The following is a 54,007-nucleotide window of genomic DNA, read 5'->3' as shown; positions in this document are numbered from 1 at the left end:
TTTTAAACTATCAATTTGATTAACAATTGAATTTTCTTTTCCTAAGGTATTATCCGGTATTAACTGAGCAAATGCGCTTTGATTGGCAATTATTCCACTAATAATAAATAGGGTTTTTATTGCTAATTTCCAATACTGATGTTTTTGAGATTTCATTTTGAAAAATCGGGATTTTTTAGAGATTATATAACCACACTGGAATTATTTTACCATCTTTCATGGCACAAGTATCATAAATACCACAAGTGTTGAATCCTGCAATAAAACTTTACAATCTTTGCGTTTTACCCAGGTAAAATCCATTGTCTATTGAGAATAGAGTCATTAATTGACCAAATTTGGTATCACCAATACCAATGCACAACTTGGACACAATCCTCAAAATCTTAACATTCAACACTTCTGCATAAATACTGAATAATAAACTTCAATTAGTGTAAGAGAATAGTCGCGGATGCTCTAAAACCAGTTTTCACCCGTATAAATTGGGTCATGGTTAGTGTAAATTCTGGGTATACGTCACAAATTCAATCAGCATATCCGGATATTCTTTGTCTATTGAGAAGACCTATAATAAGGCTTGAAGGCTTTTTGGTGGCATAATAGAAATCAATAACAAGGTAACTTAAAACATAATAGAGAATTATACCACTGACAATTGACCACTAACCACTGACAATTGACAATTGACCAACTGACACTTGACAATTGATAACTTATTGGCATTAATGAAATTATTGAGAGGAGGAGTGATCATGAAATTATTAGCACGTTGGGGCTTAACATTGGGTTTAGCTGGCAGTGTGGTGTTTACCAGTATACTGGGAATGAATAATCTACAAGCCTTGGCTTTACCGCAGGAACAGGTGATAAAAACTTTACAAGAAGTACCCGTTTTTACACTAACTAATCCCAAGGGAGAATTTGTAGTTATCTCCAGAAAAGACCAATCCAAAACTATTTCTCAAATAGGATTTTTTATCAGTAAAAAAGATGCCCAATTTTTCCTAGAAGACCGAATTAAAAAAGAAAATCCTCAGTTAGCAAGCACTATCCAAATTACACCTGTTTCCCTAGCGGATTACTACAAATTAGTGGTAGAAAATAAGAAGAAAAAAGATTCTGATATATTTTTTATCTTAGTTCCAACAAAACAACAAGTTGATAGAGCTAAAAGTATTTTGACTTCTAGTGGGAAACCTGTTCAGCAATTTAATGGTGTTCCTTTATTTGTGCTAAAATTGAAGCAAGAAAACAGCTATCTAACCATTCCTAATGGCAAAGATAGGTCTATTCCTTTCTATTTTGAAAAAGAAGGGGCAGTGGCTCTTTTAGAAGCCTTCAAAAAGGCTCAACCAAAGGAAGCAGCAAAGACAGAAATTCAGGTATTAGATTTGTATGGGGTGATTGAAACACTCAATAGTAGTAATGATTCCAGCACTAATAAAATCTTATTATATCCCTCACAGGAATCAATAGAATTTCTTCGTTCTATAGTTCCAAATCCACCAAAGAAATAGAAAATAATCTTTACCTCCTAATATGTTAAAGCCAAATCAAGTAGTTTCTGGATTAGAACTTTGGCAATGGCGAAAAACCGCAATTCAAGCAGCTATAACTGCGGATATATCGCCAATGGAGGTAGATTGGCTATTATTAACAATAGCTAATTTAGACCGATTGGCACTGCGTTTAGAGTCTTTCAAAACATGGCCGCGGATTCCCATAGAATTGTCTTTAACAGAATTAGATCATTTATGGCAAAGGCGATTACATGAACATTTACCAGTTCAGTATATTGCCGGAACGACGGCTTGGCGAAAATTTCAACTCACAGTTTCCAATGCGGTCTTAATTCCTAGACCAGAAACAGAAATATTGATTGATTTGGCTGTAGCTGCTGCTCAGGGTGAACTCAAAGCAGGTCATTGGGCGGATTTGGGGACCGGAAGCGGAGCTATCGCCCTCTCAATAGCTGAAGTATTGACAAATGCTACTATTCATGCAGTAGATATTAGTCCAGCCGCTTTAACCATTGCTCAAACCAATGCTGAAAATTTGGGTTTTAGGGAACGGATTCAATTTTATCAAGGTTCTTGGTGGCAACCTCTAGAAGCCCTCAAAGGTCAGTTTAGCGGTATGATATCAAATCCGCCCTATATTCCTAGGGATACTGTACTGACTTTACAGCCAGAAGTGGTTAAACATGAGCCACATTTAGCTTTAGATGGTGGTGCAGATGGTTTAGACCATATTCGGCATTTGATCACTGTTTCCCCCGCGTATTTGTCTCCTGGTGGGGTGTGGTTAATTGAAATGATGGCAGGACAGGCGGAAACGGTGCGGGAATTATTAGAAAATAATGGCAATTATAGCCATATTTCTATTCATCCTGATTTAGCGGGAATTGAACGTTTTGCAGTTGCTTATATAACTAATTGTAATTGATATTTGGGCAAAATCTTGAAAACCTTATCTGACTCTACCACCATTTTAATAGTTGATGACAATCCTATTAATTTAAAACTTCTTGATTATATCTTGAGGCAAGCAGGTTACACGGTTAAAATGGAGATAAATGGACTAAATGTCAGGAAACAAGTTCATGCTAGTATTCCTGATTTAATTATGCTAGATATTATATTGCCTGATATTAGCGGATTTGAAGTTTGTGAGCAACTTCAAGCTGATCCTTTAACTCAGGGTATTCCTATAATTTTTATGACCGCTCTGGCTGATACTGTAGATAAGGTCAAAGGTTTGAGTTTAGGTGCTGTAGACTATATAACTAAACCATTTCAAAAGGAAGAATTACTGGCCCGTGTACGGACTCATTTACATTTAAAGAAGTTAATTAGATCTTTAGAAACCCAAAATCAAGAACTTAGACAACTCACACAACGGAATGAGGATTTAGAAAATAGAGTTGCGGAACGAACAGCAGCATTAAAGCAATCGCTAGAAAAAGAGAAGGAGTTAAATCAATTAAAATCACGGTTTATTGCAATGGCATCCCATGAGTTTCGCACACCTTTAGCAATTATTTCTTCATCATCAGGAATTTTACAAAAATTTAGTCATCGTCTGACTGAAGACAGAAAACAAGAACATTTAAAAACCATCCAAAACACTATCAAACATATAACTCAAATCCTCGATGATGTGTTAATGATCAACCGTGTGGAAGTGGATAAAATAGAATTGCATCTAGAAGCATTAGATATTATTGATTTTTGTCAGCATTTAACAGCAGAAATAGAAGCTAGTTATAATCAACATAAAATTGATTTTTCTGTAGATTTAGAAGCGGAGATAATTAGCAATTCTTTAATTATTCAGTTTGATCAAAAACTGTTGCGACAAATTATTACTAATCTATTGACTAATGCTATTAAATATTCCCCTGAACATAATTTAGTTAAATTTAGTTTGAATCAAGAAAATAATCAAGTTATTTTTAAAGTTATTGATAGTGGTATTGGTATTCCTGAAGTAGATAAAGCTAATTTATTTACATCTTTTCACCGAGCCTCAAACGTTGGTAATATTGCAGGAACAGGTTTAGGACTATCCATAGTTAAAAAATGTGTAGATTTACATAAAGGGGAAATTAGGATAGATAGTCAATTAGGAAAGGGAACAACAGTTACAGTTACTATTCCTTACCGCCGGCTAAATCAAGCATAAAATAATACTTATACCTATGATTAAAGGTTGGGTCAGAATATTACCCATAGAATTTTTTAAGAATTGGATTTTTTTAACTTTTGTTTTTTCCGACGTTTTTCTGTAATTGCTACACCATGTTCTACTGGATAACCGGCTATAGGAATTACCTGATATTTTCTATCTTCTTCTAAATTTTTTAGTTCTGTGTAATTAACCCAGTGAATACAATCAACAGGACAGGTATCTATTGCTTCTTGAATTACCTCCTCCATATCTCCATCTTGACGGAGGACACGCGATCGCCCATAATCTTCTTCAATAAAAAAAGTATTTCGAGCAACATGAGCGCAATGCTTACAGCCAATACAGGTAATTTCATCAACATAAACGCCTTTTTGTCGTACCACACCGCCTAATTCCGGTTCTAAACCAGAACGTTCGGGGACATCTCGTAAAAAACTCCCTAATTCTGGTTCTAAACCGGAACGATTATATTCTTCTTCTTTTGACGACGGCGGCTTAGACATTACGCGCTCCAGCGTTGTACTACTAGACGAATAGAACCATCTTCATTTTTTTGTTGTTCCGCTACTTGGAAACCAACTTTAGTAGTTTCTTTGACTACTGTTTGATAAGCATAACGTTGAGTGACTTGGCGGAGAAATCCATCTACAGATAGATTTTGTTGCCAATATTGTAAATCTGCAACTAATTCGTATTCTTGACCATTCCATCTAAAACCGATATCATAGCCGTTTTGCTGCTCGATTGTTACTTCGGTGGACTGAGTTTGACCACGATAACCGCGCACCTGACCAGGTCCAGGTTTCCAGTCTATTCCCAAGTCGGAAAGGGCATCTTTTAAGGATTCGAGATTACGGATTTGTGTTTTAATTTGACTAAAGTGTGACATAGTGGTTTGTAATCAATGAACATTAACTAGTTGGAAAATTTACCATTCACTGTGGGCGGTTTGTGGATTCCCGACCATGTTTTGTTGGGGGTTAGTGGCGAAAAATTCTGAGGTTGGTTCATTACTCAACACTCGTCCTAGCTGGGCTTCTATGGCTGCTGTCACCTCAGCACAGGATGCACCGATAATACCGGTGACTTTTTCCTGTACTCGACCATCTGGATAAATGATGAATTCTAATGTTTCCATATGCTGAAAGCCAACCTAGGTAGTATATTTGTACTTTTCTAGTTTACTAGACTTACTCAAAATTTAGGGGGTAGGAACTTAGATACAAATTTGCCACTTGTCTCATAATGTTCCATACTTAAGGACATATAGTTCATAATTTTTACAAAAGTTATTATTTTAGTTGGTATTCATGTTTATCAATTATCAGTTTCTCTTAACCTGATCAATTAGTCAAGATGAGGACTGCCAAAAATCAGAAATTATCAAAATCTCATTACATCAGGATTTTAGTGTTTGTTAGCAGGTATAATTGTGACTGATTGAGCATGATGAATATTGATAACCACTATAGTATATTAACGATTTTCAATCAAAAATATGAAATTTAGAGATTGGGCAACTAGAGTTATTCTGATTTTTCTGATGTTAGCTACCCTGATTTTAGCTGTATTTCTTGGGGGTGCGAGACAGCGACAAGATCAAACAATTGCATCTACTACAAAGATGACATGGAATCAGTCTACACAATTACAACCAGCAATCAAACGGAAAGAAAAGCAAGATTTTATACCGTCTCCTGCAAAGGTTTATGACATTAATCCTTTGTACATAACTACTAGAGATTTTGCTAATTATAGACCTCCGCTTGCTCAGTTTAAAGTTGATCCTAGCAATTATGGCGATCGCTATACAACAGATGTTAATGGTATACCTTATAATAATCAAGCCATTATTGTCCTTCATGAAACCACTAATTCTGCTTCTAGCGCCATTAATTTCTTTCAAACACCCCATGATGATGAAAGTGTTCAGGCCAGTTATCATGCCATAATTACGTTAGGGGGAAAAGTGATTTATTTAGTACCCCCAGAAAAACGCGCTTTTGGTGCTGGTAATTCGGTATTTAAAGGAGCTAATGGTGTGGAAACTGTGCAAACTAATCCTAATTTACCCCCGTCTGTCAATAATTTTGCTTATCATGTATCTTTAGAAACTCCTCCAGATGCTTGGGGAAAAAACAATATAAAACAACATTCAGGATATACAGAACCTCAATATAATTCTCTAGCTTGGTTAATTGCCCAAAGTCAAGTTTCTGATGAAAGAATTACTACTCATCGTATGGTAGATGTAGGTAATGGCAAGGTTGATCCTTTAAGTTTTGATCGTGAAAAATTTCTCAAGAAATTGCATTCTTTCCGACAGTTAAAAACTTTTGATTAGTTAGTAGAATAAGCTAAATATGAACAAAATAGGAATTACGCAAGTGTCACAAAAAAGGGAACAGGGAAGATCATTTAGCATAACAAGTACCGAAGATCCAAAATTCTATTAACGGAGGGTGAGCTTTTTGTCGCTTAACCCCTATAACAAGATTTCCGTTCACTATCATGTTCAGGATATTGCCAAGAATAAGCAAAATGACTAACTCCCTTAATTTTAGGAGAAAATCGCCTAAGTGCTTGCATTTGCACTTCCAAGGACGGACGATTACTAATTGATTCTCCCCACTTACCAGCTAAAGCCGGAATGACTTTTGTACCTGGTTGCGCCATTTTCAAAACCTGTTGAACCTGCGCCACAATACAATTAACATTACCACAATTTGCGTAAGACATGGGATGCCATTGTAAGGTACTAGAAAACCTATCCCAAGGTTGTAAACGGGAATCATACCCTTGTCCTAAAGCTTGATTACCTTCGGGGAAAAATACCACTCCAGCAGGAATACCTTGTTGTTTTGCTGGGTAAGTTGCTAAAGCTACAAAATCTAAAATACCTTGCATAGCGTGAGCAACGGTAAATAACCACAAATCTAATTGCAAAACGCGCTGTTTTTCCTCTGGAGAAGGCAAAGATTTCTGGTTTTTTGCAGGAATACGTCCTTCCCACATTGGTTCTTCTTCTTGAGGATAGCGTTTATCTACCTCCGCTATATCACCAGCACTGACATATCCCCTAGTTAAAAACCGACGAATTAATTCTAACCCTTTGGAATTTTTGGCACGACGAAACAAGACCTCTTGGGTGGCCGGGGTAAATAGCCATAAATCATGAACCTTGGTAGCAATAGAATCACTACCAGTTTGGCGAGGATAGCGAACATAGTCAAAGAGAATACCATCTGGACGACGGCGCAAAACCTGCTGTACCATTAGGTAATAATCGGCTTTAGCTTGAGTATTATAGGGATCAATAAAGACTTGAGATCCCTCCTCTACTACGGATAAACTGGTTTGATTCTTGCCATTACGAGCGATCGCACTTTGTCTATCAATCCGTTGAGCATAAGTATACCCAAAGTTATTTGTAAACATCCAAGCGTAAACTTTTAAACCGCGTTGCTGTCCTTTTTTAATAGCTAATGCCAATAAATCAAAGGTTTCTGTACCAACAGTGCGAACTACAGCAGGCCAAACAGTGGGATTATCTGCGGCTGGTAATAGCACCCTTCCATCATAAAATACTTCTAAATAAACTTGATTATAGCCTTTATTGACAATACGATCCATAATTTGCTCAACCGCACCCGGTCTGATATCACAAGGATATAAGCGCAACCATAAGGCTTGAGTTTCTGGCCAAGTCTGACTACGACAACTTTGTAATTTTTGTTTATGCTGTTTTAAAAGTGTTTGATAGCGATTTGCTGCATTCTTATTGCCTTTGAGAGCTAATAAGCGGAAATTTTCTTTTTCTTGAATTGCTTTTAATGATACTCGACAATCTGGTATTTTTTGAGCAATAGCTGATTTAGCAGCCAGGTTGAAAATCAATAAACCATTAATAATAATAGCAGACAGACTTTGCCAAGACAAAATCAGCCTTAAAAATTTCCAGTTGTAATTAGACATACAGCAGAAACCAGGAATCAGAACTGAAAACCGCTTGATAGTTGATAGCACAGCACGGAGTAACCACAATATTTGTAATTACTACAAAAAACCTCACAAATAGAACAAGAGTCAGGAAAGAGTAAACCAAAGGTTTTTAACTTTCTCCCAACTCCGTCTTAAACAAACTAATACATTCAGTGATTAACCTAAATGGGCAGTACCAGACTCGAACTGATGACATCCTGCTTGTAAGGCAGGCGCTCTACCAACTGAGCTAACCGCCCTTTTGTTTCACTTAATCAATATAGCATAGCCTTTAAAAATTTTGCAAGTCTTTTGAGAAAAATTTTTTTTGAACTGGGAAAGGCTGATGTGAATGGGATTGAGCTATACTGATTTAGGGTTTTACAGTTTTGATATTTGTAGTTTTCCAAGATGCCCTCAGGTCAAACTCATGATCGCATTACTATTTGGTCTATGCCTGTTGTGGCGGGTATAACGTTAATTTCCACTCACAGCAGTAATATGACATTGTTAGTGGCGGGTGGGTTTATGTTTGGGGGGCTGATGTTTGGTCCCGATTTGGATATTTATTCCCGTCAATTTCAGCGTTGGGGTGTTCTGCGGTGGATTTGGCTACCTTATCAAAAAAGTCTGCGACATCGCTCTTTTTTATCTCACGGTCCGATTATTGGTACAACATTAAGGGTGGTATATCTGACGACTTTTTTGGCGTTGGTTGCCATTCTCATGGTGATGATTTTCACCAAGTTGGGAAATGTGGCCTGGGATTGGGGTAAACTGTGGGGAAATGTGGGGAAAACTGTCTACACATATTCTAAAGAATTTTTTGCCCTCTTTGTCGGTTGTGAACTCGGTGCAATGAGCCATTCTGGCAGTGATTGGACTGTTTCCGGTTATAAACGCTTTCAAAAACAGGGTGTTCAAGGTTTACTCCCCCGTGGCAAAATCAAAAAACGTAAAGTTAGCCCCAGTCGTCGCAGTGTCAAAAAGCGTTAAAAATATGGAAGTTAATCAGACTTTAGCGGCATTACAAGAGTTAATAAATGTGGTGGCGAAATTGCGATTCCTACGGAGTGCTTCGCTATCGACTGAAGGTTGTCCTTGGGATTTGGCACAAACCCCATCAAGTCTAACTCCCTATGTGATTGAAGAGGCTTATGAGGTAGTAGACGCGATTCAAACTGGTGATAAACAGGCTATTGCTGAACAATTAGGTGATTTATTATTACAAGTAGTATTACAGGCGCAAATTGCCAGTGAAGCGGGTGATTTTTCGCTGCAAGAAGTAACCGAGGGTATTGCTAAAAAGTTAATACGTCGTCATCCTCATGTATTTGCTGATGTGAATGCAGTAAGTATGGAAGAGGTACAAAAAAATTGGGAAACGATTAAAGCAGCGGAAAAAGGAGAAACTTTAGAAGAACAAAAACTCAGTGATAAATTGAACCGTTATCGTCGTAGTCTCCCCCCCTTAAATGCCGCGATGAAAATATCTGAAAAAGCTGCTAAAGTTGGTCTTGAGTGGAATAATGTAGAAGAAGTTTGGGGAAAATTTCATGAAGAGTTAGGGGAATTTCAACAGGCTTTAGCTGAAGAAACCAAAGAAAGACAAGAATCAGAATTAGGTGATTTACTATTTGCTATTATTCAAGTTGCCAGATGGCATAAACTTGATCCTAGTGCAGGTTTACAAGGAACAAGTCAGCGATTTATTCAACGGTTACAAAAAATAGAAACTATGATTGAACGACCGTTAACAGATTATAGTTTAGAAGAATTAGATGCCCTTTGGCAACAGGCTAAAGCTCAACTTGCTAACAGAAATGTTTAATATTAAAAAAAGATTTAAAAAGTGCCATTCTCATGCGACCTTATTACCAAATCCCCATTATTGAATGCGGTGAACCTTTAGTACAAATTCCTCTAGAATTATTTGCAGTAGAATCTCCTCACCCTTATCAAAAGTTAGGTGCTAATTACGAAGGACATTCACCCTATTATTTACGACAAACTGTGATTACAAATTTGATTCAAGCTCAAAATCATTTACAATTACTACATCCCCATTGGCATATTCAAATATTCGATGCTTATCGTCCCGTAGCTGTTCAGAAATTTATGGTAGATTATAGCTTTCAGGAAACATTAAAAACTAGAGATTGGACAGAAAGAGAATTATCACCCCAGCAACTGGAAGAAGTATGGAACGCAGTTTATCAAGTTTGGGCCTTACCCAGTTTAGACATAAAAACCCCTCCTCCCCACAGTACGGGCGCTGCGGTGGATATTACCCTAGTCAATGACCTTGGGGAAATTGTCAATATGGGTTCACCCATTGATGAAATGTCTAAGCGATCCTATCCTGAATACTATCTGAATAGTAATCAAGAATATCATAAAAACCGTCAATTATTGCGGGATGTGATGTTACAAGCCGGATTTCAACGCAATCCTAAAGAATGGTGGCATTTTTCCTTTGGTGATCAAATGTGGGCTTGGTTATATAATCAATCTCATGGCCAAACCTTAATGACAGCACGTTATGGAAGATTAAATTAAGATAAATATAGGAATTTTAAACATATTATGTTATAATCCTAATGGCCACCATTTTGGAGAGGTGTCCGAGTGGTTGATGGTGACGCACTCGAAATGCGTTTTGGGGAAACTCAACGGGGGTTCAAATCCCCCCCTCTCCGTTACTGCGGTTTTTCCTCCTTTTGCGGTTGACTTTCGGGTACTTGATTTGGGTTTGTTTCTCCAGTAGGAACGACCACAGCAGCAGGATTTTCTGGTTGAGATTCCTTGGCTGGGGTGACTATAGGACGAGATTCCGGTAAAGTATTTTCTGAGGGTGGAGGAGGAGAAACTTTTTCGACTTCTTTACTGTCGCGCGGAGTATCAATTAAGGATGGTGAGAAAGTAACAACCGGTATTGATTGTTGGATTGTCGTATTGGGAGGTGAAGTGGCTTGAGAGTTATTTTCAGATGCTTTTTCCTCGGAATTGCTATTAATAGTAGGAGTTGGTTCTGGAGAAATAGGAATATTTTTGCGTTTTTTCCTCACTTTCCGAAGTGGTGTAGATTCGCTAAAAGGGGAACTTTGGATTTTTTGATTTACAGATGATGGTGATACTTCTATAATAGATTTCGGTGAATTAGATTCGGGAGTAGATTTTTCAAAATTTGGTTTCGGTGATGATTGTAAATTAGGTTTGAATAATATCCGCATCATACTAAAACCCGCTATAGCTGCAAATAAAGCAATACTAATACTAATCACTCCCTTAGATACACCTGCATTTTTTCCCTTTGATGATGTTTCCAGAGAATGAGAAGTAGCTTGTTTAGATAAATATGCTGATTTTAAATTAGCTAAATTAATAGTACGTACCGCTGGAGTTGGTAAAATGGGTGATGTCACATTTGGTCCATTTTCTGGTAAGAGTTGTAGCCATTCTGCTACTGTTTTAGGACGAAAATGGGCTTCTACAGCCATTCCCCGGCTAACTGCTTGATCAATAGCCGCACTTAGATGAGGTTGTAGTTCACGGGGAGAGGGCATTTTTTCCCGGTCTCGCAATAATGCAGGTATAGGAACTTGTGCCGTTAACAGTGCATATAAAGTTGCTGCTAAACCATAAACATCTGTAGCAGCCGTGCGTGGAGCTTGAGTTAAATACTGTTCAATGGGTGCATATCCCTCACTGACTAAGCCTGTATGTGTCTGTTTTGCCCCATTATTAAATTCTCTAGCAATGCCAAAATCAATTAGTACGACTTGCTGAGTTCCTTGACGCAAAATAATATTATCTGGTTTAACATCCCGGTGCAATAAACCATTATTATGTACTACTTGTAATGCTGCCCCTATTTGGCGGATATAATGAATAGCGGTGGCTTCTGGTAGGGGTATTCCTGGTAAAACAAATGTTGCACCTAAAGTATCTCCAGGAATGTATTCCATGACCATGTAAGGTAAACTATCTTCCTCAAAAAAGTCACTTACCCGAACAATGTGAGGATGAACACAAGTAGCTAATCTTTTGGCTTCATCTTGAAATTGGCGCTGGAACTTAGGAAAATCGGGGTGTTGTCGCAATCTTTCATTAATAGTTTTCATCACCACTTCCTGACCTAAATAGTGGTGTATAGCTTTAAAGGTAACACCAAATCCACCCCGCCCTATTTCTTGGATGATGGTATATTTTCCATTCTGCAAAATTGTTCCTGCTAACATGATTTTTTCGGTCTTAAATAAGCAGATAATTAACTGGGTTATAACATTCTTATCTATATATTTATTACCTATTTCCTATGCTCAGGCTAGAATCTGTTAATTTTTACGGGCAGTTACAGCACCAACACCAATACCCAATTCTACAGGATATTTCCTTGAGGGTATCACCGGGCGATCGCTTGTCCATAGTCGGTGTATCCGGTGCTGGTAAAACCTCTTTATTGCGTCTTATTAACCGTTTAAGTGAACCCACCAGTGGCAAAATTTATTTCAAAAATCAGGAATATAGCCAAATTCCCGTTATTCAACTGCGTCAACAGGTAATACTCGTCCAACAAGAATCTAAACTATTGGGGATGACAGTTGGGGAAGCTTTGGCTTATCCTTTAATTTTGCGTGGTTTACCAAAGCAAAAGATTCAGGAAAAAGTCAGTTATTGGCAAGAACAACTGCAAATTCCTGAACAATGGTTAGGACGAACCGAGGTACAACTTGCTGCTGGACAAAGACAGTTAATTGCCATTACTCGCGCCCTAGTTACGGAACCCCAGATTTTACTTTTAGATGAGCCTACATCAGCCTTAGACACTCCCACATCCACTCATTTAATAAGTATACTCACCCACCTAAATCAAGCCCATTCCTCGGCGATTTTGATGGTAAATCGCCAAATTGATTTAGTCCAAGAATTTTGTACCCATCTTTTACATCTTCAAAAAGGTCAATTAGTTGCCAATCGACCCGCCGCTGAGATAGATTGGGATCAGTTAGCGACCAGCCTCACTCAAGCCAAAACTCAAGCACTAGGAGAATGGATTTAACTTACCGTTCCCTGGTTTCTGATACCCGCTTTAGGAACTTTGGGTAGTGAGTACAGGAATTTGATTAATAAATCTTTCTCTTGGTAATTTTGTTTGTGTTTGCGGAATATTGACATTCAAAAATTCCATGTTAAATCTGTATCCCACATTGCGGATAGTTTGAATTAAGCTGGGTTGACGTGGATCAAGTTCCACTTTCTTCCGTAGGGATAAAACATGAGTATCAATGGTGCGTGGATTATCAATAGCATCAGGCCAAGCACGACGCAATAATTCCGATCTACTTAAAGCCATACCTCCAGCTTGTGCTAAAACATACAATAAGCTAAACTCCTGGGGTGTTAAGTCAATAAATTCTCCTTGAAAACGAACCCGACGCTGAACTAAATCAATTTGTAAACTACCATAGTCTAAATAAGCGGGTGCGGTAGGTGTCCGGTTACGGCGGATAATTGCCTCAACCCTAGCCAAAAATTCTTGCATTCCAAAAGGTTTGCTTAAATAGTCATCCGCGCCCGCTTTTAAGCCCGTAACAATATCAGCTTCATTAGTACGAGCGGATAACATGAGCACTAAAGGCTGTTGTTGATGATGTAGCCAGCGACAAAACTCCACACCATCACCATCTGATAAATCCGCGTCTAGAATGACTAGAGTGGGTTGATGGCTGATAAATACTTCCTTGGCTTGATAAATACTGGCAGCTTGATGAACTCGGTATTCTAGTTGTTGCAAGTGCCAACCCAATAATGACCTTAGATGGGGATTCCCCTCAACGATTTCTATACAAACCGAACCCACAGTGGTAAGACCCCTTTGCGTTGATGAATCTCAAATTAACAATCTCATGCTCAAGGTTTTGTAGTTTTTGTTACCCTAATAGAGATATTCTTTACATTTCCCTTAAAAAAACCTTGCCAAAAATTTATTTTTTACTTTATTTGCAGCCAAACTGGTAGCTTTGTTAAATTTTTATTACATTCATATTTATATCATATTAACACAGTTCTTTCTGCCGCCTTCTGTCTTTTTCTTGACTCCTTAGTTCTGACCCCCATTATTAAAGTTTATTTGTAGTGATCTGTCCTACTCCCTAAGAGATATGGTAGACTTGTGAAACAATCATTTACCATAGGGAGTAGCATAAAAATTACACCTAATTACTGCCAAAGGTAGAGACAGCCTGTTATTTATCCCCCGAAATTGCGAGGGAAGTTCGCAAACTTGATTTTACAGATTTTGCACTCATGGCTAAATTTGTATTTATCAACAGGAACGTACAAAAAATTGGCTAAAAGTCAATTACCCTCTGTGATTGTAAATATATAGCCAAGGGTGATTCAGAGCAAATTTTTGACAAAAAAAGTAAAAATACCTTACAAAATCACCATATTTCCCATTTTTTGGCTTAATATCTAATTAAGTTTTTAGCTGCTGGAGGGTCTCACCCAAGGTGAAAATATTAGCTTATGAGTTAATACATAGGCAAGAAGTGATACTTCATTGATCGTAAGTCAATATCTACAGTTCTTATTCCTACGAGACTATACAACAGTTATGCTACAAGACACACAAACTATCCGCTACTACCAAAAACTTACCGATGCCTTCGTCGAATTATGGAATCGCGGTTATCGTCTGGATGATATGCGGATGTATTTGGATGGATACTTAGCCGCACTTCAACATGGTAACACCATTGAGCCTTACTGGATTCACCGTTTAGAAGAGGAAGCCAGCCGCTACTTGTATGATGTATCTAATTTTGCTATGGTTCAACCAGAACCAGAAAGACAACGTGGCTATTACTAAAAGTTCTGTATAGTTTTCTGGATTGATTTATTCTCGGTGATGATCATAGCACAATTTTTTGCTTTGGTCAATGGGTTATTGTGGGATAAATTTGGGAAATACTGCAATTGAATGGGAAAGCTTATTTCTGATATAGATTCCCGACTTCTTTAAGAAGTTGGGAATTTGGATTGTAAATTGATAGTTTATGGAGATAATTGACACAATTCTTCTAGACATATATGTTTTTCATTGTATAATTCTTCAATCTTCTTAGTAGCAGCTTCTAAAATTTCCTGACCACGTCTAATTTCGATGTTTAATTTATCTTTATTTCCATCAAAAATCACAAACAGGGATATATTTCTCTCAATAGTTTGAGTAGTACCTTTAATTTTAAAATCGGTGACAAATTTACCTTCTGTGGGAATATGCAGGGGTAAATTGGAAGTTTGAACAATTTCTTGAATATCTATAAGTTGTAAACTAGAAATTGGTGAAATTTTTGCTTCAATATTCACAAATTCTGTTAAATATGGCTGTTTAATTATAACATCTTCTAAAGATTGATGTTGAAATGTAATTTTCCCTGCTAAATTATCAGTGATTGCATAAATTAACACAGAATATGGAGGTTTAGGAACAGAACCTTGTTTATAAAATAAACTCCCTTCTGTGGTGACAGTAATTTGAGATGTATCTGCTAGAGTTTGTAAAGATTGTAAATTAGCAATCGTACTTTTAACAAATACAGAATCCAGTCCTAAAATAGATGCTAAGTCATTAGCTGTAGGGGGAGGATTAAATTCCATACCGGCCCGAATAATAAACTCTTCTAAAATATTAAATTTCCGAGGTTCTTTAATAGTTAATTCTAAGGAATTTTGGGTTACATAATAGCGAAATTGACGCGCTGTTAAAACCGATAAATCAGGATTTTCAGCTTCTATTTTATCAACTAAATATTTTAAATTGTCGTCAATTATTTTAACTACAGAAATAGGAAACATCAATAAAACCTCCATGATGATTAACGGTGTTTGCAACTTGAGAATACATATTACCAACTGTACCGGGTTTAGATGTAAATAAATCGTGACAACCGACAATTATTAATAATTCTTGAGCGCGAGAAAAGGCCACATTTACCCGTTCTGGTTTATTTGCAAATCCCACATCTCCTTGATAATTATTTCGCACCATACTGACAATTACTACTGGTCTTTCCATACCTTGAAATCTATCAACTGTACCCGTTCTAATTTGTAAAGAAGGAAAAAGTTCTGATTGCAAACGTTCATCAATTTTTCTTAATTGAGCGCCATAAAATGTAATTATAGCTATTTCTTTTTTTGATTCTCCATTAGCAACTTTATTAAACCAAACATTCTCAAATTGTTGACAGATACCTGCAATTACATCAATTTCTTTAGTATTAAAAAATGAAGTACCATTGCGTTCTTCTTGAAATTCATTTTCTCGCGGCATTTTTACCCAACATAAATGATGATAGGGTTGAATGATTTTTCCTGCTAAATTATGAGCGCGTTTACTGTCAGGTTCTAAAATCCCACATTCTAATTTACCATGATAAAATTGATTAATTGCTCCCATAATCATCGGGTGCATTCGATATTGAGTATTCAGCATTTTTTTAATACTTTTATCTGCAGTTTCAAACTGATTTTTAAATAATGATTCTTCTAAAAATTGCAATTCTTCTCTAGTATTACCCATTGTTTTCGCAACTTCTTCCACAGTGCTAGTATCAAGCATAGGTGGTAATTGTCGATGATCTCCTACCATAACTAATTTTTTACCTTTCAACGCGGGAATTAGTAATTCTGGAGGAGTGCATTTACTAACTTCATCTATAATTACAACATCAAAAGATTGAAATTCTTCTGAAAAATTATAATTTGCAGCTTGAACGCAAGTGATACCGACAACGTTAGCATTATCTAAATAAATTCCCCTTAAATCTTTGCTGTCTTGTTCTGAAGGTTGACGGAGTTTTGTAATCCAATCTTGAACAAAGTTTTGATATTTATGCAGATAATTTTCTTCACTTTTTAATTGTTGTTTCCATGATTTAAATTTATTTTTGATGCTACGTAAAAACTCTAAATTAAATAAATCATCATGGGATAATTCTGGTTTTAATTTATCTGGTATAATTTGCCAAGTTGACTTCCACCAATTCCGTTCTAGAATTAAACTATCTGATAACTGTAATTTTAATTGTTGTTCTAAATCAGATATGTTTATTTCTAATTCTTGAATTTCTTGTGTATAAATATCAGCTTCTGCTTGCAAATTTATGAATTCTTGATTTAAAGAGTTTTTAATTGTTTCTAAAATAGTAAAAGGTGCTAATGATGAAATAAGAGTTTCTATTTCATTGACGCGATTTTCCCAAAATTTAACTTGCTGGAAAAATTCCTGGGGTTGTTCCCAAAAATTTGCTTGTCTATTCAGATATTTTTCTGCTAAAATCCGTAAAGGAGCGGGGATATTTTTCTGTTTACGAAATACTTGTAAACTATTTATAACTTCTACAATTTTTAAATTAGCAGATTCTTTACTTTGCTTTACCTGAGATTTAGCTTCAGATATTTGTTCTAAAGAGATTGTATTTTTCGGGAGTTCTTCTAATTGCTGTTGTAAAATTTGTAATTGTTGTTCAGCTTCAGTTTTAACCCTTAAAACACATTGACGAGCATGAACTAAAATAATATCTAGTAATTCTTGGGTAATACGGGTAAGAGTAACTTCAATATGATTCCATTCAAAGGACTTACCATAAGTTTTTTCCAATCTAATTAAAAAGACTTGAGTATTTTCAACTAGCAATTTTCGCTGTTTAGGATTAAGAAGTTGATAATTTTGGAATTTTTGATAGGTTGTTTGCCATTGAATTTGATCACTTTTTGATAATACTATAGGAATTTGACTAAAACTTTGCTGTAAAAAATAACTAAAATCATATTTCTTGCCTTTTCTATCCGTAAAGTTACCTTCAATTTCATAAACTATAGCTTTTGTTAATACTCCCCAATCTGGTAAACTGATTTTATAATTTTTAGGAACGATAGTTAATTTTAATGTCTTAGCAAACATCAATAAACCTAATGGTAAATCTACCATATTTTCTGTTAATACTAAATCAGATTGTTGACATTCTTTTAAAACTTGATACAAATTATTATAAGCTGTAGATTTCCATTCGACAACTGCTGCAACAATATAATCAATTTCGCGTTTGCGATTTTCCCAAATTTGAATTGTTGGCTGTAAATCGTTTTGGTTACTAAATTTTTGATAATCTGTTTCTAATTTCTCCAAGGATACAGAATGCTGTTGAAAAATATCAACTAATTCTGCAACTTCAGAAACAGCTACAGCTATATTATTAGCATTATTGAATCCCGATTTAAATTCAGAAAGATGAGTTTTGATGTTTTCCTGTAACCAAACCGCTAACCCAAATGCACCAAAACCAGGACGGACAAAACCAATTTCTTCACTATACTTAATAGCTTGACGGACATTTTCTCGAAAATCTTCTACTTGTTGATTGTTTTCTATATAGGGTTGAACACGGAGGAAAAAAGCTTTAGTTTCTGGAGATTCCCAATCTATATTTGTTGATTTTTTTAGTATATTCTCTAAACCAGTAATTAAAGATGCAATTTCATTTTTATTTACTAAAGTTTGATTATATTCAATTTCTTGATTTTGATAAGATAATTCTAAATTTTCTTTTTCATTTTTGAGTTCATTTTGTTGTTGATTAGTTTCTTCCTCAGCTAAAAAATAGGTTTTAAATCGTGGTAATAACGGTAATAATTGATTTAAGATTTTGATATTTTCGTGACGTTGATTAAGATTATTTTCGCAGTCAGTAGCGGTATTTTGTAGCCATGTACCAATTACTTGATCTTCTAAAAATGGCTGTCCTTCCTCTCCAACTTTTTCGGATTTTCCCTTTCTAATAGCACGAATAACAGGATTATGAACTAAGCGACTGAGGGCGTTATCAACGGCTAAATTAGCTTGAGATGTAATTAATGTCCGTCCACCGCGCAAGGCTATTTGATAGCAAATTTCCGCAATTACAGTAGTTTTTCCTGTACCTGGTGGTCCTTGAATTAAAACTAGATCCTCTGCTGAAAGGACTTTTTCAACTGCGGCTTTTTGTCCAGCATTAGCGGAGGATAATAATAAATCAGTTGATTTAAGTGTAATCCTTTTAATAATCGGTCTGGCCTGGGAAGCATCAAATAGAAAGTTACCTAAATAGGGATTTTGAGTACGTCCTTGTCTTAATTGTTCCAAGGCTTTTTCTTTACGTTCAATTTGTTTTATATCTCCAGCAGCATCAAAAAATAAGTAGCCATGATTGGGAAGTTGATAATTACCTTTGGCTATATATTCAATTAATTCTCGTTCTAATCGAACATGAATAGAATTATGTTTTTGATCAATTTTTTCAATAGTTCCTAGTTGACGACCATTGCGGCGATTTTTCTCTGTTGGTACAGATTCTAAAAATTTAACTTCTTGATTTTTAGCTTTTCTTACCCGTTCCCAAAAGTTCTCTACACCTAAAAAATGTTCTTCAGAACCATCTAAAGTAGCCGAATTAATTTTAATTTCTAAAGCGATTTGTCGGTAGTTTAATCCGTTATTATGATTTAGGAAATATACACAAAATTGTCGAGATTTAGCAATGCGTTCTTCAACTTTTAAAAAGGCTTTCCAGGCTTGAAGTTGATCTTCTGTTGGCACATGATTTCCGCAAATTGGCATATTTTTAATTTTTACCAATAATGTTTTTGGAATATCTAAACGCTGTTGATGATTAGGAATTAGTCGCAACCAATAAGGTAAAGCATAGCCATCAATATTTCCCCGTGATTCTTGGATTAAATAAGCTGATAAAATTTTAAATCCACCATATCCATCTTGACGAATAGCAGCTTTAAATCCTAAAGTTTTTCCTAATTTTTTCAGTCTTTTTGGTAATTGAAAGTTATCTTGATCTGTAGCTATAGTTAACTCCCAAATCTCTTCTCCTGGTTCTTTAGCAGCTCCTTGACGACGAATATAAAATAAACCAGGTTGTTTACCAACTAAATCAAATAATAATTCATTGGCTCGTTCTCGCCGTTCTCGAAAATCAGGATATAATTGTAGGAATGATTGACCTTCAAAATGGCGAACTAAATTATCAACTGCTGAACCTATAAATGTATAACCACAATCTTCTATCTTTGTTTTATTATTCATAGTTTTGGTAAAAAATATCAGTAATAAATAATTTAATATTTAAAAATAAATTTGAAATTGCCGCCAATAGATATCAGGTGTTGGGTTGCGTTCCTTAACCCAACCTACACCTAATAACTAATATTAAGAAGCTAATGCTACTTCAACTAGTTGTTGTAATTCACCTTTGTTGTACATTTCGATCAAAATATCAGAACCGCCTAGAAATTCACCATTAAGGTATACTTGGGGAATTGTTGGCCAGTTGGAATATTCTTTGATTCCTTGACGAATTTCTTGATCTGCAAGTACATCAAAGGTTTCAAAGGGAACTCCTAATGTATTAATAATTTGCACAACGTTATTAGAGAAACCACATTGGGGCATTAATTTGTTACCCTTCATGAAAACCATAATTTTGTTTTTTTGTACCAAACTATCAATTCTTTGTTTAAGTTCTGGGGTCATGATTAATTATTTCCTGTGTTGTTAAAAGTCAAAAGTCAAAAGTCAAGACAAATTCAGATTTTGTTTTCTCAAGGCAATCATTTCAAATTAGTTTGTTGCTTGCCAAGCTTCGGGAGTGTAGGTTTTCAGAGCTAAAGCATGAATCGCTTCGCTTGACATAGCTTGTTGCAATGCGCCATAAACTAGTTGGTGTTGTTGAACCAGTCCCTTGTCTGCAAACTGCGATGAAACTACTGTTACCTGATAGTGATCACCACCACCCGTCAAGTCTTGTACTTGCACTTGAGCATCCGGCAGTTTTGCCTTGATCATTCCCTCTACCTGTTGCGGACTCATCATCGCAATTCCTGAAAAAACTTACTTCTCTATTATTAACAGATATGTAACGCTTGGCTGTTGCCTGTTAGCATTTGCCGATTATTTTTTACCTTGAGAAGGAAATGGTGTCTTTACAAAACCTAGTTCAAATAATTGTTGGTAAGCTTTTGTACCTAGTTCTCTGGTGGGGTTTTGACTTGTGATAATTTGCACTAGCAAAGGAATGGCTAATTCTGGCTGATTTTGCGCTCTATAGACCAGAGCTAATTGATAGGTAGCTTCATCTCGCTTTTGGGCAGTTGCTAAAGCATTTTTACGGTGGGAATCAGCAGCGCTAATGTCAATACCCGTAAAACTAGAATTTAGTTGTTGATAAAGGCTAGACAACTGATTATAAACTTGGCGTGCTTGTTGGAGTTTTTTGACAGCTAGGGCATAATCTTGACTAGTAACCGCTTGGTCGATCTCTTTCATCAAGCGATCGCCTCCCTCTATACTTAAAATATTACTACTGCTTTCTGTGGGACTAAGAATGTTAGATTCACCCTCTTCCATGGGTTTTGGTTGATTAGTTGGTTTTGGTTGATTAGTCGGTTTTGGTTGATTAGTTGGTTTTGGTTGATTACCGGGTTTTGGTTGATTAGTTGGTTTTGTTTGACTAACAGGATTTGATAACTTTTGTCCCTCAGCATAGGCTGGTGATAGCAGTCCCAAAACTGCTATGAGTGATAAAGATGTGAAGCGAATTAAATTAGCAGCATTCATGAGTTTAATTAGTGCGACAATTCCATAGATAAGGTTAGGAAACCTAGTGTATCTTAACTCTCTTTGTGCCAGAGATAAAGTCAAGTCACTTGATCACCTTGAGTAAGTAGGAGATGATATCCTCCAACCGGTGCTAGAAGATATGTTCTCCATACTTTGTGTTAGTCGCAAGTTGCCTATTTTAAAGTTCCCAAAACGGGAGTTAACTCAGATGCTGGAATTTGCGGACTTAAAAATCCACTAGCATAAACACGGGGATTACTTTGGGAAATAATGGTATAAGATTGGCGAACATGAGCATTTACAGCCACAGTGGTCGCGTCATACATTTGCATGGCTAGTTTAGGGTAGAAACCGATGCCAATAATCAGCACTAGAAAAGAGGCAGCAATAAATACTTCTCTTGGTCTGGCATCAGTATATACAGTTTCCGTTGGTAAAAGGCAATCTGTACCAAAACAAGCCGTTCCTTCATCTTCTTGATTCTGAAAACCCTGATTGTTAACATCACATACCAGGTCAGCACCAGAACCGTAAAATACTTGACGCAGCATGGACAGCAGATAAATAGGTGTAAGAATAACTCCCACAGCAGCTAAAAAGACGGTGACGGTACAGAACGTAGAAGTGTAAACATCGCTAGTTGTTATCCCCACAAACACCGAAAGTTCACCGACAAAGCCACTCATACCCGGTAAAGCCAAAGATGCCATTGCCCCCATGGTAAAGAGAGCAAATACTTTTGGCATGGCTTGACCAATACCGCCCATTTCTGCCATCATCATGGTATGAGAGCGATCGTAGGTGACACCAGCCAGGAAGAACAACACCGAAGCAATTAAACCATGTGATATCATTTGCAACATTGCGCCATTGATACCCAAATCGGTGAAAGAGGCAATTCCTATTAATACAAAACCCATGTGGGAAATTGACGAATTAGCCAAACGCCGTTTCATATTCGTTTGGGCAAAGGAATTTAAAGCACCATAGATAATGTTAATAACACCGAGAATGACGAGAACAGGAGCAAAATAAACATGAGCATCGGCAAGTAGGCCAAGATTTAGGCGAATTAGTCCATATCCACCCATTTTCAACAACACACCGGCCAAAATCATAGATACTGGCGAAGATGCTTCTCCGTGGGCATCAGGTAGCCAAGTATGCAAGGGGAAAATGGCCAATTTTACGCCAAAGGCAATTAACAAACCTGCATATAGTAATAGTTGCAGCGTCAAGGGATATTCTCTATTTGCGAGTTCTGCAACATCAAAAGTTACATTTCCGCCGCCATATAGTCCCAGTGCCAGGGCTGCTACCAAGATAAATATAGAAGCTGCTGCGGTATAAATCAAAAATTTTGTAGCTGCATAACGTCGTCGTTGTCCACCCCAAATACAAACTAATAAGTACACAGGAATTAGTTCGACTTCCCACATAATGAAAAATAATAGCAAGTCTTGGGCGACAAATACCCCAACTTGTGCGGAATACAACACAAGCATGAGAAAATAGAAAAGCTTTGGTCTGCGGTCAACTTGCCAAGCTGAAAAAATGGCAAGAGTGGTAACAAATCCTGCCAAAAGCACTAAGGGAGCGGAAATACCATCAACAGAAACCGCCCAGTTTAAGCCCAACTGAGGCATCCAGACATAATTTTCTACCAGTTGAAAACTCGCATTACTAGTATCGTAATGTTTCCAAAAAGCGTAACACATCAAAATAAAGTCGGTGATACCTATGCCCAGTGCATACCATCTGACAAGTTTGCCGTCTTTATCGGGCAATATTGGGATGAGAAAGGATGCTACAAGTGGAAATAGGACAATCGCGGTAAGCCAAGGAAATTGAGCCGCTATCATGTCAATAGGAAAAAATACTTATCAGTGAATATTGTACTAAACTTTTTAACAATTTCTTTATAGGTTTTTACCACAGTTTAGCATAAGGGAATATTTACTTAAATAAATCTTATGGTTAGGATTTTTTCTTTTAACTTAACTTTTATGTTTATGACCGTACCAGCAATTACAGCTTTCTCCAGATACATTGCTAGGGTGCGGAAAAGTCATCATATTTTGATATAATTCTCAACTTATCTTTCCCCCCGTTGCGGGGGGAGTGCGGGAGCTAGATTATCTTTTTGAGAGCTGAGAGACAGTCGCTAGAAATCTTTTCTTAAATCGTATCTGGGTCAATATTTAATTCCCGTAATTTTTTTGCTAAACGTTCGGCTTTTTGGGCTTCCTGTTCAGCGCGTTGGAATTCTTGTTCAGCACGTTGGGTTTCACGTTCTGCTTTTTGAGCTTCACGTTCTGCTTTTTGAGCTTCACGTTCTGCTTTTTGAGCTTCACGTTCTGCTTTTTGAGCTTCACGTTCTGCTTTTTGCATTTCCCGTTCGGCTCTTTTAACTTCTAATTCTGCGGTTTCTTCAGGTGTAGGAACTAAATCTCCTTCTGATGTGAAATAACGCAATAAACCATCATAAATTCCCAAATATAACCCTAATTGTCCACTCCATAAATGTCCTTTTTCATTGGGTTTTATAGGTTGATATTTTCCGTCTGTTATATGAAATCCTGCAAATTCTAAGGTATAAGGATCAAACCAAAAATACTCTGGAGTGCGGAAAGTTTCTTGATAAAGTTCTTTTTTTAATTCTCTATCAGTCTTAGCTGTTGTTGGTGAGAGAATTTCTACAATTACATGAGGATATTTCCCATTTTCTTCCCAGACTACCCAACTTTTACGGGTTTTTTTCTCAGTTCCTAAGACCACAAAAAAATCAGGACCTCGGAAATTTTCCCTTTTCCTCTGATGTGGACTATAATAAATACTCAGATTTCCCGCTGCATAAAAATCAGTTCTATCTTTCCATAACCATTTAAGACATTTGATTAAGAGCATAATTTGCTCTAAATGTAGTTCTGTTTCCACGGGAGGTTCATCACTATATAAATCACTGGGTGGTAAAATTACATCTGATGAGATGTTTTCTTGAGATTCTATTTCTTGAGTAATCATCATGATATGATACCAAGTAGTATTTATTTATTTTAACATTAATTACAATCACTACAAATATAACTAAACAATACGTTCTAGGATTAAATGATTAAGTTCAGTTAATTTTGCTTCCCAGTTAGGTTCGACTATAATTGTGCTGATTTTCTCGACAATAATTGCAGGGTGACTAATTCTATCTCCCAGTTGTAAATCTTCTCGACGATAAACTGGTGTGTCATACCATTGATTATCGCTAAACATTTTCACGATTTCCATTATTTTAGGTTCTACATTTTCAGGACGGGTACGACTAATTAATGGTTCTTCAGGAGTATCCATTTTTTGAATTACTTCTACAGAAATAGATTCAATAATTAAGTCTTTTTCTGATTGCATGAAACCATATCGTAATTTATGTTCACTTTCAAATTGTTCTCTCATTCCTGCTACATTAGTAAAATCAACAGTTAAAATAGAATTAGTTCCTGCATATTTTAAATTTACTTTCTTAATAATTTCTTGTTGAAACTGGATTTCTTCTATGTTTAATTCCCTACGAGATTGGGTTTCTAAAGATGCCATTAACTGTTCTAATTGAGGAATTAAGCTTTCATTTAAAGGTTGTTCTACTCCTGTGATTTTAGTCGCTCTAATATCGGCTAAACCCATACCATAAGCAGAAAGTACCCCAGCGAAAGGGTGCAGAAATATCTTTTTCATTCCTAAAGTATCAGCAATTAAACAAGCAACTTGTCCACCAGCACCACCAAAACAACAAAGTACATATTGGCTAACATCATAACCTCTTTGCAAACTGATTTTTTTAATAGCATTTGCCATATTTTCGACAGCAATCGCAATAAATCCTGATGCTACTTGTTCGGGAGTTCGATAATTTCCAGTGACAGATGCAATCTCTTTAGCTAATTCTGTAAATTTTTGAATAACTATTTCTTGATCTAAAGGTAATTTACCTTCACTACCAAAAACTGCGGGAAAATATTCAGGTTGAATTTTTCCTAACATGACGTTAGCATCTGTTACTGTTAATTGTCCTCCACGACGATAGGAAGCAGGTCCAGGATTTGATCCAGCGGATTCTGGACCAACACGATAACTAGAACCATCAAAATATAAAATTGAACCTCCACCCGCTGCAATGGTGTTAATTGCTAATACGGGAACTCGCATCCGTGCTCCGGCAATTTCTGAATCTAATTGTCTTTCATATTCTCCTTTAAAGTGGGCAACATCTGTACTTGTTCCGCCCATATCAAAGGTAATTACTAATTCAAAACCTGCTCTTTTACTAGTTTGAACTGCACCAACAATACCACCAGCCGGACCACTTAAAATACTATCTTTTCCCTGAAATTGTTCTGCGTTGGTTAACCCACCATCAGATTTCATAAACATTAATTTGACTTGAGGTAAATGACTGGCAATTTGGTTAACATAACGACGTAAAATAGGAGTTAAATAGGCATCAACAACGGTGGTATCTCCTCTACTTACCAGTTTCATTAATGGGCTAACTTGATGGGATACGGAAATTTGTGTAAAGCCGATTTCTTGGGCAATTTTGGCTATTTGTTGTTCATGAAATGGATAGCGATCGCTGTGCATAAATACAATGGCACAACTTCTAATTCCTGTATGATACACTGTTTGTAAATCCTGTTTTGCTTGGTCAATATTTACAGAAACTAATTCATGACCATGAGCATCATATCTTTCATCTACCTCAATTACTTGTTCATACAGCATGGTAGGTAAAATTATTTCCTGTGCAAAGATATTTGGACGATTTTGATAGCCGATTCTTAACGCATCTTTAAAGCCTTTAGTAATCAGTAAAACAACTCGATCTCCATGTCTTTCTAAGAGGGCATTTGTAGCTACTGTTGTTCCCATTTTCACTACTTCAATTGTTTGGTAGGGAATGGGTTCATTAACAGTGAGTCCGATAATATCCCGAATTCCTTGAATAACTGCATCTTCATATTGTTCAGGATTTTCTGATAGTAATTTATAAACTATAATCCATTCTTTGTTAGGTAAAGGGACTATTAAAAACCGTTCTGTAAAATTTGCCAGTCTGTCTATTATTGTCTCATTATTAGTGACAGCAACTATATCTGTAAATGTGCCACCTCTGTCTGCAAAAATTCTCAACATAACAATATTAAATGAAGTGATATGAATTATAAGATAGCGCTCTTTTTAGAAGTAGATCCCTGTCTTCTTTAAGAAGTGAGGGATCTTCAAGCAGTCAGCGATTTAGTGATTAAGAAATATCTTTCAATTCAGCAGTACGGACTGAAAGTATTTGTGTTTGATTACCTCTTTGGACTTTTATCTGCAAGGCTTGACCCAGGGTACTGTCTTCTACTACACTTTGCAACTGTTCAGCGGTGGTAATTGGCTTATTATCAATCTGTACAATTACATCTCCACGCCGGATACCTGCGGTTGCAGCGGGAGAATTACGGACAACTCGCATCACTAAAACTCCCTTAACTTCAGGAATGACAAACATGGAGTTAGGATCATCGTTATTTTGCTTTGCTAATTCCGGTGTTAATGTCACCATTTGTACACCTAAGTAGGGGTGAGCAACTTTACCATCACGTTGTAATTGAGCAGCGATCGCTTTAGCTTTATCAATAGGAATTGCAAACCCAATCCCCATCGCATCGGCGCGAATTGCCGTATTAATTCCAATTACCTCTCCTAACCCGTTTAATAGTGGTCCACCAGAGTTACCAGGGTTAATAGCTGCATCAGTTTGAATGAAGTCTAATCGTTTATCGCTAATACCAACTTGGGCACTAGAACGTTTGAGAGTGCTAACAATTCCCAAGGTAACAGTATTATCAAATCCTAACGGATTACCCACAGCGATCGCCCAATCCCCTACTTGGACATTATTAGAAGAACCTAAGGGAGCAATAGGTAAATCCTTACCAGCATTAATCTTGACCACAGCTAAATCTGTTACTTCATCAATACCTTTAACTTTACCCTCAAAGGTGCGTCCATCTTTTAAGCGGACTGTAACTTTATCAGCCTTATCAACTACGTGAGCATTAGTAAGAATTACACCACTTTTGTCAAGAATAAAACCAGAACCTAAACCACGTAACTGTTCAGTCGGTGATTGTTGGGGAAAGCTATCACCAAAAAACCGCCGAAAAAACGGGTCTTCCATCATCGGATCATTCCGGCGAGTAATCGTTCGTTCTGTATCAATTCTTACTACTGCCGAACCCACACGATTTACCGCTGCTGTCACAAAACTATGACCACTAATCACATTTGTAGCAGCAGATGGTTTTTGAGCAGCTTTTGTGAATGACTCAGTAACAGGATTTGGACCTGGTTCTGCTGCTGAAGGTAATACCCGTAGGGAGGTGACAGTCAAAATCACACCCATCAAAATCGCTAAAACATGGGTACTGAGTTGTTGGATAGACCGGGACATTTGGAAAAATCGCATAATCACAACCTAATCTACAAGCCTAATTTTTGCTGTTTCTTGACAAATCTATCTACAGCTATTTTTACAGATCAGATTCAGAATTGCCATTTACGTTCCTCTGCTCTGGGCTAAGATATTAATTAAAGCCAAAATGCCAAAACAAACCAAATATTAATATCATAGCTCATGAATGGAACAAACCCACCAACTAACGAATCCTTGACTACATCAGAATCAGGAGAACATTCACACCACCACAATTATACAGAGGATACGGATAATCAGGTTGATTCAGTTCATGTTCATCCTCATGTCCACAGTGAAGAGTCTTTACGGCGGATTATTAACCGACTTTCCCGTATAGAAGGTCATGTTCGCGGTATTAAGACTATGGTACAGCAAAATACTCCTTGTCCTGATGTATTATTACAAATTGCTGCTGTGCGTGGGGCATTAGATAAAGTAGCACGTATCGTTTTAGATGAACATTTAACTGAATGTATTGGTAGAGCCGCCCAAGAGGGTAATATAGAATCAGAGATTGCACAATTAAAAGCCGCATTAGACAGATTTTTACCTTGAGTTTAAATCAATATCAATTTCACTATTCTTTAATTCATAAATCAAACAAACCATTAATTCTATTTTTACATGGATTCATGGGTAATGTTTATGAATTTGATCAAGCTATAAAATTACTATTTGATGATTTTTCCTATCTAACTATTGATTTACCCGGACATGGAAAAACTCAAGTTTTAGATGATGAATGCTATACAATGGCATCTACCGCTACAGCTATTATACAACTATTAGATCAATTAAAAATTGACCAATGTTTTTTAATTGGTTACTCAATGGGAGGTAGATTAGCTTTATATCTCACCCTATATTTTCCTCAAAGGTTTATTAAAGTTATTTTAGAATCTGCTTCCCCTGGTTTAACAACAGAAACAGCAAGATTAGCTAGGGTTAAAAGTGATGCTCAAATAGCTAGAAAATTAACTAGAATCGTAAATAATGATGATTTTTATCACTTTCTCACTAATTGGTATCAAATGCCAATTTTTGCTGATCTCAAAAATCATCCTCAATACCCATCTATGATAGCCAGTAGATTAATAAATCAGCCTCTAAATTTAGCAAAATCATTGCAATTTATGGGAACAGGTTCTCAACCTTGTTTATGGGAATTGATCACTAAAAATACTCTTCCTCTATTATTATTAGTTGGCGAAAAAGATGAGAAATTTATTAATATTAATATTGCTATGACTGAAAAATCTAAATTTGCTAAATTACAAATAATTGATCAAGTCGGACATAATATTCATCTAGAAAACACTTTAGCATTTGTCCATAATATTCAATATTTTTTCTAACTATCCTCAATTAGTTATCAAAAACAAAAACAAGATCCCCAACTTTTTAGATAAGTCGGGGATATGAACCCATTAATTAAACTGTAACTTCTTCCATTTCTAAGATATTAATTTCATCTAAAATCCGCCAAATTTCCTGCATCATTGAATCTAAACCAGCACGAGTTACCGCCGAAATTATGAAAACTGGTGCTAAAGCCAGATGATTTAATTGAGTAGCTAAAGCCTCCAAATCAATAGTTTCTCTATCAACAGCATCTATTTTATTTAAAGCTAAAATTTGCGGACGTTTAGCTAAACCCCGTCCATAGGCTTTAAGTTCCTCTTGAATAGTATGAAAATCAGCAATGACATCTGCACTTGTCGCATCAATTAAGTGTAATAAAACCCTTGTCCGTTCAATATGACGCAAGAAATCATGACCTAAACCTGCACCATGGGAAGCACCTTCAATTAAGCCCGGAATATCGGCGAAAACTGTACCATCACCAGTGGGTTTTTTAACTACACCCAAATTAGGAATTAAGGTAGTAAAAGGATAATCAGCAATTTTTGGACGCGCGGCGGATAAAGAAGAAATTAAAGTAGATTTACCTGCATTAGGTAAACCAATAATTCCTACTTCTGCTAACAATTTCAACTCCAAACGTAAGACCTTTTTTTCTCCTTCTAAACCAGGAAGTGAATATTCTGGGGCGCGGTTACTATTGCTCAAAAAATGTTGATTTCCCAGCCCACCTTTACCACCTTCAGCAACTCGAAAAATTTGTCCAGGCTCAACTATATCGCATAGTAAAACGCTCGTTACTGCATCATAAACAGAAGTACCACAAGGAACTTCAATAATTAGATCTTTTCCCCCCGCGCCAGTGCAATTATTGGGACCACCACGTTCTCCATTTGGGGCTTTAAATAAATGCTTATATCGAAAATCTAACAAGGTTTGTAGATTGGTATCAGCCACAAAAATTACTGAACCACCTTTTCCGCCATTTCCACCAGAAGGACCACCGGCTGGGACATATTTTTCTCTGCGGAAAGCGACAATACCATCACCTCCGTTACCTGCTTCTACTTCAATTACTGATTGGTCTATAAATTGCATAATTAGTCATTAGTTATTAGTCAGTTGTCAGTTTTTAGTAGTCAATTATGCGAACAATTGACCACTAACCACTAATTTAAATATAAGGTGTAACATCCTCGCCACAGTCATCTGCTAGGTAGGAAAGAGCGCGGAAGCGTAAACCTACCATTTGTTCATAAAGTGGGTTAATTTTACATAATGGCGGAATATGAACTATTTTCCGGCCAAATAAGGTTACATCTCTTTCAAAGGGACATTGGGAAGGAATCATTTTACACAAAAACCGGGCAACTCTGGGATCTTGAATATCTAATCCATCTAACCAGTGACGCAAGGGAGTTAAAGCATCTGGGCGTGGGGCTTGAAGTCCAGCCGAGGGCAAATTTTCAGATTTTGCGGTATCTTCTAGGGTATGACGTAAGGCCGTGAGTAAATTCTCTTGCAGTTCTAATTTTTGGCACAATTGCTGAAGTAGATTATCTTCACTAGGAGAGTATACACCATCAGCGATCGCTACCATTACCGCTGTCCGCAAGAAATTTTCCGCCACAGGTGTACCTTTACCTAATATAGCTGCTAATTCATCCGGTTCAATGATCTCTAGAGTACCCCAGTCAATGGACGGAGCTAATTCTTCTTTGGTAAGATTAGTAATTAATTCCTGTTCTTGAGCATCAAAGTTACCATCAGCCCAAGCAATAGTCAGTAATCCCCGTAGCCAAGCCATAATTTGTTCGCTACTGTAAGGGGTTTGAGCAGTAGTTGTCATAAAAACACGCCTTGTAATTTTTATTGGTCAATATTAATTAATGTAACTTGAAAAGGACTAAAGTTCTGTGTATTTAACTGGCAAAAATCCAGGAAATATAGCTTGGATTGAGCGAAGACAAAACTCAACATAATCAGAAATTTTCTTGGGTTTTCTTGGATTTCTTTGGGTCAACCTAATCTAGGATATAATGACTTTTTAGCATTAACTTAGGCAGTATTTATTCACAATGACACAAAATATGGATATAATTAATTATATTTATCATTAATTGGGTATAAAGTATGTTTCGCTTTGGTATTGAACATGAAGTTGCGTTTTTCAATCATCAAGGAAAGTTTGCTGATTTCCAGAATACAAAATTTGCCGATTTTCAGCAAATTGTTGACAAACTACCTATTTATCCCAGTGACTATCCACAATTAAGAGTAGGTGATGCGGGAATTAAGAAAAAGCGCTGGTATATTGAAGGATTTGAAAGATTTAGTGATTCTGAAGAGGTAATTGATTGTTTAGCTAAAGGTATCGAAATTAGAACAACTATTCACCCTACTATTCAAGGAGCAATTGATGAATTAACAGCCAGTTTTGTTTTATTGAGTGACGTGGCTGCTAGTTTTGGTTTTTCACCAGTTTTAGTCAGTTTTAACCCCTATAGGTGCATATTTAACCCAGAACCTCCATTAAATGATTTTGAAATTAGGCAATTACAAGCTTATCCAGATGAACAAACTGCTCATATTTATATGGTTTCCTATGGACCAGATTTAAATATTTCTTTGGCAAATTTGTCTACTGAAAAGTTAATTGATATTGGTAAAAAATTAACTTATTACAGTCCTTATATCATCCCTTTTAGTTATAGTTCTCCTTTTTATAATGGTGGTTTATGGGAAGGTTTATCAGTGAGAACATTGATCAGAACTGGAAAAAGATCCGCAACATTAGTTTTTGTGGAAACAGCCGAAGAATTAATTAAAAGTGTTCCCTCATTGACAAAAATTGCCCGCATTCCCTCAGAGGTAGGACGGATAGAATTTAAAGCTTGTGATAGTTGTGATAACTTTACCATTTACGCGGGTTTATTAGCTTTATTAAAAGGTTTAGTATTAGACGAAACTTTACTAGGTAGAGCTATGATACCTGACGCTGGTTTACATCAAATTTCGGCAAAATCAGGCTTTGAAAATGAAGACATTTTTATGAACTCTCAAAAACTTTTACAAGTTGCTGAAATTGCTCTTAAAGATGATCCTGATCTAGAATTTTTAACCCCACTGAAAGTAATTTTATCCGAGAAAAAAACAAGATCTGATCAGTTAATTAATTCGTTCCAAAATCTAGGTTCAATTGAAGCAACTCTCCAGCAAACCTATGGCAATTTTAGATTTTAGATTACAACTAACAACTAACAAATGACAACTAACAACTAACTAACTAATGACTAGGTGGAATTTGTTCGATAGGGATTAGTGATTCCATTACCGTTTTAACAATTGGTGCGGCTACAGTAGAACCATAGGCGTTTTCTCCCTTTGGTTCATCGACCACTGCAAACACCACATAACGGGGAGATTCCACTGGCAAAATAGCGACAAAACTGGTAATTCTTGCACCCTTAGTATATCCACCATTAGGACTAGCTTTTTGGGCTGTTCCCGTTTTTCCAGCAATCCGATATCCTGAAATTCTCGCAGCTTTACCAGTACCTGAATTTACTACTGTTTCCATCATGTCCACAACCTTTTGAGTAGTTGTAGTCGAGAAAATTTGCCGTGGATTTGGGAGAGGAGTTGAATAGTGCATTTCTCCTTGACTATCAATTAGTCCTCTGATAACGTGAGGTGTAACTAATTTGCCCCCATTAGCTAATGCACCGTGCAATTGTACCAGTTGTAATGGAGTTAGAGAAAAGCCTTGTCCAAAAGATGCCGTAGCTGGTTCAATAGCTGAAGAAATAAATTTTTCTTGACTTTTTAATTGACCACTAACCTCAAAGGGTAAATCCGTCTCAACCTTTTGTCCTAGCCCTAAACGGACTAGCCAGTTGTAGTATATTGATGGTTTTAATCGTTGAATGATTCTAACCATACCAATATTACTAGAAGTTTGTAATATCTCAGGAATAGTTAATTGTCGATAACCAGTTTTTTCTGCATTTTTGATAGTATGAGTGCCGATTTTTATAGAACCAGGATCTTCAAAAATATCATCTGCTTTGATGATACCATTTTCCAGAGCGATCGCTACATTTACAGGTTTAAAAGTTGATCCCGGTTCATAAAGATCAGCTACAGTCCAATTTTTAAACAAGGAAATATCCGATATAGCATATTGATTTGGGTTATAGGTAGGTTGAGAAACTAAAGCAAGTATTGAACCATCCACTGCATCCATGACAATCACCGCGCCCCGTTTGGCACTAAATTTAGTCATCTGTTCTTTTAACGCCCCACGTGCTACCCTTTGCACACGGCTATCAATAGTCAATTGCAGTTTCAAATCATCAGAATTCAGAAATCCCTGGGGTGCATAATCGGGCATTAATGAGCCATTTCCAGACTTACTCATCCGTACAGTTGTTCCCAAACGTTCTAATAACTTCTCTTGACTATATTCCACACCAGCTTGGCCACGACGGTCAAGATTAACATAGCCCAATACATCCGCCACTAAATCATCTTGGGGATAAAATCGGGAGTATTTTTGAATAAACTCAAACCCATTTAAACGCAGTGACATTAATTTATCAGTAATATCTTCTGAAACACCAGAAGCTAATAAAATTCCACTACGTTTACTCTGAAATATTTTGATCAGATCAGCTTTTTCTTTGCCGATAATCGGAGCAATTTTCCCAGCAACTTTCTCCTGAGACTGATCAAATAATTTGGGATGGGCATATAATTTATATACAGGACGGTCAATAGCCAAGATATTACTACCCCTATCTACTATTGAACGACGAGGTATATAAGGACGTAAATTAACCATTTGTTGGTTTCGTGCCTTTTGAGCCAGCTTTTTTCCTTGAGCAATTTGTAAACGATATAAATTAAATGCCAACCCTAACATAGCAATCATTAACACACCCCAAACAGCAAACATTCGTAATTTAATATTAACTGGGGTTTCCGGTGTTTTCGGCTCAATATTTTCTAGTTTAGGTGGTTTGGTGAATTTGCGTTGTCGTCTAAATTCTAAATTACGTAAGTTTCTAAATTTTGTTTTAATTGATGTCTTCAACATGAGAGTAATATATGGGAATCCTGCTTGATTCCTGAAGTTATTAACGATTTTAATATCCTAGTGGAGAAGGAGGTTCAGGTTGTGATTCTGGTTGAGACGTTGAAAATGACGACTTGGGATAATTATTAGATGTTGATGGTAAAAAAATGGTTTTCTCAGAAGTCGGTGATACCATATTCATATTAGGGTTTTCCGCTTGCTGTGCCATTTTACTGGTCAGTGTCGCATTGGCAGTGTTTAATTGTCGCTCATGACGTTGTAAGCTTTGTACTTTACGATAAGAGTCACTCCAAAGCTCTTGGGAATATACTGTCCAACCATAAACTATTAATGTCGCCACCACTAATAAAAACGCTAAAATTGATGAATAGCGATTTACTGTGTACATACGCAATAACCATATAGGTATGATTAAATCATCGCTTATTTTGTGTACAGTATTATTTGAATGTATATTATTATCAGGAGTTTGTTTTTTACCTGATTCTAAGTTTGTATTGCGAATTGATGTCTTGCTTCTGCGAGAACCTAAAAAATATAAATTCATCCAAGCGTTGCCGGAATTGGGTGATTTAACTGCTATGGGTTCACTATGAAGTCGGGAGGAAACCTGTGTTTTTTTATTCACACTTCGAGAACGGCGCTGATTTAATAACAAAGGCGAGTTGCCCCAGAACCACCTATTTTTGCTAGAAACTGCTGATTTACGTTCAAAAACCATGATTTTTATGATAACAAATACTTTATTTTTAACTTGATTGAGATTTTGGCCAAAGTTGCATTTTCAGAGCCAGAATCCAAACCATTCTAACCGTTAATTGCCCTCTGTCCGTATTACATATAATCTACAAAAATGTTACAAGAGAAAATAAGTTGAAATATGTAATCAGAAAGTTCTTAAAAAAAATCAATAAATAAGGTATCTTATTCAACAGGCTGCATATTTTATTGCCACAATTGGTGAAAGAGGAGTTATGAAGAAAAAAGTTTTTGGTTTGGCTCTAATGTTAAGTCTAGCTACCATGCTTGGAGCTTGTGAAGGTGGTGGTGAATCACCTAATACCACAAGTTCCCCAGCAGCAACAAAAAGTGGCGAACCTGCAGATACTGGTACTACCCCGGCGGCGACAACCTCTCCTGCAGCGACAATCTCTCCTGCGGCGACAACCTCTCCTGCGGCTACCCCTAAAAAGCCCTAGTATAGGATAATACAACATCCTTCATGGGTAGTTGGCATCTTTAAAAATTATTGTCTACAAAACTCTAGTGAGAAGTGATTTGTAGATAAAAATTAAAGGTTCAACTGCCCAGTAGTGTTATGTTGGGTAAAGAACAAGAACATTATTAGGTTTTGGTTCTGGGCTAGATTCATTTCTCGCCCAGTCTTATTTTCTTATATTCGTTTTTTGACATACTCACCGAACTGAAGGTGCGGTGATTCTTGACACTTCAATGAAACACGCCACAAGTGGTCTTATCGTCCCTCCATGTCCGTTTAAAGTCTCCCAATGCCATAAGGCGACTATGACCAAATTTTAACATAAAGCCGTCCTAGAAGGACGGGGCTTGTGTCCCGTCTTTTCGGTCAGTAACCAAATTAATATTAATGTATGCTGTTACTGCAATTTAGTACATCTCATTATTGTCGCAAGGCCAGATTGGCATTAGGTTATAAGGGAATTAGTTATCACAGGGAAAATCTCACTCCAGGGCTGCATATTGTGAAAGTGAAGCCTTTAACGGGGTTAACTACACTACCTGTGCTATTACCCGAAATTGTCGGACAACCCCAAGCGGTTGCCGATTCTACAGAAATTTTTAGATTTTTAGAAAGTTATCAACCCGAACCTGCTTTATTTTTACCCAATTCAGAACACCAAAATCAAGCTGCGATGTTAGAAGATTGGTTAGATGAAAGTATAGGCACAGCGACTAGGTTTATATATTATCACTTTCGCGCAGGTGTTGGTAAAGCTATTGACCCTTCGCTGTTTAGTCAAGTGGTAATTAAAGTAGTCAGAAAACAATATGGTATTAATGATACTAGCGTAGAATTGGCGCGAAAAAGACTCGCTAATGCTTTGTTAGTGTTGTCTATGTATTGGCAAAAAAGTGATTATTTAGTGGGTAGTCGCTTGAGTATAGCTGATATTACGGCAGCGGCTTTGTTGAGTCCTTTAGCATTGATTCCTGATTATCGTCAGCAATATCCACAGATTTTTACCCGAATTACTCATATTCACGAGCTATGTAATGAACCATTACCACCAGGACTCTAGAAATTAGAGCGGGAGTTAGGAGTTAGGATGAAACGTATACTGTTTGTTATTTTGAGCGTTACTGTTAGTATTTTGGTGGGGTTAAGTGGTCATGGTAGTAAAGCTGTGAGGGCATTACCTCCACCGGAGGATATACCAGAGGAGATATTAAGGACGGAGATTATTCTAGTAGCGCGATCGCCCATTGATGGTAAAATTATTACACCCGCAGAATATGCCGAATTGCAAGCACAAATACAAACAAGTCCACCACCACGTTTAGCTTCGGGTATACGTGAAAAGGTATTTTTGCTGCAATTACGTAAAACATTATTACAACTTTTCCCGTTTTTAAGTCTTTGAGGGGGGAACAGGGGAGGTTGGGGAGGAATTTCTTTCCGACAACTGACAACTGAAAACTGACAACTTACAGTGGCGACAAAGATGTGAGAATATAACATAGATAAAAAATAGATTTAGTTAATCCCCATATACCACATAGGTAGCTTCATGTCTACAACCACAGTCGCCCCCGAACAGGTTAATCGGATTGTTGGAAATCAACATCACGATCCCTTTGAAATTCTGGGTTCTCATCTCATCGAACAAAATGGTAAAACTGTATGGGCTGTGCGAGCCTACCTACCAAATGCCAGTGCTGCTTATGTAGTAGTTCCAGAAGAACGGAAAGAATATCCAATGGACACAGTGCATAATCCTCATTTTTTTGAATGCACCATTGAAACCGCAGAACTGAAAAATTATCAGTTACGCATTCAAGAAGGAGAACATGAACGGGTGGTTAATGATCCCTACGCTTTCCGTTCTGCCCACTTAACAGAATTTGATCTACATTTATTTAGTGAGGGCAACCATCACCGCATTTATGAGAAATTGGGAGCGCACCCGACAGAGGTAGATGGTGTTAAAGGTGTTTATTTTGCTGTTTGGGCTCCCAATGCCCGCAATGTCTCTTTATTGGGAGATTTTAACCTGTGGGATGGACGCAAACACCAAATGCGGAAAGGACACACAGGGGTTTGGGAATTATTTATTCCCGAAATCGGTGTAGGAGAAAATTACAAATACGAAATCAAAAACTTTGAAGGACATATTTACGAAAAATCTGATCCTTACGGGTTTCAACAAGAACCACGTCCGAAAACAGCATCTATTGTTACTGACTTAAATTCCTACAAGTGGAATGATGCGGACTGGCTGGAAAAACGGCGACACACTGACCCCTTGAGTGAACCTATTTCCGTGTATGAGGTACATTTAGGGTCTTGGTTACACGCTGCTAGTGCTGAACCTGCTAAATTGCTAAATGGGGACACCGAACCTGTGGTTGTCGTTTCCGAACTAAAACCCAATTCACGATTTCTGACTTATCGGGAACTAGCTGATAAACTCATTCCCTACGTCAAGAAATTGGGATATACTCATTTAGAACTGCTACCAATTGCTGAACATCCCTTTGATGGTTCCTGGGGTTATCAAGTGACTGGTTATTTCGCGCCTACTTCCCGTTTTGGTACACCCGAAGACTTGATGTATTTTGTGGATGAATGTCATAAAAATGGCATTGGTGTAATTGTAGACTGGGTTCCCGGTCACTTCCCTAAAGATGGCCATGGTTTAGCCTTCTTTGATGGTAGTCACTTGTATGAACACGCTGATTCCCGCAAAGGTGAACATAAGGAATGGGGAACTTTAGTCTTTAACTACAATCGCCATGAAGTCCGTAATTTCTTGGTAGCTAATGCTCTGTTCTGGTTTGATAAATACCACATTGACGGTATTCGTGTTGATGCGGTTGCTTCTATGCTCTACCTGGACTATTGCCGAGAAGCAGGAGAATGGTTACCTAACGAATACGGTGGTCGAGAAAATTTAGAAGCGGCAGATTTTTTACGTCAAGTTAATAGCTTGTTGTTTGGTTATTATCCCGGTGTACTGTCTATTGCGGAAGAGTCTACATCTTGGCCAATGGTATCTTGGCCTACGTATACGGGCGGATTGGGCTTTAACTTAAAATGGAACATGGGCTGGATGCATGATATGCTGGATTACTTCAGCATGGACCCTTGGTTTCGTCAGTTCCATCAAAACAACATTACCTTTAGTATGTGGTATAACCACAGTGAGAACTTCATGTTAGCTCTGTCCCACGATGAGGTGGTACATGGTAAGAGTAATATCATCGGGAAAATGCCTGGTGATGAATGGCAGAAGTTAGCTAATATCCGTTGTTTGTTTACTTATATGTTCGCTCACCCTGGCAAGAAAACCATGTTTATGAGTATGGAATTTGGTCAGTGGAGTGAGTGGAATGCTTGGGCTGATTTGGAATGGCATCTTTTACAGTTTGAACCACACCGACAGTTGAAGGATTTTTTCCAGTCTCTTAACCATTTTTACCGTTCTGAACCAGCTTTATACACTCAAGATTTTGATCAAGCGGGGTTTGAGTGGATTGATTGTACTGACAATCGCCATAGTGTGGTTTCCTTTGTCCGTCGTGACAAGAATTCTGATAGTTTTATGATTGTGGTTTGTAATTTTACCCCTCAACCTCATTCTCACTACCGTATTGGTGTTCCTGAAAAGGGTTTCTACACTGAGTTGTTCAATAGTGATGCTCGTCAGTATGGCGGTAGTAATATGGGCAATTTAGGTGGTAAGTGGACTGATGATTGGTCTTTGCACAATCGTGCTTATTCCTTGGATTTGTGTTTACCTCCTTTGGGTGTGTTGATGCTCAAGTTGGATAAACAGAAGTCCGCACAGGTAATAGAATAATCCTGTAGGGTGGGCAATGCTCACCCTATGTGTTTGTTAGACCTAATTGATATCCAGATTTGTAGTTTAGAGGAATTAAAGGGGCAAACTTTTAACGCCGGTGGTGGAGTTAATTTGAGCTAAAACTAAGAGATATTTTGAATTGAATGTGTGAGCAGAAGTCAGCACAGGTAATAGTTCTTTGCTTTTTACCTTTGACAATTATAAGTTTAAAAAATGTCCGCAGGATCTGCAGAACGGAGTTTTTGCATAGCAATTGCACCGGAAAAAGTACACATAATTATTGTTAAGATAAAAACATTAATTGCCCGATCTAATTTCATAGCTATGGGTAAAAGAGTCGCAGTAAAAGTTAATTGATATATGCCAAAAGATAGCAAAAATGCAGGTAAATAACCAAATACAGCTAATAACAATGCTTCTTGTAATAAAACTAGCAAAAGATAATTATCAGTGTAACCCATTGCTTTAAGAGTCGCGTATTCTGGTAAGTGATCAGAAACATCAGAATAAAGGATTTGATAAACAATGACAATACCAACAATGAAACCGACAATCACACCCAAACCAAAAATAAAACCAATACCTGTACCATTAGCCCAATAATCCTTTTCCTTTTGAGCAAATGTTTCTGGAGTCCCAACTTCCACAAAAGGATTTTGAGGATCTGAATTTAATCCTATTTTCAATTTGGCTTTGATTTTTTCAATATCTACACCAGGTTTGAGAGTAATTAAACCAACTTCAATTTGATCAGGTTTGCGAGTAGGAAATAATTGCAGAAAAGTAGAATCACTAGTGACAACATTACCATCAGAAGCAAAGGAAGCACCATTTTGAAATAAACCTTTAATATTCAGATTTTTTCCGTTTAATTCAGCATTAAATTTTCCTGTTTCTCGAAAAATTTTCCCAATTTCTCCATATTCTGGACGACTAGCTTCATCAAACAAAACTTGATTTAATTGTTTGAGATAATCTTTATTAGCTTGAACTTCAGGAAACTTTAAACCAGGTGTAGCTGGATCTACACCCCAAACTAAAATAGATCGATCAAGTTTTGTTTGAGGATTACGCCATTGTCCCGTACCAATGTAAATAGAGCTAACTGATTTTACACCTTCATAACTTAATGCTTGATAAAGTCTTTCTCTAGAAAAACTTTTAACTGAAAATAGAGTTTGAAATTGCGGATTAATTAAAACTAAATCAGCTTGTAAATTACGATGAGGTTTGATAGCAGAATCAAATAATGCACTTTCAAAACCCATTTGAATAAATATTAGTAGATCAGCAAAGGCAATTCCCGATACTGCAATCACTAGCCGCGTTTTTTCTTTCATTAATTGTCGCCAAGCTAGGGGCGTTTTCCGAAATATATTAATCATGATTTTTATTTTTTGCACCTTTATGGTAAGGAATTTACAATGTAAATTACAATTTAATTGCTGTTTGGACTTGTAAGTTAGTTAAGCCAGAAACTCGTTTACTATCTTCAGGATTTAGGCGGATTTTTACTTCAATAATTCGACCATCTAAGTTTTCTCCGGGTTGATCACCAAAGACGTTTTGGCGCTTGACTTGTAACCCAATTTGTTGGACTATACCTTTTAATTCTCCTGTAAATCCTTGACTGGTAATTGTGGCTTTTTGTCCTAATTTTATCTTACTAATATCTGTTTGATAAACTTCTGCTACTGCCATCATTGTCTTAGTTTGAGCAAAGTCAGCCACCCCTGAATTATCAATTTTTTCACCAACACGGGCATGAATTTTAATAATTTGTCCCGTCATAGGAGCGCGAATATAAGCTGCTTGTAGTTCGGTTTTTGCACGTTGCAAATTAGCGATCGCACTATCTACTTCTGTTCTGGCTAATTCTATATCAACGGGACGAATTTCGGCAATACTATTAAGTTTAGCCTTAGCTTCACTAATTTCTTTATTGCTAGTATTATTAATACGATTTAGGGCAATTTTAGCTTCTGCTAATTGTTTATTTGCGGTGGTATTAATCCGTTTGAGAACCGCTTGAGATTCATTTAATATTTGTTTTGCGGTTTCTACATTTAAACGTTTACTATCAATTACAGAATTAGAAATTACTCCTTCAGAAAATAACTGTTGATAGCGTTGATATTCTGCTTCTGCATTTTTTAATTCTGCTATTAATTTATTAATAGTTGCTGTTTGGGCGATTCTATCACCTTCCCATTGGGCTGATATCCGAGCAATATTTTCCTGTTGGGCTTGTTTATCTCCTACATATTGAGCTTTAATTCTCTCAATAATTGCTTGCTGTGCGGCAATTTCTCCTGATTTAGCACCAGCCTTAATTTGTTGTAATTTAGCTTGGGCAACTTTCACCTGTTTCTGACTTTGAATTAGGGCATTTTCTAACAGATCACGAGATTGTAAAACGGCAATTACTTGACCCATTTTAACATTATCACTTTCTTTAACTAATAGTTCAGAAATGCGATCGCCATCTAATGCTAAAGGTGCAGATAATTTAATTATTTCCGTTTCCGGTTCTAATCTTCCTAAAGCAGTCACCATTGGCGAAATTGGGACAATTGGTTTTGCTTCAATTACAGAAGATTTTTCCACTTTTCCAAAGTTAGAAATCCCATAAATAGCAATTCCTCCTGTTATCGCAGTGGCCGCAACTATTAAAGCAATTAACCCTTGATTTTTAGGTTTAAACAACAGTTTATAACTCATCATAATTCCCAAAGTGACAAAACAAATTTCTTTACATTTATTGATGCTTAAATACTAACTTTAAAGTCGTTTTTTTGTCGTAAATAGGCTACAATCATTTCTCCTAAAAGCTGACACTGTTCAGAGAAATCAATATTCTCATTACCCCATAATTTCTCTAAAACCACACCATTTACAAAACTCAAAACAAAAGACGCTAATACCACGTCTCGAACACCTAATAAATCACAAGCTAACTGCTGACATCGTTGATTAGCACGTTTAAAAACAGTGCTATTAGTTAGCATTATTTTTGAGTCTTGATGTTGACAAAAATCAACCCATAGGTAAGTCCATTTAATTAAGTAATCCTCATTTCTAACAAGATATCGACCCAAAGCTGCCATCAATTCTAATAAGTTATTTTTTCCTCCAAATTCTGTTAAAGCTGTAATGATATCCTGCTGACTAATTTCTTCCACCAATTGTTCAAACAAAGCTTGTTTGTTGGGAAAATAATGATATAGCGTACCTGTGGAAACCTTTAAACTCGCAGAAATCTGGCGCATAGTAATCGCTGCATAGCCTTTTTCAGCAAACAAATTAAAACATTTACCGAGTAATTCTTTACGGTATTGTTCATGATTAACAATTTTTGGCATAACAGCTATCGTCTTTATATCGAACGCTCGTTATATTAAATAATATAATAAACCTAAAGTGTTTGTCAATATATTTTTACAAATTCAGATTAATTCAATAGGACTTACGTATTGACAGACTCAAACATGATTTTGAGATAATTTGTGATGCTTTTTGAACAGACTGCAAGTAGTCCTTCTATCACTAAAATAAATGGAAATTATTGGATATTAATATTGACATAGTGAAACACATAAATTATAATACTATCGTCTCATCTAATCAAATATGAACAAGCTTAAAGCATTAAATACATTGGATTCAGTTGCTTTTGCAATCAATACACTTATATTTGCCTTTGGTAGTTTGTTCATATACCTAGTGCGGACTCGTCGTCGTCAACCTCTGACAACTGAACCAGAGGAACAAGCTTTAACAGGTGAGTTTAGGTTTAACGTATGCCTGGACACGGACTGCAATTCGCATTAGCCTGTTACTCATAGCAATGATTAATTTTGCGATGCTAGGTCCCATTATCATCGGTGTTGCAGCCTTAGTTAATGTAAAGTTTGGAGCTAATGCCACAACCTTTGGTTATCTACAATCCGCTTACGGTATAGGTGCATTACAAGGCTTTTTCCAATTTGCACAACAGCTTTATTAATAATAATAATTAAAACGGTGTTTTTACCTGTAAGTGTAATATTTTTCCTAGCTGGGGATGATAAAAACTCAACTCCCTTGCGTGTAAATATAATCTACTGACACTCTTCAAACAACCATAGAGTTTATCCCCTAAAATCGTCATTCCCAGTCCTCTCTTGTCAGCAGCATGAACCCGTAATTGATGAGTACGTCCAGTCAAAGGCACAAATTCAACACGGGTATAATTTCCTTCTCTGTTCATAACGCGGAAGTGAGTTAAACTAGGTTTACCTCGTGATAAATCCACTTCTTGATAAGGACGATAATCAGGATTTCCCCATAAAGGTAAATTAATTTCACCTTCATTAATAGCTAGAGAACCTGTAAGCAAAGCTTCATAAACTTTATGAATTTGTCTTTGTTGAAATTGTTGACTTAATTGAGAACAAGTAACTACATCTTTAGCTATTAATAAAATCCCAGAAGTATCTTGATCTAAACGATGTATCGCCATTATTTCTTGATTATATAAATAACGTAAACGACTAATCACACTATCTTGATTATGAGAATAACGACCAGGAACAGACAATAATCCTGATGATTTATTAACTACAATTAGCCATTTATCCTCATAAATTATTTCTGGTTTATTTGGCTTTAATCCTGACAATAAAAATCCCATTAATGGCTGACATCTTTCTAAACAAGCACCATAAAATTCTCCAGAAACTTTATTTTCTATAGAAGAATTACCCCACCAAAATTCAGCCATTGCTAAAGGTTTTAATTTATGAGTAGCTGCATAATGTAATAATTTAGGAGCGCAACATTCCCCCGTTCCAGTTGGTGTTCCTCCTGGTAATAATTGCTGTAAAGATAGAGATTGTCCATAAAAATTAGTTAAACTATATGCAGCGTGCATTTCTGTTTGTAATTGGCGAGATAGTTGTTTACGTTGTTGTTTGAGTTCGATAATTTTCCTATCAGCAGCGGCTATAATAGCCTTTAAAGGTTGTAAAACTTCATTTTGACGGCGTTTAATATTTCGGCGTTCAATTCCCTGTTGACGGCTTTCTGCTTCCAGTTTTTCCAGGGCAATTTTTAGAGATTCACCTGTAAGAATTTGATCAAATTCTTGCCTTTGTTCCTGTCGTTGTAGTTTGCTATAATGATGATGGAAACTAATAGCTTGTAATTCTTCGATATATTGATCGGAGAGAGTTTGATATGTTTGTCTTTCAGTAATTTCTTGAAGATTAATTATCTGTTTTTTAATAGTTTCTAATTTTGCTAAAATCTCATTTTCTAATAAAGCTACTTCCTCCCTTCCAGGAATAGGTGAAACCCAGCCTAAAACCATACCATGACCATTTAATAAACCAGAAAAAGCTTTAATAATTCTTTGTTCACCATTGGGTAATTCAACTAATAAAATACCATACATTTTTCCCTCATAGAAATAAAGGTGATTTTGCTCAAATTGTTGCATGAGACTATTAGCTATATCTTCAGCTAAAGGGGTACGAGGTAATCTTAGTATTTCACCAGTTTGGGGACATTTTCCTTGATAATAATAGTTAGGAGGTGCAGAAGAAATGATTAAATCAGATTTGATAAAGTCTGAAATTGGATGCAGAAGAGTCATAAAATATATAGAGTATAATATAAGTAATAAATTTTTGTTAAAGCTGTTTTTTAGGGTAATTATCTATCTACAAAATTAAGAATTGGTTATTTCCATTAACTGAAAATAACCATCAATTAGGAGCAATTTGTTTTCCTAAAATTTAAATATCAACATTGATATTTTCTATCTGTCTAGCTGCTTTCTCCCACAACTTTGCTGATTCTTCATCATTCCAGTGAGTTCTGAGATTTTCCGCCTTTTTATGGCATATCCGTTCTAGCATTTCTAAAATTGCAGCTAGTGTCAACTGCTCGACTAATCCCTCTAAAATACTCATGTATTCTTTCATGACAGATACCCCTTTTAATTTATACCGAAAATTGAGGTAATTTCTCCAACTTCCTGAATTCAACATACAAGAAGTACAAATTCTCGTCAAAATATTTGATAGATCAATCATGACTTTTCAAACATCATGTAAGGCTTCAGCCCAACCACAAAGGAATTAATTATTAGATATCATTGTTCCCAGGGCGGCTATTAGCTTATCCACACTTTCAGGACGACTATTAAAACCCATTAAACCCACACGCCAAACCTTACCCGCTAATTCGCCCAAACCGCCACCAATCTCAATATTATGCTCAAGTAATAATTGGCGTGCAACTAATTTACCATTTACGCCTTCAGGAATACAGACAGTAGTTAAAGTTGGTAGCCTGTATTGCTTCTCAACGTGCATTTTTAACCCCATATCTTCCAATCCTTCCCAAAGATATTCTACATTCTTTTGATGACGTTGCCAACAATTTGCTAAACCTTCTTCTGCCAGCAAACGCAGAGCTTCCCGTAAACCATAATATAAATTAATTGGTGCGGTGTGGTGATATGTGCGTTCAGTACCCCAATATTTCCTCAACAATGTCATATCTAAATACCAGTTTGCCACCTTAGATTGCCGTTTGTGTAACTTCTCCATTGCTTGCCCACTCATGGTAAATGGTGACGCACCTGGAGAGCAACCTAAGCCTTTTTGACTACAACTATAAGCCAAATCAACACCCCAATCATCCAACAAGATGGGAACACCACCTAAACTAGTCACGGTATCCACCAATAATAACGTACCATGCTGACGACACAACTCACCCACACCTTCCAAAGGTTGACGAGCACCGGTGGAAGTTTCTGCATGAACTAAAGCTAAAATCGTCGGTTTATGGGTAGCTACTGCGGCGCTAATTTCCTCTAAATTGAAAACTTGTCCCCAAGGCTTAGTAATAGTTCTTACATCTGCGCCATATCTGCCCGCCATATCTACCAAACGATTACCGAAATAACCTGCCACACCAATTAATACCACATCACCCGGTTCTACGGCATTAGCTAGAGAGGCCTCCATTGCTGCTGTACCCGTGCCACTGACAGCGATAGTATGGGGGTTTTCCGTTTGCCATACATAGCGTAACAGAGATTGAATCTCATCCATCAGAGTTAAAAAAGCCGGATCTAAATGCCCTAAGGGTGTGGTATTCATCGCCTGTAATACCTCTGGATGGGCGTTAGAAGGACCAGGACCGAGTAATAGACGGTGGGGGATATCTAGGGGTTCTAGTCCTAGATGCTGACTATTATTGATGGAAATTGTAGATGTCATAAACTTATGTGAGATATAGTTGTGATTAATCGCATAACAAAGTTGCTGTTTAATAGATTTTATTGGTTTTTGACAAATTAACCAAAAGTACCCAGAAAAAATGAGAGTGGGAGGAGGCATTACCAAGCGCCTTTCTCTCCCACTCTACCATTTGCTGCTGAAGCGATTAGGAATTTTATTCATACAGACGAGAACCGTTAATCGGGGGGGGGTAATTTGCAGGTTAACGATAACGTCTATACTTTAGCAGGTGTTCCTATGCAGCAAATACTAATTCTATTTATTTTTTAGACAACTTACACAAGAACCTTTTGTTAATTGATTCGCTCTTTTAACAAATCCCTTGCTTTTCCTTGTCTCATATAATTTAACTTGGTTCTTTTCATGATGGTTGCCAATTTGGCATTTATTTTTAAATTCTTTTTATTTGTTTATCTGTAACAGTTTTGGGCTATATTTTCCCAAAATAATTAATAGGGGGTCTGACCCAGCATCCCTAATATGACTTGACTTCAAAAGGTTTTCAGGTAGTTAACCTATAACTATAAAGACGATTTCAAAATATTTTGAGTATGTAAAATCAAGGTTTTAAGGATGAGGGGTGAAACCCTTCATTAGTTCACTAATAGTTTTCTCTATATAGCATTGAGGCTATATCAAGTTAAATTGTTAAACCAATTCCTCCAGCCGCAAAATCAGCAACAGTTTGATCAGAAAATTCATGGGTAGCTATGGCTTGCAACATTGCCAAAGGTAAAGTGAGATGATTTGCCCCGGCTTGAAGAGAAGCGGCGGCGGCGGCTGGTGACTTGATACTAGCTGCTAAGATTTCTACATCACTGCCCTTGAGAACACTGGCCATATCTCGTACCAAAGCAATACCGTCTCCTAACAAGCGTTCAGCCCGGTTGACATAGGCTATGGCGATTTTTGCCCCTGCTTCTTTAGCCACAGCGGCTTGGGTGGGGCTGTAAATACCGGTAACAGAGCAGGTAATTTCTGAGGAAAGGATAGCTACCACCTCAAAACCTAGAGGGGTGGCGGGAATTTTTAAGATAGTTTGAGAACCAATAATTTCAAAGGCCTTTCTCCCTTCGGCGATCATTTTCTGCTGATTTGAAGCGAGGAGTTGGTAATATACAGGACCCGAAGTCAAGGAAACTAAGGTTTTGAGCGTAGTTTCTGGAGGGGTGTTAGCTTGCGCCAATAATGTGGGGTTGGTGGTGATACCTGTAACCCAACCCCAATGTTTAACGATTTCGGCTTCTGCGGTAATAGCTGAATCTAAATAAAACGCCATAATCATCCTGATAAATTCCTACCTGGATTACTTTACAGCACTTCATCATGTCATTATTATTAAATCGTTTATAATGTAATTAAGTAGGTTAACACAGGAAAAATACAAAAACATTTCCGTCAATCTAGTCAAAAAATGAGATACTGCAAAAAATTATATATTCACTTTACGTAACACATAGATGGAAAAAATACAACTGTTTGGTATGCCTGCGGAAAAAGGGCGATGGTTACTTATACCCCTGAGTATAACGATACTACTGTGCTTAGGTACAGTGTATTCTTGGAGTATTTTTAGAAAACCTTTGGAAAAACTTCTCAATGTGGGTGCAACTGATAGCCTATTACCATTTACAGTGCTATTGGTTGTGTTTGCAATTTTAATGCCAATCACTGGTTTTTATATCAATCGTTTTGATACTCGTCTGATTACAGGTGTTGGTGGGTTAATTACGGCACTAGGTTATATTCTCTCTAGTTTGGGTGGCAATATTCCCACACTAACTATTACCTATGGTGTAATTGCTGGTATGGGTGTGGGTATTACTTATGGTGTACCCTTAGCTGTGGTAGCTAAGTGGTTTCCCGATAAAAAAGGTTTAGCGGTTGGTGCCACTGTAATTGGATTTGGTTTGTCACCTTTAATTACTGCACCTTTGGCAAAATTTTTGATAGATGGTTTTGGAGTTCAGCAAACTTTTGTAATTTTAGGTATTGCTTTTGCTGCTATTATTACGGCTATTTCTGCTGTCCTCACAACTCCTCCTCCAGGTTGGCAACCAGTAGGATGGAATCCACCTGTAGTTGTTCAAGGCAATTCTAACACAACAACGTCAGGATCAATTTTTCAGACTTCCAGTTTTTACGGATTGTGGTTGTGCTATACCATTGGTTCTTTTGCGGGACTGGCCGCCATTGGTATTTCTAGTCCTCTAGCACAGGAAATTATTAAATTGGATGCAGCAACAGCCGCAAATACGGTTTCTCTGTTTGCTGTGTTTAACGGTGTAGGACGCTTGTTTTTTGGGTGGTTCACAGACAAATTTACGCCAAAACTGGGGGCAATTGTGTCCTTTGTTTTAATTTTGATTGGTTCAATTATGATGCTGAGTGCGGTTGAGGGCAATGTACTCACTTATATAGTCGCCTTTTCGCTATTTTACTTAGCTTTGGGGGGCTGGTTAGCGATCGCTCCTACTTCCACTTTAATCATCTTTCAATCACAAGACTACGCTAAAAATTACGGTATTGTCTTCACTGCTTACGGTATGGGGGCTTTGGGTGGAACCTTATTAGCTGGCAAAATTAGAGACATTTTTGGCAGTTATACTAATTTCTTTTATCCAACTGCGGGATTAGCAATTGTGGGAATTATTGTAGCTGTCTTCATGCTGAAACGCACCTCTAGTAATGCTGATTTAGTCCAATAATTTGTTCATTTTCGACATCCCCTCTTCACTTATGTTTTCTACATTAGTCAGAGGGATGTTGGATGATTGTGTACATTTTCTAATTATTTTTAATTTTATAATTTCAATTCTCTATCTGTGAGCAATGTTCACCATAACTATATGTTCAAAAATTCAATAGTAACCCTATATATAAAGATCGTGTGTTCAGTTACAGTTATGATCCCATTAGTTAAGCAAGAATAGGGATAGCGTAGGACATTAACTGATAATAAAACTCTACAAATAGACTTTTAACCCAGTCCCCAGTCACTTGCTATATTTAGCCATTTATATAAATTTTATGTTGCGGTTTTATGAAACCTCGAATTATTGTGTGTGGCTTAGGACGTACCGGATATAAAATCTTTCGGTTACTCAGAGAACAAGGAGCTTTAGTAGTAGGGATTCATTGGAAACCTGTTGCTGGTGAAAATATTACTAATATAATTGTTGGTGAGTTACAAGCAGCTTCTACTTTGGAAGCAGCAGGAATTACAGAAGCGCATACCTTAGTAATTGCCACCTCTGATGATGCCGTAAATTTATCAATTATGATGCAAGCACGGGTACTAAATCCCCAAATTCGGATTATTAATCGTTTTTATAATACAAATTTAGGTGAACGTCTTGATCAAACTTTGTCAAATCATTTAAGTATGAGTGTTGTTGGTTTAGCAGCGCCAGTATTTACCTTTGCGGCTTTGGGAAATAGGGCTATTGGCCAAATCAAATTACTTGAGCAAATTTGGCCAATTCAAGAAGAATATATTCACGAAAATCACCCATGGCAAGGCCAAAAAATCAGTGATTTATGGGAAGATCCGACGCGAATGCTAATTTATTATGTCGCTGTAGAAGGAAAAATGAATTTAGTATCTGCGGTGTTATCAGAACAATTATTAAGAGTAGGAGATCGCTTAATTATTGGCACTCAACCCCGTATTCGTACCCAACGTAAATCATTATTTAGAAAACTAGTCAAAGTTTTTGCTAATATTAGGAAATTTCAGAAACACGCCCAATCAGTTGTAGGCATGGCAATTGCTTTACTGATAATTATTTTAATATCCACTTTTACTTATATTGCTAGTAAACATGGTCTGTCTTTTATTGATGCTTTATATTTTGCTGTAGGTATGATTACAGGGGCTGGTGGTAATGATAAAGTCGTAGAAAATGCACCTGACAGCATCAAATTATTTACCGTTGTAATTATGCTCATTGGGGCTGCAATAATTGGGATTTGGTACGCTATGCTGACAGATTTTATCCTGGGTAGTCGCTTAAAACAATTTTTAGATGCTGCGAGAATTCCCCAACAAAATCATTATATTATTTGTGGTTTAAGTGGTATCGGTATTAGAATTGTTCAACAATTGCATCTGAGTGGCCATGAAGTAGTAGTCATTGAAACAGATGCTAATAATAGATATGTGACTACTGCTAGAGGTATGAGTATTCCTGTGATCCTTGCTGATGCGAGTTTTCGGGCTACTTTACAGGCTAGTAATATCAATACTGCTACTGCGGTTTTAGCTGTTACTAATAATGATGCGACTAATTTGGAAATTGCCCTCAAATCTAAGGCTTTAGCTCCCAAAATTCCTGTAATTGTCAACTATGCTGATCCTGATTTTGCCGGTATGGCACAACAGGTATTTGATTTTGAAGCTGTCTTTAGTCCTGCTGAATTAGCTGCTCCCGCTTTTGCTGCCGCTGCTCTGGGTGGTAGGATTATTGGTAATGGGATTATTGCTGATAGTTTATGGGTGGCTTTTGCAACCACAATTACACCGATACACCCTTTTTGTGATGAGTGGGTGAAAGATGTGGCTAAACTTGCGGATTTCGTGCCTTTGTATGTGGAAATCAACCACGAAACTGTACGAGGTTGGGATTTATTAGAAACTATTCTCTCTCCTGGAGATGTGCTGTATTTAACTATGCCTGCGACTAGGTTAAATCAGTTATGGCGAGAAGAAGGAAAAGGCATTGGAGCTTAATTCACTTTTTATTGCGAGATAGTTCTTCCTTATCGGAAACTAGTATAGCAAATTTCCAGGCGCAAGTCAACCACCTTTACTCATAAAATGCAAATTTTTTTCTTTATTTTTGTAAAGTAGTTTTGGGTAAGGTATTGGAGTTTAATTCACTTTTTGTTGTGATATAGTTCTTCCTCATCGAAACCTAGTATAGCAAATTTCCAGGCACAAGTCAACCACCTTTACTCATAAAATGAGAATTTTTTTCTTTATTTTTGTAAAGTAGTTTTGGGTAAGGTATTGGAGTTTAATTCACTTTTTATTGTGAGATAGTTCTTCCTTATCGGAAACTAGTATAGCAAATTTCCAGGCGCAAGTCAACCACCTTTACTCATAAAATGAGAATTTTTTTCTTTATTTTTGTAAAGTAGTTTTGGGATTTGTTTATCTGTTACCTATTTATAAGATGATAATGGAGAACCTAGATAGTGTTGTTGTATTCCCAAATAGGAAAATAGCGTGTCAATTCAAGAACATAAAATTACAGTAGATTCTTTAGAATGGTTTTATCGGGAAGCTGAACCGATTGGTAGAAGTGATTTAATTCCTGTGTTATTGTTACACGGGATAGTTTCTCAAAGTTATAGTTGGAGAAATGTTATTCCTAGTTTAGCAGCACAGGGTACAAGAGCGATCGCACCGGACTGGATTGGTTATGGATTTTCAGGTAAACCCGAAAAACAGGATTTTGCTTATACTCCGGACGCATTTATCACAGCTTTAGCAGGATTCGTGGAAGTTTTAGAATTAGAAAGATTTTCCCTGGTTGTCCAAGGATTTTTAGGTTCAGTGGGGTTACAATACGCATTACGGTATCCAGAAAAGATTGCTAATATCGCTATTTTAAATACACCGATTTCCACTTGGGCAAAAATACCTTGGAAAATCAAACAAATGGGTTTACCATTAGCTGGAGATATCATTACCCAAGATCCTTTGTTAGTTGATAGAACCTTAGAAAGTGGGAGTTGTTACCGTATTGAAGATCAAGATTTAGATGTTTATAGAAAACCATTTTTGAAAAGTTCTGCTGCTGGGAGAAGTCTGCTAAACACAATTCGCAATTTACAGATAGAAACAGCGATGATAGAAATAGAAAATGGGTTTAAAAACTGGCAACAACCTATTTTAGTCCAATGGGGGATGATTGACCCTTGGTTATCTATAAATATAGCAGAAACTTTTGTCCAATCTGTGGCTAATGGTGAGATAATCAAATTAAACAATGTGGGACATTATCCCCAAGAACATTATCATGAAGTGATTTTACAAGATTTACTCCCATTTGTCCGCCGTTCCGAGTCAAATTAGGGATATACCTGTGTTTTCTACTATCCCTCTTGATCATAAATAGGAATGTCTTTTAAAAGGAGGATTGTCAAGTGAAACCGGACATAGATTTACATTTCTTAATCTATCCATATCCTTGCTGTGGAATCCCTATTACCTGATAATAAGAGTAGATGCAATCATTTGTAAATTAGGTAGGTTACAATTCATGGCATATTCTTGGTTTAAAGCATTTCATATTATTGGTTTTGTGGTTTGGTTTGCGGGGTTATTTTACCTAGTGCGGTTATTTATTTACCACGTTGAAGCTGACCAAGAACCAGAACCAGCAAAAACGATACTGAAAAACCAGTATCAAATCATGGAAAAGCGTCTTTATGATATTATTACCACCCCAGGTATGTTTGTAACAGTAGCAATGGCTATTGGTATTTTATCTACCAACATGGAATTATTACAAGAACCTTGGTTACACTTCAAATTAGGTTTTGTAGGGATTTTAATTGGCTATCACTATTACTGTAGTAGATTAATGAAGCAGTTAGCAGCAGGTGAATGTAAATGGAGTGGTCAAAAATTACGCGCTTTGAATGAAGCACCAACGCTATTATTAGTTGTAATTGTCATGTTAGCCATATTCAAGAATAACTTACCCACCGATATCACAGCTTGGCTAATTTTTGGTTTAGTGATTTTCATGGCTGTAAGCATTCAACTTTACGCGAAAATCCGCAGACGCAATCAAGAAAAGCTCACAGCAGAATTAAATCAAATACCGGAAGGGTAATATTATATTTATTTTTGCTTATGCGCTAAACAAAAACAATGATTTAAGGGGTTCTTTGTGCTAGATAATTTCTACCCATGAATAGACAAATCTAACGGAAAGTCTATATATTGAGAGTAGTCCTAATTATAGACAAATTATGGAAGACTCTCAAGTGACGATTTCTATAGGAGATACTGCTAAAGAACTTGGCGTTTCAGTTAAAACTGTGCGTATGGGCTGACGCTGGTAAATTGAAGTTTGAACGCAGCCCAACTGGCCACAGGCGTTTTTATTTAACAGACATAAAAAGAATTACACCAAGAGATTTTAACCAGTTAGAAGACCGCATAACTATTAATTTTGCTCACTGGCTACTAAAGTTTTTTTTACGTCTTAAATCTAAGCGTTTTAGAGTTCGAGATAAACTGGATATACTTACATCTATTTCTGTTTGCTCCTTTATTGCTGCTTGAATTTCCCGTAAATATATATC

General features: G+C 36.8%; 48 protein-coding genes, 2 tRNA genes and 1 pseudogene. 23 read left to right on the top strand and 28 right to left on the bottom strand.

Annotation, left to right across the window (positions count from 1 at the left end):
- Positions 1-755 precede the first annotated feature (755 nt).
- From H6G44_RS14720 to H6G44_RS14710, 3 genes are read left to right on the top strand one after another with little or no spacing between them, the layout of a single operon-like run.
- Positions 756-1,520 carry a Tic22 family protein gene (locus tag H6G44_RS14720; RefSeq protein WP_190385132.1) on the top strand — a complete coding sequence of 255 codons (765 nt, stop codon included), beginning with the start codon at positions 756-758 and terminating at the stop codon, positions 1,518-1,520.
- 22 nt (positions 1,521-1,542) lie between these two features.
- Positions 1,543-2,448, top strand: coding sequence for a peptide chain release factor N(5)-glutamine methyltransferase (prmC, locus tag H6G44_RS14715; RefSeq protein WP_190385133.1), 906 nt, complete (start codon positions 1,543-1,545; stop codon positions 2,446-2,448).
- 15 nt (positions 2,449-2,463) lie between these two features.
- A complete protein-coding gene (locus H6G44_RS14710) occupies positions 2,464-3,687 on the top strand; it encodes a hybrid sensor histidine kinase/response regulator (protein ID WP_190385134.1) in 1,224 nt (407 codons plus the stop codon).
- A gap of 56 nt (positions 3,688-3,743) precedes the next feature.
- On the opposite strand, the gene H6G44_RS14705 is transcribed toward H6G44_RS14710, so the two are convergent.
- From H6G44_RS14705 to H6G44_RS14695, 3 genes are read right to left on the bottom strand one after another with little or no spacing between them, the layout of a single operon-like run.
- On the bottom strand, positions 3,744-4,196 hold the full coding sequence (locus H6G44_RS14705; RefSeq protein WP_190385135.1) for a ferredoxin: 453 nt from the start codon (positions 4,194-4,196) through the stop codon (positions 3,744-3,746).
- Entirely contained in the window at positions 4,196-4,582 is a 387-nt protein-coding gene (locus tag H6G44_RS14700; RefSeq protein WP_190385136.1) for a DUF1257 domain-containing protein, read from the bottom strand. The genes H6G44_RS14705 and H6G44_RS14700 overlap by 1 nt, the downstream gene beginning before the upstream one ends.
- A 39-nt stretch (positions 4,583-4,621) precedes the next feature.
- The gene (locus H6G44_RS14695) at positions 4,622-4,831 is read right to left on the bottom strand and encodes a DUF2997 domain-containing protein (protein ID WP_190385137.1); all 210 of its coding nucleotides are present in this window, start codon (positions 4,829-4,831) and stop codon (positions 4,622-4,624) included.
- Positions 4,832-5,191: 360 nt separating this feature from the next.
- Between H6G44_RS14695 and H6G44_RS14690 the strand changes: the two genes are divergently transcribed.
- Positions 5,192-6,037, top strand: coding sequence for a peptidoglycan recognition protein family protein (locus tag H6G44_RS14690; protein WP_190385138.1), 846 nt, complete (start codon positions 5,192-5,194; stop codon positions 6,035-6,037).
- Between the two features lie 134 nt (positions 6,038-6,171).
- On the opposite strand, the gene H6G44_RS14685 is transcribed toward H6G44_RS14690, so the two are convergent.
- Both H6G44_RS14685 and H6G44_RS14680 read right to left on the bottom strand, forming a co-directional pair.
- The gene (locus tag H6G44_RS14685; RefSeq protein ID WP_190385139.1) at positions 6,172-7,668 is read right to left on the bottom strand and encodes a family 10 glycosylhydrolase; all 1,497 of its coding nucleotides are present in this window, start codon (positions 7,666-7,668) and stop codon (positions 6,172-6,174) included.
- Between the two features lie 193 nt (positions 7,669-7,861).
- Positions 7,862-7,934 (bottom strand) — tRNA-Val (locus H6G44_RS14680).
- Between the two features lie 151 nt (positions 7,935-8,085).
- Here H6G44_RS14680 and H6G44_RS14675 point away from each other — a divergent pair.
- The 4 genes from H6G44_RS14675 to H6G44_RS14660 all read left to right on the top strand — a co-directional run bounded on the left by H6G44_RS14675 (position 8,086) and on the right by H6G44_RS14660 (position 10,373).
- The gene (locus H6G44_RS14675; RefSeq protein WP_190385140.1) at positions 8,086-8,670 is read left to right on the top strand and encodes a metal-binding protein; all 585 of its coding nucleotides are present in this window, start codon (positions 8,086-8,088) and stop codon (positions 8,668-8,670) included.
- Between the two features lie 4 nt (positions 8,671-8,674).
- Positions 8,675-9,505 (top strand): nucleoside triphosphate pyrophosphohydrolase, encoded by an 831-nt coding sequence (gene mazG / locus H6G44_RS14670; RefSeq protein ID WP_190385141.1) that lies wholly within the window; start codon positions 8,675-8,677, stop codon positions 9,503-9,505.
- Between the two features lie 32 nt (positions 9,506-9,537).
- Positions 9,538-10,233: a M15 family metallopeptidase gene (locus H6G44_RS14665; RefSeq protein WP_190385142.1), complete on the top strand. Its 696-nt coding sequence runs from the start codon at positions 9,538-9,540 to the stop codon at positions 10,231-10,233.
- A 55-nt stretch (positions 10,234-10,288) separates the two neighbouring features.
- A tRNA-Ser gene (locus H6G44_RS14660) sits at positions 10,289-10,373 on the top strand.
- On the opposite strand, the gene H6G44_RS14655 is transcribed toward H6G44_RS14660, so the two are convergent.
- Positions 10,374-11,915: a protein kinase domain-containing protein gene (locus tag H6G44_RS14655; protein ID WP_190385143.1), complete on the bottom strand. Its 1,542-nt coding sequence runs from the start codon at positions 11,913-11,915 to the stop codon at positions 10,374-10,376.
- Positions 11,916-11,992: 77 nt separating this feature from the next.
- Here H6G44_RS14655 and H6G44_RS14650 point away from each other — a divergent pair, with 77 nt between their 5' ends.
- Positions 11,993-12,736: an ABC transporter ATP-binding protein gene (locus H6G44_RS14650; protein ID WP_190385144.1), complete on the top strand. Its 744-nt coding sequence runs from the start codon at positions 11,993-11,995 to the stop codon at positions 12,734-12,736.
- A 30-nt stretch (positions 12,737-12,766) separates the two neighbouring features.
- Here the strand turns inward: H6G44_RS14650 and H6G44_RS14645 are convergent, their stop codons facing one another.
- Entirely contained in the window at positions 12,767-13,537 is a 771-nt protein-coding gene (locus tag H6G44_RS14645) for a response regulator transcription factor (RefSeq protein ID WP_190385145.1), read from the bottom strand.
- Positions 13,538-14,293: 756 nt separating this feature from the next.
- Between H6G44_RS14645 and H6G44_RS14640 the strand changes: the two genes are divergently transcribed.
- Complete coding sequence (locus H6G44_RS14640; RefSeq protein WP_190385146.1) at positions 14,294-14,548, top strand: DUF6761 family protein; 255 nt, start codon at positions 14,294-14,296, stop codon at positions 14,546-14,548.
- Positions 14,549-14,733: 185 nt separating this feature from the next.
- Here H6G44_RS14640 and H6G44_RS14635 read toward each other — a convergent pair whose 3' ends face one another.
- The 9 genes from H6G44_RS14635 to H6G44_RS14595 form a co-directional block, all read right to left on the bottom strand.
- Positions 14,734-15,537: a hypothetical protein gene (locus H6G44_RS14635; RefSeq protein WP_199291700.1), complete on the bottom strand. Its 804-nt coding sequence runs from the start codon at positions 15,535-15,537 to the stop codon at positions 14,734-14,736.
- Entirely contained in the window at positions 15,515-19,819 is a 4,305-nt protein-coding gene (locus tag H6G44_RS14630; protein WP_190385147.1) for an AAA domain-containing protein, read from the bottom strand. The genes H6G44_RS14635 and H6G44_RS14630 overlap by 23 nt, the downstream gene beginning before the upstream one ends.
- 123 nt (positions 19,820-19,942) lie before the next feature.
- Positions 19,943-20,266, bottom strand: coding sequence for a Grx4 family monothiol glutaredoxin (gene grxD / locus H6G44_RS14625; protein ID WP_190385148.1), 324 nt, complete (start codon positions 20,264-20,266; stop codon positions 19,943-19,945).
- Between the two features lie 87 nt (positions 20,267-20,353).
- Positions 20,354-20,605 carry a BolA family protein gene (locus tag H6G44_RS14620; RefSeq protein WP_190385149.1) on the bottom strand — a complete coding sequence of 84 codons (252 nt, stop codon included), beginning with the start codon at positions 20,603-20,605 and terminating at the stop codon, positions 20,354-20,356.
- A 78-nt stretch (positions 20,606-20,683) separates the two neighbouring features.
- Positions 20,684-21,349 (bottom strand): tetratricopeptide repeat protein, encoded by a 666-nt coding sequence (locus H6G44_RS14615; protein WP_190385251.1) that lies wholly within the window; start codon positions 21,347-21,349, stop codon positions 20,684-20,686.
- A gap of 176 nt (positions 21,350-21,525) precedes the next feature.
- Positions 21,526-23,214 carry an NAD(P)H-quinone oxidoreductase subunit 4 gene (locus H6G44_RS14610; protein ID WP_190385150.1) on the bottom strand — a complete coding sequence of 563 codons (1,689 nt, stop codon included), beginning with the start codon at positions 23,212-23,214 and terminating at the stop codon, positions 21,526-21,528.
- A 316-nt stretch (positions 23,215-23,530) separates the two neighbouring features.
- Entirely contained in the window at positions 23,531-24,379 is an 849-nt protein-coding gene (locus H6G44_RS14605) for a Uma2 family endonuclease (RefSeq protein WP_190385151.1), read from the bottom strand.
- A gap of 60 nt (positions 24,380-24,439) precedes the next feature.
- Positions 24,440-26,536, bottom strand: coding sequence for a hydantoinase/oxoprolinase family protein (locus H6G44_RS14600; RefSeq protein ID WP_190385152.1), 2,097 nt, complete (start codon positions 26,534-26,536; stop codon positions 24,440-24,442).
- Between the two features lie 109 nt (positions 26,537-26,645).
- Positions 26,646-27,857 carry an HhoA/HhoB/HtrA family serine endopeptidase gene (locus tag H6G44_RS14595; protein WP_190385153.1) on the bottom strand — a complete coding sequence of 404 codons (1,212 nt, stop codon included), beginning with the start codon at positions 27,855-27,857 and terminating at the stop codon, positions 26,646-26,648.
- 168 nt (positions 27,858-28,025) lie between these two features.
- Between H6G44_RS14595 and H6G44_RS14590 the strand changes: the two genes are divergently transcribed.
- Positions 28,026-28,421 (top strand): metal-sensing transcriptional repressor, encoded by a 396-nt coding sequence (locus H6G44_RS14590; protein ID WP_190385154.1) that lies wholly within the window; start codon positions 28,026-28,028, stop codon positions 28,419-28,421.
- Entirely contained in the window at positions 28,418-29,221 is an 804-nt protein-coding gene (gene menH / locus H6G44_RS14585; RefSeq protein WP_190385155.1) for a 2-succinyl-6-hydroxy-2,4-cyclohexadiene-1-carboxylate synthase, read from the top strand. The genes H6G44_RS14590 and menH overlap by 4 nt, the downstream gene beginning before the upstream one ends.
- Positions 29,222-29,297: 76 nt before the next feature.
- Here the strand turns inward: menH and obgE are convergent, their stop codons facing one another.
- Entirely contained in the window at positions 29,298-30,326 is a 1,029-nt protein-coding gene (obgE, locus tag H6G44_RS14580; RefSeq protein ID WP_190385156.1) for a GTPase ObgE, read from the bottom strand.
- A 76-nt stretch (positions 30,327-30,402) separates the two neighbouring features.
- Positions 30,403-31,077: a Mo-dependent nitrogenase C-terminal domain-containing protein gene (locus tag H6G44_RS14575; protein ID WP_190385157.1), complete on the bottom strand. Its 675-nt coding sequence runs from the start codon at positions 31,075-31,077 to the stop codon at positions 30,403-30,405.
- Positions 31,078-31,361: 284 nt separating this feature from the next.
- On the opposite strand from H6G44_RS14575, the gene H6G44_RS14570 reads away from it, so the two are divergent.
- Positions 31,362-32,471 carry a glutamate--cysteine ligase gene (locus H6G44_RS14570; protein WP_190385158.1) on the top strand — a complete coding sequence of 370 codons (1,110 nt, stop codon included), beginning with the start codon at positions 31,362-31,364 and terminating at the stop codon, positions 32,469-32,471.
- Positions 32,472-32,514: 43 nt separating this feature from the next.
- On the opposite strand, the gene H6G44_RS14565 is transcribed toward H6G44_RS14570, so the two are convergent.
- Positions 32,515-34,326, bottom strand: coding sequence for a peptidoglycan D,D-transpeptidase FtsI family protein (locus H6G44_RS14565; protein ID WP_190385159.1), 1,812 nt, complete (start codon positions 34,324-34,326; stop codon positions 32,515-32,517).
- A gap of 49 nt (positions 34,327-34,375) precedes the next feature.
- The gene (locus tag H6G44_RS14560; protein WP_190385160.1) at positions 34,376-35,047 is read right to left on the bottom strand and encodes a hypothetical protein; all 672 of its coding nucleotides are present in this window, start codon (positions 35,045-35,047) and stop codon (positions 34,376-34,378) included.
- 253 nt (positions 35,048-35,300) lie between these two features.
- Between H6G44_RS14560 and H6G44_RS14555 the strand changes: the two genes are divergently transcribed.
- The 4 genes from H6G44_RS14555 (at position 35,301) to glgB (ending at position 39,386) form a co-directional block, all read left to right on the top strand.
- Positions 35,301-35,525: a hypothetical protein gene (locus H6G44_RS14555; protein ID WP_190385161.1), complete on the top strand. Its 225-nt coding sequence runs from the start codon at positions 35,301-35,303 to the stop codon at positions 35,523-35,525.
- 411 nt (positions 35,526-35,936) lie between these two features.
- Entirely contained in the window at positions 35,937-36,605 is a 669-nt protein-coding gene (locus H6G44_RS14550; RefSeq protein WP_190385162.1) for a glutathione S-transferase family protein, read from the top strand.
- A gap of 27 nt (positions 36,606-36,632) precedes the next feature.
- Positions 36,633-36,947: a hypothetical protein gene (locus H6G44_RS14545; RefSeq protein ID WP_190385163.1), complete on the top strand. Its 315-nt coding sequence runs from the start codon at positions 36,633-36,635 to the stop codon at positions 36,945-36,947.
- Positions 36,948-37,094: 147 nt separating this feature from the next.
- Positions 37,095-39,386: a 1,4-alpha-glucan branching enzyme gene (gene glgB / locus H6G44_RS14540; RefSeq protein ID WP_190385164.1), complete on the top strand. Its 2,292-nt coding sequence runs from the start codon at positions 37,095-37,097 to the stop codon at positions 39,384-39,386.
- 209 nt (positions 39,387-39,595) lie between these two features.
- Here glgB and devC read toward each other — a convergent pair whose 3' ends face one another.
- Genes devC through H6G44_RS14525 form a run of 3 tightly spaced genes read right to left on the bottom strand, consistent with a single transcriptional unit; the run spans position 39,596 to position 42,751 of the window.
- The gene (devC, locus tag H6G44_RS14535; RefSeq protein WP_190385165.1) at positions 39,596-40,774 is read right to left on the bottom strand and encodes an ABC transporter permease DevC; all 1,179 of its coding nucleotides are present in this window, start codon (positions 40,772-40,774) and stop codon (positions 39,596-39,598) included.
- A 46-nt stretch (positions 40,775-40,820) separates the two neighbouring features.
- Entirely contained in the window at positions 40,821-42,110 is a 1,290-nt protein-coding gene (locus tag H6G44_RS14530; RefSeq protein WP_190385252.1) for an ABC exporter membrane fusion protein, read from the bottom strand.
- Positions 42,111-42,157: 47 nt separating this feature from the next.
- Positions 42,158-42,751, bottom strand: coding sequence for a TetR/AcrR family transcriptional regulator (locus H6G44_RS14525; RefSeq protein ID WP_190385166.1), 594 nt, complete (start codon positions 42,749-42,751; stop codon positions 42,158-42,160).
- 419 nt (positions 42,752-43,170) lie between these two features.
- Here H6G44_RS14525 and H6G44_RS14520 point away from each other — a divergent pair, with 419 nt between their 5' ends.
- Complete coding sequence (locus H6G44_RS14520) at positions 43,171-43,395, top strand: hypothetical protein (protein ID WP_190385167.1); 225 nt, start codon at positions 43,171-43,173, stop codon at positions 43,393-43,395.
- A 9-nt stretch (positions 43,396-43,404) separates the two neighbouring features.
- Here H6G44_RS14520 and H6G44_RS14515 read toward each other — a convergent pair whose 3' ends face one another.
- From H6G44_RS14515 to H6G44_RS14500, 4 genes are all read right to left on the bottom strand, one after another.
- Positions 43,405-45,024, bottom strand: a complete 1,620-nt coding sequence (locus H6G44_RS14515; RefSeq protein WP_190385168.1) for an RluA family pseudouridine synthase — start codon at positions 45,022-45,024, stop codon at positions 43,405-43,407.
- Positions 45,025-45,166: 142 nt separating this feature from the next.
- Entirely contained in the window at positions 45,167-45,355 is a 189-nt protein-coding gene (locus H6G44_RS14510) for a hypothetical protein (protein WP_190385169.1), read from the bottom strand.
- 156 nt (positions 45,356-45,511) lie between these two features.
- On the bottom strand, positions 45,512-46,663 hold the full coding sequence (locus tag H6G44_RS14505; protein ID WP_190385170.1) for an alanine--glyoxylate aminotransferase family protein: 1,152 nt from the start codon (positions 46,661-46,663) through the stop codon (positions 45,512-45,514).
- Between the two features lie 661 nt (positions 46,664-47,324).
- A complete protein-coding gene (locus H6G44_RS14500; protein ID WP_190385171.1) occupies positions 47,325-47,963 on the bottom strand; it encodes a transaldolase family protein in 639 nt (212 codons plus the stop codon).
- A gap of 181 nt (positions 47,964-48,144) precedes the next feature.
- Between H6G44_RS14500 and H6G44_RS14495 the strand changes: the two genes are divergently transcribed.
- The 5 genes and pseudogenes from H6G44_RS14495 to H6G44_RS20815 form a co-directional block, all read left to right on the top strand.
- Entirely contained in the window at positions 48,145-49,392 is a 1,248-nt protein-coding gene (locus tag H6G44_RS14495) for an L-lactate MFS transporter (protein WP_190385172.1), read from the top strand.
- Positions 49,393-49,727: 335 nt separating this feature from the next.
- Positions 49,728-51,416, top strand: coding sequence for a potassium channel family protein (locus tag H6G44_RS14490; RefSeq protein ID WP_190385173.1), 1,689 nt, complete (start codon positions 49,728-49,730; stop codon positions 51,414-51,416).
- 498 nt (positions 51,417-51,914) lie between these two features.
- On the top strand, positions 51,915-52,766 hold the full coding sequence (locus tag H6G44_RS14485) for an alpha/beta fold hydrolase (RefSeq protein WP_190385174.1): 852 nt from the start codon (positions 51,915-51,917) through the stop codon (positions 52,764-52,766).
- A gap of 187 nt (positions 52,767-52,953) precedes the next feature.
- Complete coding sequence (hemJ, locus tag H6G44_RS14480) at positions 52,954-53,532, top strand: protoporphyrinogen oxidase HemJ (RefSeq protein WP_190385175.1); 579 nt, start codon at positions 52,954-52,956, stop codon at positions 53,530-53,532.
- Positions 53,533-53,671: 139 nt separating this feature from the next.
- A pseudogene (locus H6G44_RS20815) lies at positions 53,672-53,879 on the top strand (MerR family DNA-binding transcriptional regulator); the annotation flags it as partial.
- Here the strand turns inward: H6G44_RS20815 and H6G44_RS14475 are convergent.
- On the bottom strand, positions 53,879-53,989 hold the full coding sequence (locus H6G44_RS14475) for a hypothetical protein (RefSeq protein WP_313885306.1): 111 nt from the start codon (positions 53,987-53,989) through the stop codon (positions 53,879-53,881). The pseudogene H6G44_RS20815 and the gene H6G44_RS14475 sit on opposite strands and share 1 nt — an antisense overlap.
- Positions 53,990-54,007 lie beyond the last annotated feature (18 nt).

Origin of the sequence: Aphanizomenon flos-aquae FACHB-1287 (genome assembly GCF_014698755.1) — a bacterium.
Taxonomy (GTDB): domain Bacteria; phylum Cyanobacteriota; class Cyanobacteriia; order Cyanobacteriales; family Nostocaceae; genus Dolichospermum; species Dolichospermum flosaquae.
The sequence above is the reverse complement of the archived record's forward strand: the minus strand, read 5'-3'. Positions and strand labels throughout refer to the sequence as shown.

Bases quoted from the DNA above. Each gene is read 5' to 3' on its own strand.
- hemJ (WP_190385175.1), top strand. From the start codon at position 52,954: ATGGCATATTCTTGGTTTAAAGCATTTCATATTATTGGTTTTGTGGTT.
- mazG (WP_190385141.1), top strand. From the start codon at position 8,675: ATGGAAGTTAATCAGACTTTAGCGGCATTACAAGAGTTAATAAATGTG.
- H6G44_RS14590 (WP_190385154.1), top strand. From the start codon at position 28,026: ATGAATGGAACAAACCCACCAACTAACGAATCCTTGACTACATCAGAA.
- H6G44_RS14655 (WP_190385143.1), bottom strand. From the start codon at position 11,915: ATGTTAGCAGGAACAATTTTGCAGAATGGAAAATATACCATCATCCAA.
- H6G44_RS14675 (WP_190385140.1), top strand. From the start codon at position 8,086: ATGCCCTCAGGTCAAACTCATGATCGCATTACTATTTGGTCTATGCCT.
- H6G44_RS14570 (WP_190385158.1), top strand. From the start codon at position 31,362: ATGTTTCGCTTTGGTATTGAACATGAAGTTGCGTTTTTCAATCATCAA.
- H6G44_RS14525 (WP_190385166.1), bottom strand. From the start codon at position 42,751: ATGCCAAAAATTGTTAATCATGAACAATACCGTAAAGAATTACTCGGT.
- H6G44_RS14530 (WP_190385252.1), bottom strand. From the start codon at position 42,110: ATGAGTTATAAACTGTTGTTTAAACCTAAAAATCAAGGGTTAATTGCT.
- H6G44_RS14615 (WP_190385251.1), bottom strand. From the start codon at position 21,349: ATGAATGCTGCTAATTTAATTCGCTTCACATCTTTATCACTCATAGCA.
- H6G44_RS14685 (WP_190385139.1), bottom strand. From the start codon at position 7,668: ATGTCTAATTACAACTGGAAATTTTTAAGGCTGATTTTGTCTTGGCAA.
- H6G44_RS14490 (WP_190385173.1), top strand. From the start codon at position 49,728: ATGAAACCTCGAATTATTGTGTGTGGCTTAGGACGTACCGGATATAAA.
- H6G44_RS14500 (WP_190385171.1), bottom strand. From the start codon at position 47,963: ATGGCGTTTTATTTAGATTCAGCTATTACCGCAGAAGCCGAAATCGTT.
- H6G44_RS14720 (WP_190385132.1), top strand. From the start codon at position 756: ATGAAATTATTAGCACGTTGGGGCTTAACATTGGGTTTAGCTGGCAGT.
- obgE (WP_190385156.1), bottom strand. From the start codon at position 30,326: ATGCAATTTATAGACCAATCAGTAATTGAAGTAGAAGCAGGTAACGGA.
- H6G44_RS14545 (WP_190385163.1), top strand. From the start codon at position 36,633: ATGAAACGTATACTGTTTGTTATTTTGAGCGTTACTGTTAGTATTTTG.
- H6G44_RS14605 (WP_190385151.1), bottom strand. From the start codon at position 24,379: ATGATGATTACTCAAGAAATAGAATCTCAAGAAAACATCTCATCAGAT.
- H6G44_RS14620 (WP_190385149.1), bottom strand. From the start codon at position 20,605: ATGATGAGTCCGCAACAGGTAGAGGGAATGATCAAGGCAAAACTGCCG.
- devC (WP_190385165.1), bottom strand. From the start codon at position 40,774: ATGATTAATATATTTCGGAAAACGCCCCTAGCTTGGCGACAATTAATG.
- H6G44_RS14575 (WP_190385157.1), bottom strand. From the start codon at position 31,077: ATGACAACTACTGCTCAAACCCCTTACAGTAGCGAACAAATTATGGCT.
- H6G44_RS14560 (WP_190385160.1), bottom strand. From the start codon at position 35,047: ATGGTTTTTGAACGTAAATCAGCAGTTTCTAGCAAAAATAGGTGGTTC.
- H6G44_RS14635 (WP_199291700.1), bottom strand. From the start codon at position 15,537: ATGTTTCCTATTTCTGTAGTTAAAATAATTGACGACAATTTAAAATAT.
- H6G44_RS14555 (WP_190385161.1), top strand. From the start codon at position 35,301: ATGAAGAAAAAAGTTTTTGGTTTGGCTCTAATGTTAAGTCTAGCTACC.
- H6G44_RS14690 (WP_190385138.1), top strand. From the start codon at position 5,192: ATGAAATTTAGAGATTGGGCAACTAGAGTTATTCTGATTTTTCTGATG.
- H6G44_RS14695 (WP_190385137.1), bottom strand. From the start codon at position 4,831: ATGGAAACATTAGAATTCATCATTTATCCAGATGGTCGAGTACAGGAA.
- glgB (WP_190385164.1), top strand. From the start codon at position 37,095: ATGTCTACAACCACAGTCGCCCCCGAACAGGTTAATCGGATTGTTGGA.
- H6G44_RS14610 (WP_190385150.1), bottom strand. From the start codon at position 23,214: ATGATAGCGGCTCAATTTCCTTGGCTTACCGCGATTGTCCTATTTCCA.
- H6G44_RS14600 (WP_190385152.1), bottom strand. From the start codon at position 26,536: ATGTTGAGAATTTTTGCAGACAGAGGTGGCACATTTACAGATATAGTT.
- H6G44_RS14595 (WP_190385153.1), bottom strand. From the start codon at position 27,857: ATGCGATTTTTCCAAATGTCCCGGTCTATCCAACAACTCAGTACCCAT.
- H6G44_RS14510 (WP_190385169.1), bottom strand. From the start codon at position 45,355: ATGAAAGAATACATGAGTATTTTAGAGGGATTAGTCGAGCAGTTGACA.
- prmC (WP_190385133.1), top strand. From the start codon at position 1,543: ATGTTAAAGCCAAATCAAGTAGTTTCTGGATTAGAACTTTGGCAATGG.
- H6G44_RS14630 (WP_190385147.1), bottom strand. From the start codon at position 19,819: ATGAATAATAAAACAAAGATAGAAGATTGTGGTTATACATTTATAGGT.
- H6G44_RS14565 (WP_190385159.1), bottom strand. From the start codon at position 34,326: ATGTTGAAGACATCAATTAAAACAAAATTTAGAAACTTACGTAATTTA.
- grxD (WP_190385148.1), bottom strand. From the start codon at position 20,266: ATGACCCCAGAACTTAAACAAAGAATTGATAGTTTGGTACAAAAAAAC.
- H6G44_RS14495 (WP_190385172.1), top strand. From the start codon at position 48,145: ATGGAAAAAATACAACTGTTTGGTATGCCTGCGGAAAAAGGGCGATGG.
- H6G44_RS14505 (WP_190385170.1), bottom strand. From the start codon at position 46,663: ATGACATCTACAATTTCCATCAATAATAGTCAGCATCTAGGACTAGAA.
- H6G44_RS14550 (WP_190385162.1), top strand. From the start codon at position 35,937: ATGCTGTTACTGCAATTTAGTACATCTCATTATTGTCGCAAGGCCAGA.
- H6G44_RS14640 (WP_190385146.1), top strand. From the start codon at position 14,294: ATGCTACAAGACACACAAACTATCCGCTACTACCAAAAACTTACCGAT.
- H6G44_RS14700 (WP_190385136.1), bottom strand. From the start codon at position 4,582: ATGTCACACTTTAGTCAAATTAAAACACAAATCCGTAATCTCGAATCC.
- H6G44_RS14665 (WP_190385142.1), top strand. From the start codon at position 9,538: ATGCGACCTTATTACCAAATCCCCATTATTGAATGCGGTGAACCTTTA.
- H6G44_RS14705 (WP_190385135.1), bottom strand. From the start codon at position 4,196: ATGTCTAAGCCGCCGTCGTCAAAAGAAGAAGAATATAATCGTTCCGGT.
- H6G44_RS14650 (WP_190385144.1), top strand. From the start codon at position 11,993: ATGCTCAGGCTAGAATCTGTTAATTTTTACGGGCAGTTACAGCACCAA.
- H6G44_RS14515 (WP_190385168.1), bottom strand. From the start codon at position 45,024: ATGACTCTTCTGCATCCAATTTCAGACTTTATCAAATCTGATTTAATC.